The sequence below is a fragment of the Microbulbifer maximicatervae (SeqCode) genome (assembly GCF_052467305.1).
The window spans coordinates 752,228-809,898 of sequence record NZ_CP174306.1 but is presented as its reverse complement, the minus strand read 5'-3'; the positions used below and the strand labels follow the sequence as shown (position 1 = coordinate 809,898).

At 44.8% G+C, this 57,671-nt stretch carries 51 protein-coding genes (2 of these 51 running past the window's edge); 18 read left to right on the top strand and 33 right to left on the bottom strand.

The features are described 5' to 3' along the window. The 6 genes from ACJJI4_RS03590 to ACJJI4_RS03565 form a co-directional block, all read left to right on the top strand. Positions 1-177, top strand: partial view of an FxsA family protein gene (locus ACJJI4_RS03590; protein WP_444927084.1) — the final stretch only. It extends 246 nt beyond the left edge of the window; 177 of the gene's 423 nt are visible here — the last part of the coding sequence; its start codon lies beyond the left edge, outside the window; its stop codon occupies positions 175-177. A 126-nt stretch (positions 178-303) separates the two neighbouring features. After that, positions 304-666 carry a hypothetical protein gene (locus tag ACJJI4_RS03585; protein WP_444927083.1) on the top strand — a complete coding sequence of 121 codons (363 nt, stop codon included), beginning with the start codon at positions 304-306 and terminating at the stop codon, positions 664-666. Between the two features lie 389 nt (positions 667-1,055). Further along, entirely contained in the window at positions 1,056-1,280 is a 225-nt protein-coding gene (locus ACJJI4_RS03580) for a hypothetical protein (RefSeq protein ID WP_444927082.1), read from the top strand. A gap of 66 nt (positions 1,281-1,346) precedes the next feature. Continuing rightward, positions 1,347-2,180, top strand: coding sequence for a signal peptidase I (gene lepB, locus ACJJI4_RS03575; protein ID WP_444927081.1), 834 nt, complete (start codon positions 1,347-1,349; stop codon positions 2,178-2,180). Positions 2,181-2,256: 76 nt separating this feature from the next. Continuing rightward, a complete protein-coding gene (locus tag ACJJI4_RS03570) occupies positions 2,257-2,607 on the top strand; it encodes a hypothetical protein (protein ID WP_444927080.1) in 351 nt (116 codons plus the stop codon). A 77-nt stretch (positions 2,608-2,684) separates the two neighbouring features. Further along, a complete protein-coding gene (locus ACJJI4_RS03565; RefSeq protein WP_444927079.1) occupies positions 2,685-3,158 on the top strand; it encodes a hypothetical protein in 474 nt (157 codons plus the stop codon). A 515-nt stretch (positions 3,159-3,673) separates the two neighbouring features. Here ACJJI4_RS03565 and ACJJI4_RS03560 read toward each other — a convergent pair. Both ACJJI4_RS03560 and csrA read right to left on the bottom strand, forming a co-directional pair. Continuing rightward, positions 3,674-3,844, bottom strand: a complete 171-nt coding sequence (locus tag ACJJI4_RS03560) for a hypothetical protein (RefSeq protein WP_444928266.1) — start codon at positions 3,842-3,844, stop codon at positions 3,674-3,676. Further along, positions 3,825-4,013, bottom strand: coding sequence for a carbon storage regulator CsrA (csrA, locus tag ACJJI4_RS03555; RefSeq protein ID WP_444927078.1), 189 nt, complete (start codon positions 4,011-4,013; stop codon positions 3,825-3,827). The genes ACJJI4_RS03560 and csrA overlap by 20 nt, the downstream gene beginning before the upstream one ends. A 1,003-nt stretch (positions 4,014-5,016) precedes the next feature. Here csrA and ACJJI4_RS03550 point away from each other — a divergent pair. The 3 genes from ACJJI4_RS03550 (at position 5,017) to ACJJI4_RS03540 (ending at position 6,377) form a co-directional block, all read left to right on the top strand. Continuing rightward, a complete protein-coding gene (locus ACJJI4_RS03550) occupies positions 5,017-5,400 on the top strand; it encodes a VOC family protein (RefSeq protein WP_444927077.1) in 384 nt (127 codons plus the stop codon). Positions 5,401-5,612: 212 nt separating this feature from the next. Next, entirely contained in the window at positions 5,613-5,918 is a 306-nt protein-coding gene (locus tag ACJJI4_RS03545; protein ID WP_444927076.1) for a hypothetical protein, read from the top strand. 48 nt (positions 5,919-5,966) lie between these two features. Continuing rightward, on the top strand, positions 5,967-6,377 hold the full coding sequence (locus tag ACJJI4_RS03540; RefSeq protein WP_282931751.1) for a DUF4288 domain-containing protein: 411 nt from the start codon (positions 5,967-5,969) through the stop codon (positions 6,375-6,377). 169 nt (positions 6,378-6,546) lie between these two features. Here ACJJI4_RS03540 and ACJJI4_RS03535 read toward each other — a convergent pair whose 3' ends face one another. Then, positions 6,547-7,590 (bottom strand): AraC family transcriptional regulator, encoded by a 1,044-nt coding sequence (locus ACJJI4_RS03535; RefSeq protein WP_444927075.1) that lies wholly within the window; start codon positions 7,588-7,590, stop codon positions 6,547-6,549. A gap of 178 nt (positions 7,591-7,768) precedes the next feature. Between ACJJI4_RS03535 and ACJJI4_RS03530 the strand changes: the two genes are divergently transcribed. The 5 genes from ACJJI4_RS03530 (at position 7,769) to ACJJI4_RS03510 (ending at position 16,026) form a co-directional block, all read left to right on the top strand. After that, on the top strand, positions 7,769-9,685 hold the full coding sequence (locus ACJJI4_RS03530; RefSeq protein WP_444927074.1) for a DUF3604 domain-containing protein: 1,917 nt from the start codon (positions 7,769-7,771) through the stop codon (positions 9,683-9,685). A gap of 105 nt (positions 9,686-9,790) precedes the next feature. Next, positions 9,791-10,705, top strand: coding sequence for a peptidylprolyl isomerase (locus ACJJI4_RS03525; protein ID WP_444927073.1), 915 nt, complete (start codon positions 9,791-9,793; stop codon positions 10,703-10,705). Next, entirely contained in the window at positions 10,695-11,756 is a 1,062-nt protein-coding gene (locus tag ACJJI4_RS03520) for a HupE/UreJ family protein (RefSeq protein ID WP_444927072.1), read from the top strand. Before ACJJI4_RS03525 ends, ACJJI4_RS03520 begins: the two co-directional genes overlap by 11 nt. A 128-nt stretch (positions 11,757-11,884) precedes the next feature. Further along, positions 11,885-12,439: a GNAT family N-acetyltransferase gene (locus tag ACJJI4_RS03515; RefSeq protein ID WP_444898182.1), complete on the top strand. Its 555-nt coding sequence runs from the start codon at positions 11,885-11,887 to the stop codon at positions 12,437-12,439. Positions 12,440-12,981: 542 nt separating this feature from the next. After that, on the top strand, positions 12,982-16,026 hold the full coding sequence (locus ACJJI4_RS03510; protein ID WP_444927071.1) for a thrombospondin type 3 repeat-containing protein: 3,045 nt from the start codon (positions 12,982-12,984) through the stop codon (positions 16,024-16,026). 462 nt (positions 16,027-16,488) lie between these two features. Here the strand turns inward: ACJJI4_RS03510 and ACJJI4_RS03505 are convergent, their stop codons facing one another. The 10 genes from ACJJI4_RS03505 to ACJJI4_RS03460 form a co-directional block, all read right to left on the bottom strand. Beyond that, positions 16,489-18,006: an MFS transporter gene (locus ACJJI4_RS03505; RefSeq protein ID WP_444927070.1), complete on the bottom strand. Its 1,518-nt coding sequence runs from the start codon at positions 18,004-18,006 to the stop codon at positions 16,489-16,491. Positions 18,007-18,626: 620 nt separating this feature from the next. Next, complete coding sequence (locus tag ACJJI4_RS03500) at positions 18,627-19,442, bottom strand: NosD domain-containing protein (RefSeq protein WP_444928214.1); 816 nt, start codon at positions 19,440-19,442, stop codon at positions 18,627-18,629. Positions 19,443-19,734: 292 nt separating this feature from the next. Then, positions 19,735-20,760 carry a hypothetical protein gene (locus ACJJI4_RS03495; protein WP_444927069.1) on the bottom strand — a complete coding sequence of 342 codons (1,026 nt, stop codon included), beginning with the start codon at positions 20,758-20,760 and terminating at the stop codon, positions 19,735-19,737. A 33-nt stretch (positions 20,761-20,793) separates the two neighbouring features. Further along, entirely contained in the window at positions 20,794-21,891 is a 1,098-nt protein-coding gene (locus tag ACJJI4_RS03490) for a hypothetical protein (protein ID WP_444927068.1), read from the bottom strand. A 103-nt stretch (positions 21,892-21,994) separates the two neighbouring features. After that, complete coding sequence (locus tag ACJJI4_RS03485) at positions 21,995-23,086, bottom strand: hypothetical protein (protein WP_444927067.1); 1,092 nt, start codon at positions 23,084-23,086, stop codon at positions 21,995-21,997. A 106-nt stretch (positions 23,087-23,192) separates the two neighbouring features. Next, on the bottom strand, positions 23,193-24,218 hold the full coding sequence (locus ACJJI4_RS03480) for a hypothetical protein (protein ID WP_413664842.1): 1,026 nt from the start codon (positions 24,216-24,218) through the stop codon (positions 23,193-23,195). A 110-nt stretch (positions 24,219-24,328) separates the two neighbouring features. Next, positions 24,329-25,417, bottom strand: coding sequence for a hypothetical protein (locus ACJJI4_RS03475; protein ID WP_444927066.1), 1,089 nt, complete (start codon positions 25,415-25,417; stop codon positions 24,329-24,331). A gap of 388 nt (positions 25,418-25,805) precedes the next feature. Next, positions 25,806-26,603: a right-handed parallel beta-helix repeat-containing protein gene (locus ACJJI4_RS03470; protein ID WP_444927065.1), complete on the bottom strand. Its 798-nt coding sequence runs from the start codon at positions 26,601-26,603 to the stop codon at positions 25,806-25,808. A gap of 493 nt (positions 26,604-27,096) precedes the next feature. Then, positions 27,097-28,731: a PepSY-associated TM helix domain-containing protein gene (locus tag ACJJI4_RS03465; protein WP_444927064.1), complete on the bottom strand. Its 1,635-nt coding sequence runs from the start codon at positions 28,729-28,731 to the stop codon at positions 27,097-27,099. A gap of 4 nt (positions 28,732-28,735) precedes the next feature. Then, positions 28,736-29,050, bottom strand: coding sequence for a hypothetical protein (locus ACJJI4_RS03460; RefSeq protein WP_444927063.1), 315 nt, complete (start codon positions 29,048-29,050; stop codon positions 28,736-28,738). A gap of 494 nt (positions 29,051-29,544) precedes the next feature. On the opposite strand from ACJJI4_RS03460, the gene ACJJI4_RS03455 reads away from it, so the two are divergent. After that, the gene (locus ACJJI4_RS03455; RefSeq protein ID WP_444927062.1) at positions 29,545-31,632 is read left to right on the top strand and encodes a TonB-dependent receptor; all 2,088 of its coding nucleotides are present in this window, start codon (positions 29,545-29,547) and stop codon (positions 31,630-31,632) included. Between the two features lie 91 nt (positions 31,633-31,723). Here ACJJI4_RS03455 and ACJJI4_RS03450 read toward each other — a convergent pair whose 3' ends face one another. The 3 genes from ACJJI4_RS03450 to ACJJI4_RS03440 form a co-directional block, all read right to left on the bottom strand. Then, positions 31,724-32,608 carry a hypothetical protein gene (locus ACJJI4_RS03450; protein ID WP_444927061.1) on the bottom strand — a complete coding sequence of 295 codons (885 nt, stop codon included), beginning with the start codon at positions 32,606-32,608 and terminating at the stop codon, positions 31,724-31,726. Between the two features lie 510 nt (positions 32,609-33,118). Continuing rightward, positions 33,119-33,475, bottom strand: a complete 357-nt coding sequence (locus tag ACJJI4_RS03445) for a hypothetical protein (RefSeq protein WP_444927060.1) — start codon at positions 33,473-33,475, stop codon at positions 33,119-33,121. Beyond that, the gene (locus ACJJI4_RS03440) at positions 33,441-34,007 is read right to left on the bottom strand and encodes a right-handed parallel beta-helix repeat-containing protein (RefSeq protein ID WP_444927059.1); all 567 of its coding nucleotides are present in this window, start codon (positions 34,005-34,007) and stop codon (positions 33,441-33,443) included. Before ACJJI4_RS03440 ends, ACJJI4_RS03445 begins: the two co-directional genes overlap by 35 nt. A 342-nt stretch (positions 34,008-34,349) precedes the next feature. On the opposite strand from ACJJI4_RS03440, the gene ACJJI4_RS03435 reads away from it, so the two are divergent. Next, the gene (locus ACJJI4_RS03435) at positions 34,350-35,165 is read left to right on the top strand and encodes a right-handed parallel beta-helix repeat-containing protein (protein WP_444927058.1); all 816 of its coding nucleotides are present in this window, start codon (positions 34,350-34,352) and stop codon (positions 35,163-35,165) included. Positions 35,166-35,881: 716 nt separating this feature from the next. On the opposite strand, the gene ACJJI4_RS03430 is transcribed toward ACJJI4_RS03435, so the two are convergent. The 8 genes from ACJJI4_RS03430 to ACJJI4_RS03395 all read right to left on the bottom strand — a co-directional run bounded on the left by ACJJI4_RS03430 (position 35,882) and on the right by ACJJI4_RS03395 (position 46,714). After that, positions 35,882-36,694 carry a NosD domain-containing protein gene (locus ACJJI4_RS03430; RefSeq protein ID WP_444927057.1) on the bottom strand — a complete coding sequence of 271 codons (813 nt, stop codon included), beginning with the start codon at positions 36,692-36,694 and terminating at the stop codon, positions 35,882-35,884. 293 nt (positions 36,695-36,987) lie between these two features. Next, entirely contained in the window at positions 36,988-37,830 is an 843-nt protein-coding gene (locus ACJJI4_RS03425; RefSeq protein WP_444927056.1) for a right-handed parallel beta-helix repeat-containing protein, read from the bottom strand. Between the two features lie 223 nt (positions 37,831-38,053). Further along, positions 38,054-38,875: a right-handed parallel beta-helix repeat-containing protein gene (locus tag ACJJI4_RS03420; protein WP_444927055.1), complete on the bottom strand. Its 822-nt coding sequence runs from the start codon at positions 38,873-38,875 to the stop codon at positions 38,054-38,056. A 249-nt stretch (positions 38,876-39,124) separates the two neighbouring features. Beyond that, positions 39,125-40,348 carry a VWA domain-containing protein gene (locus ACJJI4_RS03415; protein WP_444927054.1) on the bottom strand — a complete coding sequence of 408 codons (1,224 nt, stop codon included), beginning with the start codon at positions 40,346-40,348 and terminating at the stop codon, positions 39,125-39,127. Then, on the bottom strand, positions 40,336-42,639 hold the full coding sequence (locus ACJJI4_RS03410) for a DUF5682 family protein (RefSeq protein ID WP_444927053.1): 2,304 nt from the start codon (positions 42,637-42,639) through the stop codon (positions 40,336-40,338). Before ACJJI4_RS03410 ends, ACJJI4_RS03415 begins: the two co-directional genes overlap by 13 nt. Positions 42,640-42,649: 10 nt before the next feature. After that, entirely contained in the window at positions 42,650-43,729 is a 1,080-nt protein-coding gene (locus tag ACJJI4_RS03405) for an ATP-binding protein (RefSeq protein ID WP_444927052.1), read from the bottom strand. A gap of 103 nt (positions 43,730-43,832) precedes the next feature. After that, positions 43,833-45,332 carry a DUF5691 domain-containing protein gene (locus ACJJI4_RS03400; protein ID WP_444927051.1) on the bottom strand — a complete coding sequence of 500 codons (1,500 nt, stop codon included), beginning with the start codon at positions 45,330-45,332 and terminating at the stop codon, positions 43,833-43,835. Beyond that, complete coding sequence (locus ACJJI4_RS03395) at positions 45,326-46,714, bottom strand: SWIM zinc finger family protein (RefSeq protein ID WP_444927050.1); 1,389 nt, start codon at positions 46,712-46,714, stop codon at positions 45,326-45,328. Before ACJJI4_RS03395 ends, ACJJI4_RS03400 begins: the two co-directional genes overlap by 7 nt. Positions 46,715-47,079: 365 nt before the next feature. Here ACJJI4_RS03395 and ACJJI4_RS03390 point away from each other — a divergent pair, with 365 nt between their 5' ends. After that, positions 47,080-48,060, top strand: a complete 981-nt coding sequence (locus ACJJI4_RS03390; protein WP_413664826.1) for an alpha/beta hydrolase family protein — start codon at positions 47,080-47,082, stop codon at positions 48,058-48,060. An 83-nt stretch (positions 48,061-48,143) separates the two neighbouring features. Here the strand turns inward: ACJJI4_RS03390 and ACJJI4_RS03385 are convergent, their stop codons facing one another. The 8 genes from ACJJI4_RS03385 to ACJJI4_RS03350 all read right to left on the bottom strand — a co-directional run bounded on the left by ACJJI4_RS03385 (position 48,144) and on the right by ACJJI4_RS03350 (position 56,561). Next, a complete protein-coding gene (locus tag ACJJI4_RS03385; RefSeq protein WP_444919275.1) occupies positions 48,144-48,482 on the bottom strand; it encodes a YnfA family protein in 339 nt (112 codons plus the stop codon). A gap of 20 nt (positions 48,483-48,502) precedes the next feature. Further along, positions 48,503-49,057: a hypothetical protein gene (locus ACJJI4_RS03380; protein ID WP_444916413.1), complete on the bottom strand. Its 555-nt coding sequence runs from the start codon at positions 49,055-49,057 to the stop codon at positions 48,503-48,505. Positions 49,058-49,322: 265 nt separating this feature from the next. Beyond that, positions 49,323-49,979: a glutathione S-transferase family protein gene (locus ACJJI4_RS03375; RefSeq protein WP_413664823.1), complete on the bottom strand. Its 657-nt coding sequence runs from the start codon at positions 49,977-49,979 to the stop codon at positions 49,323-49,325. 407 nt (positions 49,980-50,386) lie between these two features. Further along, the gene (locus ACJJI4_RS03370; RefSeq protein ID WP_282931727.1) at positions 50,387-51,211 is read right to left on the bottom strand and encodes a right-handed parallel beta-helix repeat-containing protein; all 825 of its coding nucleotides are present in this window, start codon (positions 51,209-51,211) and stop codon (positions 50,387-50,389) included. A 219-nt stretch (positions 51,212-51,430) separates the two neighbouring features. Beyond that, positions 51,431-53,152, bottom strand: a complete 1,722-nt coding sequence (locus ACJJI4_RS03365; protein ID WP_444927049.1) for a DUF8614 domain-containing protein — start codon at positions 53,150-53,152, stop codon at positions 51,431-51,433. Between the two features lie 66 nt (positions 53,153-53,218). Then, positions 53,219-55,036, bottom strand: a complete 1,818-nt coding sequence (locus ACJJI4_RS03360; RefSeq protein ID WP_444927048.1) for an ABCB family ABC transporter ATP-binding protein/permease — start codon at positions 55,034-55,036, stop codon at positions 53,219-53,221. A 224-nt stretch (positions 55,037-55,260) separates the two neighbouring features. Beyond that, positions 55,261-56,172 carry an alpha/beta hydrolase gene (locus ACJJI4_RS03355; protein ID WP_444927047.1) on the bottom strand — a complete coding sequence of 304 codons (912 nt, stop codon included), beginning with the start codon at positions 56,170-56,172 and terminating at the stop codon, positions 55,261-55,263. A gap of 11 nt (positions 56,173-56,183) precedes the next feature. After that, a complete protein-coding gene (locus tag ACJJI4_RS03350) occupies positions 56,184-56,561 on the bottom strand; it encodes a Cif family virulence factor (RefSeq protein WP_444927046.1) in 378 nt (125 codons plus the stop codon). Between the two features lie 111 nt (positions 56,562-56,672). On the opposite strand from ACJJI4_RS03350, the gene ACJJI4_RS03345 reads away from it, so the two are divergent. Continuing rightward, the gene (locus ACJJI4_RS03345; RefSeq protein ID WP_444927045.1) at positions 56,673-57,551 is read left to right on the top strand and encodes a LysR family transcriptional regulator; all 879 of its coding nucleotides are present in this window, start codon (positions 56,673-56,675) and stop codon (positions 57,549-57,551) included. A gap of 48 nt (positions 57,552-57,599) precedes the next feature. On the opposite strand, the gene ACJJI4_RS03340 is transcribed toward ACJJI4_RS03345, so the two are convergent. Beyond that, positions 57,600-57,671 carry the final stretch of an SGNH/GDSL hydrolase family protein gene (locus tag ACJJI4_RS03340; protein WP_444927044.1) on the bottom strand. 696 nt of this gene lie beyond the right edge of the window, so the window shows 72 of its 768 coding nt (coding positions 697-768); its start codon lies off the right edge, out of view — the gene reads right to left on this strand; its stop codon occupies positions 57,600-57,602.

Sequence of the window (57,671 nt, the reverse complement as noted above, 5' to 3'; positions counted from 1 at the left end):
GAAAAGCTAAGGCCCTTCTTATTTATGGTCAGATATGGGGTTGCTTTTTTCCTAATTATTATTCCGGGCGTTATCTCTGATATAGTTGGCATCGTTATGATGTTGCCTGTTGTAGTTAGTTTTTTTATTAATCGCAGTATAGATAAAGCTATTGCCAAAGTGGAGGCCCAGCCTTAACAATGCACTGTACCGGGCTCAGCAATACTGTCATTTTTTTACAAAGAGCGAAAATACACCATTTTTTCTACACAATTAAGCACAGCGTTATACCTAATCATGAATAAAAGAAAGTACTGGAAGTGTATGTTGTTGTTGCCATTCTTGGCTATGATAATACCAGCAATACTTGTGGGTATGCTTATGGCTGGTATTGGCTATATTACCTTTGCAGTATTCAGTTTTTTCATAGTTGATCGCCTGAGTGACAAAGAGATAAATATATATTTGCTTTTCTCTCCTGTAATCGCAAGTGTGTTTCAAATATTTGGCCTGATCAATCCACTTTTATGGTTAGGTAAAGAAAGCATCAGTATCAATAGTGCCATTGAGTTCATGGAACTTTTGTTTATAGCAACTATATTCTTTGGCTATCTTTTTTTGTTTGTTGCAATGGCTATTTATAAGCTACTTAGTTGGCAAGGTGTGTTTAGTTCTCAAAAGGTATAATAATACGTCCAATGGCCGCCCACTACGTGGGTTGGACCGCGAAAAGCGCTGCTTTACAGCAATGTGGCCTATTAACTCTGTGTTAACAGACTAGAGGAAGTATGGAGCTAGAAACAAGACAGAACGCATTTGATCTTAGAAAGGCTTTAGGTACTCCAGAACACCTTCAAATGCACGCTACTCTTGTAGGCGAAGCTGCCGATCTACTTCTAAGCGGGTTATCTGGTATAGGGGTACCTGTTTAAGGAGAGTTTGTGAGAATGAGGATAGCACTCCATGACATCGGAAAAATCATTCACACTCACGAAATGACTGACTCTGAACATGAACTAGATAGCGAAAACCTATTGTTAGAAAAGGGGACATCTCCGAGATTGGCAAGATGTTGCATGTCATGTCCTCTCTGGCAGGAAATGGTATGCTCTCTTGAAGAACTGCTTATAGCTCTATCAGAAAAGCTATGGAAGGGTAATCGAGTTGAAGATCTTGAGCTATTGAATATCGATCACATAGCTCAACAACAGTCGGTGGATCGGTGGCACATGTATGAGCCACTAGATTCGCTATTTGAATCAATCGCAGCTGATGGCGATATTCGTCGCATCAGCTGTTAACAAGCTAAGACATTGGAACAAAAACCACCGCTGGTGGCATTAGACCTACGGAACTAAGGAGAAAGTTTGAATATCAATTGGAAACCGAAGGCATGGATTGCAGTACTGTTAGGTGTAGTCCTACAAGCGTTCACATTTCTATACTTAAATAGGCCAAAACTATTTTGGCTCTATGTCCTTCTTTCTTGTATTGTTTCTATACTTGATTGGAAGTATCAAACTCTATTTGCTGCCATTTTTTCATTAATCTGCCCAATACATGCGTATTTTGTTGTAAAGAATTTTGAGAGTTCTAGTGAGCGGGGTTGGTACTCCAAGTGGTGGGGAATCCCTGCCATCTATATTACGTTTTTTACAACAGTCTTTCTATTTAGGTCTTTCCTATACGAGCCTTTTCTTTTTCCTTCCGCATCAATGCAACCAACAATAGATAACGGAAACTACATCATTGTTCAGAAGTTAGGCTATCGCACATATGGAACGTATGGTGCTTCTATAGCCAGCGGGAATATAACTTCAAGAGGTCTAATGCAGAGAGGGAAATTATATGCATTCTATCCACCTCATAAGGACACTCCTTTTATCAAGAGATTGATCGCTTTACCTGGTGATAGGATTGCTATCAAAGGCAATGACATTACTATTAATGGCTCTTTATTAACCACAAATCTACTATACGAAACAGATCATCTAGCAGTCTATGAGCAACAGTTGAGTGGTATCACGTATTTGATTCAACGAATAAAAATGCGTCCAGCTAGTGATGTGGAGGAAATTGTAGTACCTGAGAAAAGCTATTTCTTTATGGGTGACAACCGAGATAACTCAGCAGATAGCAGGTTGTGGGGCTATGTTACCAGCGACCGCATAATTGGGGAGGTCGTGCATATCTTCAAGTAAAGGCCTAATAAAACAATCAAGCGAGACGGCTTAGAGCCGTCGGTTATTTTAGCGTTAAGCATAACAAGGTGGGAAGATGTTACAGGCTGCAATAATTGCTTTGATATTGATAGGCATCTACAAGCTAATTGACAGAAACAAGGCACAAAGTAGTGATCCAGATATTGACTGGTGGGTTGCCTTTACCTTCGTTTTTGTACCTATGATTCTTATATTCATAATCAGCTTAGTAGTCATAAGAAATGCTTTTTCGGAGATCATTATTTTATCGGCCTATTCCTTATATTTTATTATTCCGTTTATCTATTTAAAGAAGATTCTAGGCTATTCGGCAAAAAAATCACTGAAGTATTCAGTATGGGTTCCAGTTACAGTGTTGGCTATAGAAATCCCATATACTTTGTTTTTCGGCCTACACAATGCTTAACAAGCTTGTGTTGTCGCCTCCGGCTTGGACAGCCTACTGCATAGGTTCTCATAAAAAGGCGTTATGACCCATAGAAAATGAATATATTATCGGGTATTGGAATAGGTGAAATTAGGTACGGCATGATAGAGAAAGAAGTCATTTCTTTCTTGGGCAAGCCAGATCGAGTCGAGGAGTCCGAGTATGTTGAAGGCAAAGGTGATTGGCATAGAGAATTATGGTATTCGCATAGAAACTTAACATTTACTTTCAATGATAATGATAACTTTCGCTTAGGTACAATAACAGTTATGGGAGCCGGATATTCATTATTTGAACAGCAACTATTCGGTTTAGGAATCAAAGAAATTTCAAGTTTAATAGCTAAACATACTGGAGAGATAGCAAAACTAGAAGACTGGTCTTCCGAAGAGCTTCCAGATCATAAATGCTTAATTCATGATGGTTTAGGTATAATGTTTTGGTTTGATTACAATTACCTTGCAGAAATGCAGTGTAGCTATCTATTTGAGCCGGACAACGAGACTATTATATGGCCAGTAAAGTCATAACAAATTTAGCCAGCATCGGTAAGCCAAAAAAGTAACTGGGCTGGACCTTACTTCGTTCGGCCTATACTAAAGGCGTTAAGCACCGACAATATACGGATCAATAATGAAGCCTGATGAAAGATGGAAAAAGATTCGATCTAAAGGGTCGTTTCATTTTACTTTAACTAGAGGTCTATTTGGGGGCGGTTGTTTACTATTTGTTAATGGGTTTCTATCAAGGCAAATGATCCATAATCAACCCATTCTCACTATGGATACATTTTGGTCAGTAATAGGTAGTTTGGCTGTTGGGTTTCTCTTGTCAGGTGTAATCTGGTCTATTAATGAGTCAAGATACAATGGGCCCAGAACCTAGATCACATAGCCGGTAGCTTCTAGCTACCGTCCCCCACACCACCCATCGTGCAGGTCAGAGATGAGCAGCTCCCAACCAGTAATGAATCTCTACCCAACAATACTGTCGAGCAACTCTTCATTTGAGTTGGAACGATCTTGGGCGCCCATAATTTGGTCATCTATGACATATTGGTAGGTGAGTTCAACATTAACCCATTGCTTACATCCAGCAAGTAGGGGTCGCTTGCAAAGGCACCCAACATCAAAACCGCTACCTCACCATGGTTTTGACATGGATGCTTTGGGAAATCCGTAGCCACAGCGAGGCTATCATCGATCTCCTCTTCCAAGTGCCCGCTCCTTTTGTACACGTATATATATTTCTTCACGGTGAACAGGCAGGGATTTGGGAGCAAGTATGCCTATCTTCACTTGATTACCCTTAACTTCCAGTACGGTAATTGAGACATTTGCTCCAATCCTTAAGTTTTGACCCGTCCGGCACTTTAAGATCAACATATTTGTTTCCTCTAAGACTCAAACCATTTGTAGACCACCCTTAACGGAAGGCTTTGTAAGTAACTTCTTGAGGAAATATGAGGTGGTGCACGAGAACGATAGGCATAGAAGAAGAAAAGGCGAGCACTACGCTCCCATAGCTTGGTGAATCTCTCCAAACTGCTCAATACTCTCCAGTTTATTGAAGACGAGCGGGTTTCTAGCGTATGATCCATATAGCCATTTTGATAGTTCGGTTATCAATTTGGTTAGCTGACCCCTGGTGTTCGAGCACCTTGGGTCAGCGCCTTTTACTTGCTTTTACGTCACAATACCGCTCTCCTTTGATAGGCTGATTTTTAGAAAATTATTGACTTGGTTAAACTTCTTTGGTAGCTGGCATTTTAAAAGGCAGCTCAACGCCGACCAAAATACCAATAAGTATCCATTGATTTTACGCAGCTTTGACACTAAAACAAACTTAATAAAATCCAATAAGATTATTTTTGTGCCTATATTTTTTAACTTTACGCTTTGAATAATCTGAGTTATTTACAAAACAACCTTTTATCCTGGTGCTTTTATTAAGCTCACTCGAAAGAACTCAGAAGAATAGATCTTCAATACTGCCACTTACCACAGGTCCCCTTCTGCCTACAGCCAAAATTGCTTAGGTGTTTTTAATATGTTGCTGAGGATTTTAGGTAGCCATCCTATTAGGAATAGTAATGGCGTTATTTTTATAATCCTTTAGCGATTGGACTTTTCGATGCAACAACCCCTAAAAATTCACTTCATTCAAAGGGTGAAACTATAAATTCTAAATGTTCGCAGTATATCTCAAATAGTGAAATCCAATCGAAATATATGCGCATCGAACCTGCTAATCATGCTTAAATTGCCAACATGACCTCCGTACACTATTAATTTTACGTAGATGCCAATACACTATCCCATTTAAGTATGATTATAGAGGCGCCATACCTAAGACTTACCCAAGCTTACGAACAACAAGGTGAAACTTATGTTGAATCCATTTCATCTCTCTTTCGTGGTTCCCGACAAAGAGGAAGCGAAGCGTTTTTATTTAGACATTTTGGGTTGTTCTATAGGTCGTGACAACCCCACCTGGTTCGACATTTTATTTTACGGTCATCAAATTACAATTCATCAAGCTTCCGACAAAATGCCGGCCTACCAAATTGACCATTTTGGACCAATTCTAAGTAAAGAGGAATGGCTGTCCGTATTAGAAGTTTGTAAATCAAATGATGTAGAGTTTGTAACAAGTAACCTTATAAAGAACGAAGGTGCTGAAGATGAGTCAGGTAAGTTTCTTATAAAAGATGCCAGTGGCAATACACTTGAATTTAAGTATTATCTGAATTTTAAGTGTACAGTCGGGTAACGACATAAAAACAAGCGATCTGTCGGCTCCAAAAGCGGAGCCCTACCTATCCCATCGCGGTGGAGGCTTTAAGATCAAGTTCGGATGAGAGCAAGCATACAAGCTTGCGAGGACATGCACTACTTTAACAAACCGATAAGCCCCCAAAGAAAAGCCCATCACTGGCAAGTTGCCTTAGTTGTTAGCCCGCACTAATTGGAACATCGTATTTTATGAGCAAGAAGGCATTTGGAATTAATGAATTTATTATCCTCACCACCCTACTGGCAATGCTTGGCTTGCTGGCCATCCGGTTTTTGAATCCTGAGATGCTAAATCTGTCCATTTTCAATACTCGGGCAGGCTCCTTTTTACTTGGCTGCGCATTTTGTTACTTCACTCTAAATGAGTTCAAAACGGCCATAGCTAAAGATGAGTGGGGCCCAAACAGAATTGCAGGTATTATTCGTGTACCCCTAAATCTCGCCGCTGCTTTATTCCTGTTTTACATGAGCGCAAGCGGAGGAATTAATCCATAAGAAGAGATTATTAGCTTCCCCATCACCGGTGAGTACAAGGCAGTTAAAATGAGTAACCAGAGAATTCCTGACAGAAATAAGAGCCCCTACGGCTGGTGGGTCGCAACAATTATAGAGAGGTTTCAATTTGATGATGAGGAACTCGACAATATGCGTCGGCGCTGCCGGGCATTCTCAAATGTTGTGATACTAAGAGCTGATGATAGAGAGCAAGCTTACCAGAAGGCCATTCAGTACGGGAAGTCCGGCATCGAAGACAAAAGTGACTGGACAAATGATAAAGGGCGTAGAGGTCGCTGGATTTTTGAGGGACTAAGCAGTCTTATTCCCATCTATGATGAACTTGATCCTGAAGGCACTGAAATCCTGTTTGACGATGATAATGGGATTACAGTTGGCAGAGTTAAGTCTTGGGTTCGAAGCAAGGAAGAGCTTGAGGCATTTGATGATACCGAATGAGAAATTCAAGTACTTTATCAGCCCCTTTAAAGACTAGACCTCCCCTCTTTTCTCTCGATAACTATAGAATAGTCCAACCAAATTTAGCTGGGTGGTATGTAATATCCAATAGCCCTAGGAGTAATTAATGCAAACAAATCGACTCCTCTATTGATAAATAAAGTCGCTCTTAATCTATACAGATTTCTGTTGAGGTATCTCTACTATGCTTAGTCCGAAACTCTCGCGGAGATTGCCCAGTCCATTTTTTAAAGCTTCTGGAAAAACTACTGGTATCACCGAATCCCAGTTTGTAGGCGATTGACGTGATCGGGGTATCGTTTTGCTTAAGGTACTGCACAGCCTGATACTGGCGTATTTCATCTAGCACAGTCTGATAACTGGAACCTCTTTCTTTTAGTTTTCTATGCAAACCGCGACAACTAATACCAAGCTCCTTGGCCACGACCTCTTGTGAAAAATTACCTGAAGCCATCAGATCAACAAGCACCCTACTGGTCATGCTAACTATGTCATTCTTCTGCAAACGCTCCAAATAACCAATTAGGGCTTGCTCGTTAACTCTGACCAGCTCATCGTTTCCCGAAGAGAGCTTTCGATCAACAAACTCTTGTTTAAACCTAATCTCACAAATGTCTGATGAAAAGTTAATTGGGCACTTATACATCAATTGATGCCGCTCAAGGGTAGCAGGTCTAGGCCTCTCCAGATTAATTGAAATCAAATGATGATGCACATCGGGGCATATCTTTCTTATGGACTTTATTAGCAAGGCCATAAAAGCATCTATAGCATGAATACTTGGATCATATGAAAAATTATCAACTTTTTCCCAAGAGACTACTACTTGTTTCTGTTCATCATGAACATTGATTCGCATAGCGGTGGTAACCACTTCTGAGAATCGAGCAGACCTCAGTAAGCTCTCCCTGATGGAGCTACTGGCCAAGTGGGCATAGCTTAGAGCGTGAAGGTTTGTATGATTAACATACTTAGTGACTTGCAGGCCGATACAATCATCACCTGATATAGATTCAGCGAGCCCCCATAGCTTTTTCATATTCTCTAAAGGGATTCTCTGGTTCGCATCCACTATGCATTTGGGGTCAATTTCTGCACGCTGCAAAATTTCTTGGGTAGAACAGAATGGTTTTAGGGCCTCAATAATAGGTAATACCCAAGTTGCAATGGTCGTGTGTCCATACTCAGCCATCTACAAGTGTGTCCTAATTGGTCAAGAGATTGGCTTTATTTGCAAAGAAACCTAAAAGCCAAATGATTAGCATCTAATCAATCACTTCCTTATTTACCAAGATTATCCTAACGATCCTGACATGTTAAGAGGATCTAGTCACCTAAAAGATAGCCAACCGACGTTGGCAATTGGAAATATGAAAAATCCCATAAAAATAATAGCACGTCTGGTAGGTGTTACATTATCCATCACTCACCTAGGTGTTGCTGCTAGTAAGCCCACACAGGTTTTCTGGGGAGATATGCACCTTCATACCTCCTACTCGTTCGATGCCTTCTTAAGCCAAAATTATTCGGCAACTCCAGACACCGCTTATCGGTGGGCCAAGGGGCAGCCGGTTATTCACCCCTACACTCATGCAAAAGTACGTATAGACACCCCGTTGGATTTTCTCGTGGTTTCAGATCACGCTGAAGGGCTGGGAGTTATGAGGGCAGTGGTGAATCAAACAGATGAGCTCGACAGCGATATGTCCTTATACCAGTCAATGATGCGCTGGTTTGCCAAGCAGCATATTAGATATAAAGTCTCAATAAATGAAGGTATGGATATTTTCAATGAGTTACTGCCCAAAAAGGCGCTAGACACAGTAGCTCCCGCTGACCCTGTCCAGGACCCAGCTAACACGCCCCCTGAGCCCGTTCTTGGAGATCTGGATAAGACCCGGACAAGCGCATGGAGCGCAATAGTCGATGCCACAGAGCGCCATAATAACCCGGGCACTTTTACCAGTTTTATTGGCTGGGAATGGAGCTCAACACCAACCGGGGCCAACTTACACCGGGTGGTAGTCTCTCCTGATGGGGCGGAAAAAGCTAAGCAGTATCTTCCTTTTGGGTCTGATCAGAGCCAGTACCCAGAAGATTTGTGGCACTGGTTAGATGAGACATCTAAACGAACTGGCAGTGAATTCATTGCGATCCCCCACAATTCCAATGTGTCTAAAGGGTATATGTTTGCAGAAACCACTCTGCGTGGTGAGCCAATTGATACACAGTATGCGCGTACACGCATGCGCTGGGAGCCCCTGGTTGAAATAACACAAATTAAGGGAGACTCAGAAACCCATTCAACGCTTTCCCCGGACGATCCTTTTGCCGACTTTGAGAATTATCCATTCTACCTACAAGCTGACCCGGAGTCGTACCGTGTCGCTAGAGGTGATTTCGTCCGATCCGCCTTACGTTCAGGGCTGGAAATACAGGAGAAAATTGGTGTAAACCCTTATAAGCTGGGGTTCATAGGGTCCACAGATTCACACACTGGTATGTCAACTGCGGAGGAGAACAACTTTTGGGGCAAGTTTGCCCACGACTCAGTACCAAGCAGCAAGCGAACTAACACTGTCATTGGCGGAACCAAGGCTACAGGATGGAATATGTCCGCTTCTGGACTCGCCGCCGCTTGGGCAGAAGAAAATACTAGAGAAAGCCTTTTCGCTGCATTTAAACGCCGTGAAGTATATGCCACTACAGGCCCTAGAATACAGGTACGTGTCTTTGCAGGCTGGGATTTCCCCAAGTATGCGATAGATGCAGAAAATATTGCTGAACTGGGTTATTCCCATGGAGTACCTATGGGGGGTGATTTAGTCAAACCACAAGGAACTGACCAGCCAATTCAGCTACTTATACGCGCGACAAAAGATCCCAAAGGAGCAAATCTGGATCGAATCCAGGTGGTAAAATCTTGGTTGGACGCAGCGGGAAAAAGTCATGAGAAAGTAATTAATGTTGCTTGGTCTGGGGAGCGCACTCTTAATAACCAAGGTCAGTTAAAGCCAGTGGGTGATACCGTTAGTCGAGAAACGGGGCAATACACTAACAATATTGGTTCTATTGAGTTATCGACCTTGTGGCAGGATCCAAGCTTTAATGTGAACGAAAGAGCATTTTACTATGTTCGGGTATTACAAATCCCTACTCCTCGCCATTCACTTTACGATGCAGTGGCCGTAAAAGAAATTAACAACGGAAATATTCAGATACCCTCTGAAGGACCCGCTGTTATCCAGGAGCGCGCTTATACATCCCCAATTTGGTATACCCCCTGATACCGATAGGATACCTCGACGCTACAGCAAGCAAATAGCATATCTAAAAAATTAGCTTGCATACTGACATCAATACTCTCTGCAGGTTTCAATGGAGGAAGCTTCATGCAGCGGAAATTAGAGATTCTGAAAAGGGAGCCTTTGGTACACTTTTCTATTGTCGCTTTAGTACTATTCATTGTCGCAGAGTTGTTAATAGAGGAAAATGGAACCAACTATGAAGAAACCTTGCTTATCAGCGAGGACATACTAATTGAGCACCTTCAATTCCAGAAAAAAACATTTGATCAAAATTTTGCACGACGTTATTGGGAGGGCTTGACTCAGCCAGAAAAGTCCAACCTGATTAATGATTACATTAAAGAAGAAGTACTTTACCGAGAAGCCCTTAATCTAGGCCTACAGAAGCATGATCAGATTATACGACGGCGCCTTATTCAAAAGCTGGACTATGTAAATGGTGGCTTTTCCAGTAACACTGACATTAGTGAAGAAGACTTGGAAAGCTACTTCCAGCTTCATCACGAAAAATATCGAATTGAAGCATCCATTACGTTCACTCATGTTTTCTTTGATCTTAGACGTCACTCTAAAGAAAAGTTAGAGAAGACTGTTAAGCAGAGCTTGAACCACTTAATAAAGCAGTCAGTTCCATTCGAGGAATCCGCCCTCCACGGAGACAGATTCATCTTTCATCGGAATTATGTAGATCGTACTCTCCATCTAGTAGCCAGCCACTTCGGCGATGAATTGGCAGAAAGTATCTTTCAACTACCATTGAATACCTGGTCCGGTCCATTTGAATCTCCGTATGGTCTACATCTAATTTTGGTTAGTGAAAACAAAACAAGCCGTCTACCCAGCTTTAGAGAAGCCTCCCCCTTAGTACTTGAGGATTATCGACGAAATAAAATGGAGGAAAACAAACAACTTAGGATACAAGAGCTGTTGACAGGCTACAGAATAGAGAGGGATGCCTCGATACCATATGTACCTGTGGATATCACCTATGCCCACTAAAAATCCCTACAAGATCATCAAAGCCCTTCTATTCTTATTGTTACTTACAACAATTAGTAATTGTAGTTTCGCTCATGACGGAAGACCGATATACATTGAGTTAAAAGAAGTCACGGAAAGCAGATATATCCTTCGATGGAAAGTCCCGCCTATCATGCAGCCAGGCACTGAACCTGAGATACACTTAAAGGGCGAATTCTGCCAAATACAACCAGAGATAACAGGGCCTGCCGGACCCAACGTGAAGAGTTACCTATGCAGGAACCCCCACCCAAACAATTTTACAAGGCTATATAATCCCCTAACAATAAAAATCACATACCCCATTGCCAATCCAGCCTTATCGAGCTTAATTCATTTTGAAAAATCAGACGGTGACACTATTAATCTCTTTAATGGCCCCAAGGTCTTAGAGATAAATTTACCTTCCCGCCTAACTATTTGGGATTGTGTCAAACAATATATTGAAGCAGGTTTCTTACATATATTGGAGGGCTATGATCACTTACTATTCGTGTTATGTTTAGTCTTTATCGCCAGAAATTTTAGAAGCACTTTAATAGCGATTAGCGGATTTACGTTAGGCCACTCCCTCACCCTGGGACTCGCAAGTTTAGATTTATTCACCATAAGAGTAGATGTTGTTGAAGTGCTGATCCCATTGAGTATTATGCTGTTAGCCGCAGAAATTGTATACGCGCATAATGGACAGAGTAAAACGAGTTTAACCCGACGCTATCCTGCGATTGTTGCCAGCGGCTTTGGGTTACTTCACGGATTTGGTTTTGCCAGTGCGCTAGCGGAATTAGGCCTTCCTCACAGCCATAAAATCACCGCATTATTTAGCTTTAATATAGGTGTAGAACTGGGGCAGATATTATTTGTCTTGGTTTTGATTTTCTTATCATCTACAGTTCAGTGGATATTCTCGAACTGGAAGATCTCAATTTTGTATCAACACTTTCTAACACAATCAAAATACGCTATTTATCCAGCTGGAGTAGTCAGCGGGTATTGGGTAATTGAAAGGACCGTTGGGCTAATTTCCTAAACAAACAAAGCTTGAATCACAAAAGCTGCTTCAAGACTTACAATCTGCTATCCTCACGCAATCACACAGATCACGGCCTGCAGTAGAGGCCAGATACAAGTATGAATTGACCGCCACTCAATAGAAATTTGTCTAGCTTTGTTAGCCCACACCAAAGTCAGATACAGGCCTTTGTAGAGTTGGAGCAGTTTTCATTACCAAATCTATCACCACTGAAAATAAAGATGTTAAATTTTAGAACAGCACTTATAGAAGACCTTCCTGATTTACTTAAGCTGGAACAGTGTCTTATCGAAGCCGAAAGGCCATACAATTCATCCATTAAAGCTGAATCAGCATTCTATTATGATATGGAAAAGTTGATACTATCTGATGACTCATATCTTCTGGTAGTTGAAATCGAAGGTGAGGTTATTGGAACGGGATATGCCCAGATTCGAAGCTCAAAAATATCTCTTGATCATGAGCGGCATGCTTATCTGGGATTTATGTATGTATCACCAGCGCACCGAGGAAAGGGCATCAACTCAAAGCTAATAGAAAAATTAATTGCATGGGGTAAACAGAATGGAGTTCAAGATTTCTACCTTGATGTTTACTCTCAAAATAGCTCAGCGATAAAAGCCTATGAAAAAGTTGGCTTCCAACCATCACTTATGGAAATGAAGTTAAATCTTAAATAGAAAGTTCACAGCTTATAAACCCAGGTGATGTCGATGCCCTTGGCTCACCTGATTTACACCAGGCGATTTCAAAGAGTGTTATTAAAGAAGCCTTAGCCAATATACTTCGATCTAAATACCTGCCTGCAAGATTTATAATCAACTTGAAATGGCGGGGTAATTCCCCATCTTAGTAACGGCTTAATCAGGCTCAGAATCAGATTCCACTTTAGAAAGAGTCAAGAGCAACAGCAAATCAAGCTGTCAAATTATCTATTCCATTATATTTTATGGCGTAAATTTGTCTTCACTAATTACACGCTTTATCACCCATAAATTATCCCGCCAAAATTTCGCCATTCATCACACTTTTAGTGAGAAAGAACGCATAGTTACCACACTCATAAACGGTTGTGCGCCATAACTTTAGTATTAGAAATATGCACAACCAAAATAATGACATCTATCTAAAAATAAGCCGGAGGCCAAGTGCGCCAGCATAAATGATTTATTGCAGGCGTATTTTTTATAGGCCTACTGCGCTTGTCCGACAGATAACAAAAATGGATTTTGTTCGGGAGATTATGACCATGCGTCTACCTTCGCTTATTGCGATACTATTTTCATTGGTGCTTTTAAGTGCCTGCGGTTCTGATGGAGGCCGGGGCGATGCCGCCGATGACTTGCTCCCGCCCCCTGGCGTCACAGACTCAGATGGTGACGGTATCGATGATGATAATGACAATTGTCCGGCTGTGAGCAATTCAGACCAGGATGATTTAGATGGCGACGGTAGCGGTGATGCCTGTGATACTGATGACGATGGCGATTCCCACCCAGACACCTCAGACAACTGCCCACAAACCCCGAATTCGGACCAAGCCGATAGTGATAGCGACGGCATAGGCAATGCCTGCGACAGCGATCTGGATGGCGACAACGTCCCCAACGATTCTGACAACTGCCCTGCTGATTCAAATAGTGAACAGGGAGATATCGATGGCGACGGCGTCGGGGATGTGTGCGACAACGACCGCGACGGGGACAACTACACCGACAGCTTGGATAACTGTCCGGATGTAGCCAACCCAGACCAATCAGATCAGGACAATGACGGTATCGGCGACGCCTGTGACGAAGATAGCGATACTGACAATGACGGCCACGATGATGGCCAGGATAACTGCCCAGCCGTATCCAACCCAGACCAAGCCGACCTTGACGGAGACGGCATTGGTGATGCCTGTGACAGCGATGACGACGGTGATGGCGTAGACGATCAAGACGACAACTGCCCAACCGCAGCCAACTCCTCACAAACCGACCAGGATGGCGATGGAATAGGTGATGCCTGTGATGACGATGCGGACAGTGACGGCATCGATAACGAAGATGACAACTGCCCATCGACCCACAATCCGAGCCAAGACGATAACGACGGAGATGGCATTGGCGACGCCTGTGACAGCGACGACGACAATGACTCTGTCGAAGATGAGAATGACAACTGCCCCAGCCATAGCAATACCGACCAAAGTGATATCGACGAAGACGGTGTCGGTGATGCCTGTGATAGCGACCAGGATGGTGACGGTATTGATAACGACGATGACAACTGCCCTGCTACTGCCAATTCAGACCAGAGCGATATCGATGGTGATGGGCAAGGCGATAGCTGTGACAGCGACGATGACGGCGATGGTATAGACGATAGTAATGACAACTGTCCGGCCGTTGCCAACGATGATCAAACCGATACCGACGGCGACGGCACTGGCGATGCCTGCGACAGCGATCGCGATGATGACGGCGTTGAAAATGAAAATGACAACTGTCCGCTGGTACCCAACGCAGATCAAACAGATACAGATGGCGACGGTTACGGAGATGCCTGCGATGACAACACCGATGTCGACGGCGATCAGGTACCTGACAGCGTCGACAACTGTGTACTCATCCCCAACACCGATCAAACTGATCAGGATGGAGATGGTGTCGGGGATGCCTGCGATAGCGACCTGGATGGAGATGGCACCGATAACGATACCGACAATTGCCCATCGATACCCAACTCAGACCAACTCGATACTGACGGGGATGGCAGTGGCGATATCTGTGATAGCGACGACGACAACGACGGCGTCGATGACGTAGCCGACAACTGCCCTACTGAGTCCAATAGTGATCAAGCAGATACCGACGGGGATTCAGTTGGTGACGCCTGCGATCCAGACCTCGATGGCGATGGTATCTTCAATGACGACGATAACTGCCCCTACGTCAGCAATACACTACAGGAAGATAGTGATAACGACGGAATCGGCGATGCCTGCGACGGCGACAACGATAACGACGGCGTAGATAACGCTAACGATAACTGCCCGGATACTGCCAACAGCGATCAGTCGGATATCGATCAGGATGGCGTTGGCGATGTCTGTGACAGCGACCGGGATGGTGACAGTGTCCCGGACACTTCCGACAACTGCCCGGCTATTCCAAATGATGATCAAGCCGATCAGGACGGTGACGGAATCGGTGATGTTTGTGACGATGACAGTGATACCGACAATGATGGCCACGATGACGGTGAAGACAATTGCCCAGCCATTCCCAATCCGAATCAAACGGACACGGATGGCGACGGTGTCGGCGATGAGTGTGATAGCGATGCCGATGGCGATGGCACGGACAACACCGATGACAATTGTCCACTAACGCCAAACGACCAAACTGATACTGACGGTGACGGTCTTGGGGATGCCTGTGACGAAGACCTGGATGGTGACGGCGTTAATGATGACGTCGACAACTGCCCAATGATTCCGAATCCAGGGCAAGAAGACGGCGATAACGACGGTGCCGGAGATCTCTGCGATAACGACCGCGACGATGACGGCCTTGATGATACCGTCGACAACTGCCCCGCGATTCCAAATCCAAACCAAACCGATACTGATGGTGATGGAGTGGGAGATGTTTGCGATGCAGACCTGGATGGGGACGGAGTAGAAAACGATCTCGATAACTGTCCCCAGACTCACAATCCCGGGCAGGAGGACTCTGATAACGATGGTATCGGCGACGCCTGCGACCTCGAATCAGGCCTGTCCTGCGCAGCGTTTGAAGACTTGGAGATTGTTAACGGTGTAGATGCAGACCTGACTTACGGAATTGAACAGCCCTGTGATGGATGTTCTATTACTGCAGTAGAAAGGGTATTTAACGGTGTCCTATCTGATGCAGCCAGAATGGAAGTTGTCAGCGGTGCAGGCGGCTCTACTCATATTCAAATCAACCACCACTCGGTTAAAGAGGGACGCCATGTGGTCGGTTTCCTGGTAGAGCACACCACACCACTGCTGGATATCATCTACCTGAACACCATCACAATCAGCACATACTTGGACGGAGTAGCTACAGGGGAGTCCACTAGTGGATATCGTCTCGCTCCATTCAAAGTCAACGGTGCACGCAATCACCGCCTGCTATTAGTCACCACGAATAGTGATTTTGATCAGGTCAGGCTATCTTTGAGCGGCTTGAGCTTTATAAACAACCAACTGGATGTTTACCTGGCCTGCTCAAAACCTGTGAGCCAGCCATAACTAAAAGAAGAAATAAAAAGTCCCGGTACGCCGGGACTTTTTATTTACAATTAAATTGAAAGGAATAAAGCACATAGAGAAAACTAATTCCAACCTTTAAAACAATAAAGAACGCAAGCTAAAAAACTTATTTACCCCTCACCTGTTGCCCACACACCAAAAATTACAAAATCAAAAACCCTAAAAAATAAAATTCTTTAAAACAATCAAGATAGGACTGATCAAATTGACAGCGGCGCGCCTTACGGTTACTGACCAGTAAGTTAAATATATATTGGCCGACTTATTTTTTAGGCATAATTAACAATTAAACTTATAGTTACTCGAACGCCTCTCAGAAACCATTCCAGCTGCAATTAGACTTTAGAAAAAATATGAGCTTGCCATTATCAATAACATGCAGATGTATCTGTACATTCGGAGGTGAAGTACTTAACGAGGAACTCCATGGCTTTTTAATGATTAGCCAACGTCATCAAGTGACTTCCCCGTCATTTCTATCCGGTACTTCCAGGTTATCACTGCGCCAATCAAGGAAGTCACCGCTAGTGCATTAAGCAACATACTTGCGCCAATGTCGCTAAGTAAAATTGGAAAAAAAAATGCGATTGCGACACCCCCGAACTTTGAGACGGATGCTGCCAATCCCGCACCAGCACCACGATAGCGGGTCGGGAATACCTCCCCAGCGATTAGATAAGTCTGAGAATTTGGCCCCAGATTATTCATCAAGTTGAACAACATAAGCCCCCCGAAAATGAATGGTAACTGCTGGCTGGTATTTAAAGATTCTCCATAGGCGGCAATAAGAAGGCCTAGTGCACAACCAAGGAAGCCAAGAACTTGCAAACGGATACGCCCCACCCTATCCACAAATATAATTGCTAGAATAACGCCAACTACCAGCATTACATCGATTAATGCTGCCCCTTTCGCCGCCTCGACTTTGTTATGGATTAATTCCGAAATGGAGTGTGCATGAGGTGACGCATATCCAAGCACATTCGCTAAAATTACTGGCGTGAAGATACCAACGCCATAGGTTCCCAAATCCTGCAAAAACCAGGGAATAGAAGAGAGTTTGATTGCTTTTCGAGAATTCCTATCCTGAAGTAAATGCTTAACACTCGATAGTTCACCTATCTTTTTCTCATTCGTCTCCGCTGTGGCAACATTCTTCAATAAGAATCTGGACGGGTATGGCGGATCTCTTTTCAACAGTTGGCTGATAGATTTCTCCGCCTCAGGCATGCGACCTTTAGCCAGAAGCCAAATCGCACTCTCTGGAATATAGAAACGTCCAACCGTGATCAAAATCGCTGGAACAATCGCCGCAGCATACATATACCGCCAAGCTTCCAGGGAGGGATACCAAGAGAGGACCAAAAATGCGAGGCCTGTACCCACCAAAATTCCAACAGCCTGAAAACTAAAGGCTCCGAGAACTAACCTGCCCCGCATCCGCGATGCCATACTTTCAGAGATCATCATATGCGCTGTGGGATAATCACATCCAAGCGCCAACCCCAGACCAAATAATGAAATAACAATCACGAGAAAAGAGTCTGCGAAAGTCAATATCACCAGGAAAAAGATAAACATGATCATCTCAGCGATGAACATTTTCCGCCGGCCATAATGATCGCTGAGCCCGCCTAGGGTTATCGCTCCAACCAGAATTCCAAACAATGTCGCCGATGTCACAAAGCCCATACTAAAGGCGGTCAAACCAAATTCTTTAGCAATTAAAATGTGGGATACCCCAGTCATGAAGACGATCATTCCCTCGAAAAATTTACCAGCTGTCGCAAGCCACCAAATTCGCCACTGCATTGGCGTAAAAATATTCTGCGGAATCGAAGTTCCATCACACCAAACGGGAGTTTCGTCAATGTAATAGTCAGCCGAATGGTGTTCGCTGAACCGGGCATTTTCAGTCAATGACGGATTTGGAGTGTCATCGGGCTCATTTTTCTCCATAACTACTTCTTTAAATACCCCAGTGAATTATGGCGAACACTAGCATAAAGTGATGACAACTAAGTGATCGAAATATCAGTATTAAGAAAGATTCGAAACCATGGTCTGTTACTACATTAGACTAAGGCGGTCGGTGATGCTTTTGTAGGTAAAGACATACCATAAGGCAGCTACTAATATCAGCCCTTGAAGTGTAGTAGTTCAGACTTGACCTGACAGTTACCGATTTTTCAGAAGGTGTTCTGACAGGTCAAGTCTGAACTACTACAACTAATCATATAGTGGGCATACTTTTATTCAGGTAATTAGTTAACTAAGACAAACTACCAACATTAAGGGTTTTGAAACTTTACTAAAATTAAAGGTCGGCACGGTATGGCATCCAGACTGTTCAACTTTTCTTTTGCCTTCACTTCCGCAATTTACAGTTTCACAAGCATACACGGAAATACCATCAGTGAAATTCGTTCCCATATCAATGACAGTCTCATTTTGTCTTCTCCTGATATTAGCCATGGCGCTAAGACAAAAGAGGTTCTAATCAGAGCTATATATAGCTTTGGATGGCATACTTATTGAGCAAGCAACACGCTATTCTCCCACTAATAACAAGAATTCAATTATTCCAAGCAACTTGGGCTAGCTGTATCGAATATGTTACCAAACCAAGTATTACTGGAGAGGCAAGCATCAGGAGTCTCATCTACCAAATCACCTTCACCATTACTACCAGTCACCTGATTTCCAGAAATAATGTAGTTCATTGAGGGTGGATCCACTATATCAAAATCCATCATGATACCGCTATCTGAAGAATTCGATATCACATTCTGTATCACTAACCCATTAACACTTGGAGGCTCTATAATAATTCCAAAAATAGATCCATCAATGGTATTCTGAATAACCTGACTGAAACTACCCGCAATTACAATCCCTGCTATAGCATCACTATTACCACTTAGAGAGTTCCCTGAAATACGACTGAAATCCCCATTGAGTTGAAAACCAATGCTACCAGGGCCACCTGAAAGAAACATTGAGCCATTAATAGAATTGTTGTCACTCTCCACTATAAAACCCACCCCTGGACTATCAGAAATCAAACCTTGAACTGAATGAAATCCATCGCCTTCTAAAAAGACAGAAATTCCACAAGTATCTATGGTACCTCCTACTAATACAGCTCCTAAACCTTCAAGAGAGATCCCTGCGCTATCACTATCTTCACAAGTAAGTACATAACCGTTCATGTCCAGGCTTCCGGAAGGCCCTTCTATTGTGACCTGTGTTTCAAGGTCACAGGAAATATCCTGACTGAGAATTTCTGCTGTCGTTATCGTATCTCCACACTGAACATCTGCCAGAGAGAAAATTGGCTTTGATATTAAGGTTATTAATAATGCCAATGATGTACATGTCTTCAGGTTCATCATTTCCACGAGAATAAATTTTTGCTAAAGAGTTTTGATATACGGAGAAGTATAGCAACAGTTAAAGCAAAACTTTAAATGGCTCCGAAATCTATACTTATGCGTTTTTAATGACGCATTAAAAGTCTTCCCACCCTACTAGAACATTTTTATTTTCAATGTGCATATGGAAAAGCCCGAACCAGCCGAGTTATTCAAACAATCCTATCAAGTGATGCGTCACTAAATAACTCTAGGGAAATTATCGGCGCGTCCGTTGTCTAACCTGATATAGAATTGGCCGCTAAAAGCCAACTTACTGAAACCCTTGCACAGTATTACTATTTCCAAATTGAGTGGCAGTAGCTATATTACTCACTGTTCCCTGCGTTAACCCCACTTGGTTGGAATCACCATCCTGTACAACCGCTGCAGTATTAAACCCCTGAATCTGGTTAATTAAGGACTGATTAAGCAAGCCATTTAACTGGAAGGTTTCAGAAAAATTAAACTGACTCGTTTGCCCTGTCGCAGCAACATTGATACCGCCGCGCTGTTCGGTAATTGCAGTATTGAATTCACCCACCTGATCATGAGTCGCCTCAAGGCTAGTACCACTTTGCAGGATATAACTATCATTTCCCAGAATTTCTTGAGTAACTGTTACGAAGTTATTATTACCACGCTGAATTACAAAAGAACTGGCGCCGACGACAAACTTTTGCTCAATTTCCACTCTAACAGCATTTCCCACCTGGACGCCAGCAGCATAGCTGTCACTCGCGGTAGTTTGTGATATGTTAAATCCTCCATTGTCACCCGCTTGAAAAAGAACCGCTACATTTCCAAAGCTATTATTAACCTGAAAAATTCCAGAACTACTATTATTACCAAACTGCCGAAAAACAGCCGAATTATCAGCGGCATTGGCCTGTAAGATGGATACATCAAGTCCTATTCCACTCTGCAAGACAAAAGCAGAGTTATTTTCAGAATTAGCTTGAAATGAATTAACCGTGCTCATCGTGCCAAACTGATACTGAACAGAAGTTGAGTTAGTTGTGACCCCCCTCTGCTGTGCAGAGGCAGATAGATTACTACCAATCTGCCTCTGTACAATAGTGCTAGATTCTGTCAAAAAAATCTGAGTTGCCGTAGCCTCATTATTGGCACCAACTTGTAGTTGAATGATAGTACTTCCATTCACGCCAGGATCACTCTGATCAGCTTCTGCCATATTACCTTGCCCGATTTGAATGAGCTGATAGGTATTATCAGCAGCTATCCCTGCTGCACTGGAAATCGAAAACAGAACACAGGCCGCAAGAGAACTGTACTTCATGAGCGGTTACTCCCTTTCATCTGACAATATTGATTACTGAAGCCCCAAAACTGTATTGTTGTCACCAAACTGGGAGGAATTAGCCAAATTCCCCACTGTAGCCTGACTCAAACGGGTAGAGTTCGTATCCCCAGCCTGTGTTGCAATAGCAGTATTGAATGCCTCCAGCTGCAAAACAAAAGCATTGTTACGAAATCCACTCAATTGCAGCATCTCTGATGTACTAAAATCTCCACTTTGAGCCAATTCAGCAAAATTTAAAGCTCCAAACTGCTGGACTAACCCAGCACTAAAATTACCTATTTGATCCTGCATGGCGTCCAGACCAATACCGTCCTGAACTCCAACACTTAAATTACCTATATTCTCTTGCCTAACTGCATAAGAGTTTGCGGTATTTTTTTGACTCACAAGTGAGGACGAACTCGCAGCTGCACTCTGAGCTACAAAAGAACGCAATTCATTACCCGACTGCACAACAAGAACACTATTGGCCACCCCTAAATTTTGATCAACATTCGAATTATTTCTAGACCCAAACTGAAAATTAACTACAGAATTCTCAAAACCAATATTTTGTGATACTCCACTTCTATTGGAATCGCCAATTATCGTTACTCTTATAGAGTCACTGACACTGCTATCCTGTGTTAAACTTGAGTTATTGCCGTCACCAATTAAAAATGTGCTAATATCTCCAGCTACCACACCGGCTTGAGACGAGCCAACATCGTTATTGGTACCAACTTGTGTAATAGCAATACTCGATTGTGCAGTACCCGTTTGACGGATATTTTCGGCACTATTGTTGTTCCCAATCTGTATAATGGTAATGGTGGACGATATAGCTGCGCTCTGGTTAGATTCGGTAGAGTTACTGACACCCAGCTGTGACTGATAAATCTCACTAGACTCGGTAAACAACTGCTGCTCACCTGTCACCTCATTGTCATTACCAATCTGTATCTGGCTAATCAGGCTATTACTAACCGTTAAATCACCTTGCTCACCCGTTGCCATATTTCCCGATCCGACCTGTATCAGGTTATAGGTGTTTTCAGCAGCCACTGAAACCGTATTGGCCACAACAGCCAGAATTCCTACTAAAACAGGTTTCAATACAGTCATCATAATTCCCTTAAAAGATCAAACTCAGCTTAAAACCCTGAATCCAGACAACTTCCGCAAGAAATGGAAGAGATAGATTTACTTAAGTTGCTTGAAATCAATAAAGTTATTGAAGTCCCAAAATAGTATTACTATCACCAAACTGTGCAGAGGTAGCAAAATTTCCCACTGTAGCCTGACTGAGGCGGGTAGAGTTTGTATCACCGGTCTGTGTCACACCGACAGTATTAAATGCATCCAGCTGCACAACAACTGCATTATTGAGAAGCCCGCTAAACTGCAAGATCTCTGAAGTGCTAAAATCACCACCCTGAGCAAGCTCAGCAAAATTCAGCCCACCAAATTGCTGGATAAACCCCCTACTAAAGTTACCAATCTGATTCTGAATTCCTTCTAAGCTGGTTCCATTTTGGAATCCAATACTAACGTTACCCACATTTTCCTGACGACTTTCAAAAGAATTATTATTATTATTTTGATAGATAAATGAACGAGAACCATTAGCAGAAATCTGAAATGTCTGAGCATTTAGTGCATTTCCCGTTTGCACTGTAACCTCAGCATTACCAGCCCCACCGTTCTGAGTAAGTGATAGAGTATTCATTGACCCAAACTGAAATCCACTTGCCGAATTCACCTGACCAGACTCCTGGGTAATTGTTATACTACTTGAATCACCTAAAGTTATTCCTCTGGCAGAAATATCCACACTGGAATTTTGTGCCACATTAGCATTATTACCATCACCAATGCTCACGATATTTATAATACTTCCTAAAGTGCTATCTTGAACAAGACCGTTGACATTACCGTCTCCTAGCTGTACGGAATCAATGATAGATAGTAAGACCCCATCTTGTGAAATACTTGAAATATTACTCGAACCAATCTGTGTAACTGTGACACTGGTTAAAACAGAAGCGCTTTGCTCAACTTCTGCAGTATTACCTTGACCCAACTGAACTACAACTATTTCGCTAGATTCGGTAAATGATTGCTGCTCTCCAGTAGTATTATTGTTATTCCCTATTTGCGTTTGGCTAATTAGACTATTGGTAACACTGGGATCGCTTTGCTCACCCATTGCTGTATTTCCTGACCCCACTTGAATGAGGTCATAGGTGTTATCGGCAGCTACAGAGGATATACTGACTATCACAAGTAACACACCTACCGAGAGAGGCTCAAATTTAGTCATCACTAAACCCTTTGGGAGGAAAAAAATCGTCTCATATTGTGAGTTTTAGACAGCCTCCCCATATAATAAGGGAGACTGGACCTCCCAATGAACTTAAATCAACAAGTTACTGAAGTCCCAATACCGTATTGTTATCACCATACTGGGCAGAACCTGCAAGGTTTCCGGCTGTTGTTTGGCTAAGCCTTGTAGAATTGCTGGCTCCTGTTTGAACAGCAGCCGCTGTATTAAATCCGCCAAACTGCAATATCAAAGATTCATTAAGTAAACCACTAAACTGGAGTGTTTCTGCAGTGTTAAACCCAACGGTCTGTATCGTTATAGCCGTGTTTATTCCACCAAACTGCTCCGTATACGCTGTACTAAATAGCCCCGTTTGCTCAGTTTCGGCTCCAAGGTTGGTTCCATTTTGAAAAATAAAACTATCATGTCCTAAACCCACCTGACTCGAAATCGCAATATTATTATTCCCACCTGCTTGAATCCCTACAGAATTAGATGCTGAGGCAAAATTCTGGCTAAGAGACATTGAGAGTAAGTTACCAGCCTGAAAACCTGTTGCAGTATTCATCGCACCAGCGTTCTGACTCATAAAAAAGCTGAGGTTTTCACCCGTCTGAACCATCACTCCCACATTACCAGATGCATCCGCCTGAGAGCCAAACCCATTATTATTAACCCCTACCTGGTTAATACTTATGGAATTATTAAAACTACTGGCTTGCTCAACGAACATGGTATTACTGGAACCCGCCTGGAAAATATCACTTACATCTCCCTCCGTATCAAACTGCTGGGAATTACCAGTATTACTTTCTCCATATTGAGCAACTGTAGAGGTCGTAGATATCGCACCTTCCTGCAGCACATCTGACATATTGGCGGTACCAACTTGTCGCTGGATAACTGTACTAGATATAGTCAAGCCTTCCTGTGTTACCTGAGCATTATTAGAATTGCCAATTTGTACCTGAATGACGGTACTGCCAACTACCGTTATCTCACTCTGATCCGCTGACGCGGTATTACCATTACCAATTTGGATAAGCTCATAAGTGTTATCAGCAGCCACTGAAAAAGCGCTAACCATCGCAGCTAAAATACCCACCGAAATAGGCTTAAACGAATTCATTACTAACTCCTTAAAGCAGCAGGCAATTAGGCTTGCCGCCGCTAATTTTTTGCAGAGCCAAAGAGCGTGACAGATATGCCCCTTATCACTTCAGCACTCGAACCTATCATTTACTGAGTCAACAGACCCACATTACCGTCCCCTACTTGAGTAGTAGACACAGTATTATTAGCGTTGGCTTGTGTAAGAGTGATCTGATTTGAGTTTCCTAGCTGGGAAGTGGAACTGGCATTAAAGCTAGCCAGCTGAGTGACCATTACAGAGTTTCCTGATCCCCCTAATTGCATAATATCTACACTATTAAAGGCACCTGCCTGATCTATTTCAGCAGTATTGGTGCTGCCATGCTGTTCCGTATAAACAACACCAAACTCTCCGCTTTGAGTAATATCTACACTGTTTGATTCGCCAAATTGCTGAGAGTATGCCTCGTTGTAGACACCAGTCTGAGAGTGCCAGGCATCCAGGCCTTCGCCTTCCTGGCGAATTTCACTATAGTGCCCGATAGATTGCTGCAGAGTATTTGCGCTATTGCCTGTACCATCCTGAACCACAATTGCAGTAGAATCAAAGGCAAGAATATGACTTATATTTAACGTATTAGAACTTCCATATTGCTCAGTGGTAATACTATTCCCTACGCTTGCAGTTTGTGTCACTGCCGCACTCTGCGCACTACCTTCTTGATGCATAGAGATAGAGTTTGCTGCCGAACCTGTCTGCGATACACTCAGAACGTTGGTATCTCCCACCTGAACAATACCAATAAATTCATTCACTGTATTTGTTTGAGTAAATGAGGCTTCATGATTATCCCCAATCTGCACTATCAAAATAGTGCTTAACTCGGCAAACTCCTGCGCAGGTGTCGCTGAGTTATTATCCCCAATTTGCTCCACCAAAATGCTTGATAATACAGAGCCGACCTGAGTTGCCTCAATATAGTTACTATCACCCACCTGTGATTGCTGAATCAAACTGAAGGAAGTAAATAGGTTCTGGGTGGCATATACCTCATTATCATCGCCCACCTGAACTTGGATTACTGTATCACCAATAGCAGAAGGGTCACTTTGGTCTGAGTTAGCGGTGTTACCCGATCCTACCTGAAGGACATCATAGGTGTGGTCTGCGGCAAGAGCGGCAGTTCCAATCATTGAAAATAAAACAGTTGCTGCAACAGGTCTGTACATGCTCATCTAATACTCCTTAAAGATGACAGGTCCAGCTCGAAAGCTTTTACGACGATTTTTTCAAGAACGCAGCATCATTGAGTAGAACAAATATTGAGGTCGTGGCGCATAGCATGGGCCACTTAGGGGCGGGCGGTGACAGTTGAATGACTAGCTTCATAAGTCAAACTCATACTACTTCGCATACAAACAACAATATTGCGATACTTCTTGAGTGATAAAACGATGCTGAATTCAGTATTGATAAGAAACAAAGGTTTTTCTATGAGAGATTAGTTGTATGCTAGTGGGAAGAAAGTATCCTGTTTACACAGGCGAGCAACCAGAGAGTGAGTATTTCTTACTAATAAATGAAGGAGCAGCCATACACTTCGACTACTCCATAGATTATTATTTAATCTAAACAACTCGGATCAGCCGTATCAAAAATATTTCCATACCATAAATTTGTAGACATACAGGCATCCGGATTTGAATCAACCAAATCACCATCAGGGTTACCCGTTGCTATGTTTCCAGTAACCAAATAGTCGCTTTGTCCGCCACCCTCCATTGATATACCTGTCTGGCCACCATTTGTTACTGAATTTTGTATCACTTGCCCACCTGAAGAGGGCTGAATTACGATCCCACCTTGACTGTTATTGTCACAGAAATTTTGAGCGACAAACGCATTATTACCATTAATAGCTATACCCCTAAATGGCGCTGCCTGGTTACCTTCTACAAGGAAGTTTCCAATCGCACTATTACTCTCACCCGAAACCTCTATACCTATAGTATAACCATCAGTAACAGTAGATCCGCTCACAATATTATATTCACTTACTAACCAAATACCGGTATTAATACCATCTTGAACCGTCATCGACTGCACGCTATGGAAGCCATCTCCAATTACAAAAATACCTACTGCACATCCATCCACCACTCCATTTGAAAGCACAGCGGCGTTACCCTGGACGTCAATACCCCTTGTGGATCCACCTCCACATTCCAAGGTGAATCCATTCATATCTAAACTTCCAGTTGGACCCTCAATCGTTAGCGCCGGCGTACCACTACAATTTAATAGATCTTCAGTGAGAATCTCTGCGGTTGTAATAGTATCTCCACACTCCACCGCAGCCACTGACACAAAGGGAAGAGCCAATACTGCTGACACCAGAAGCTTCACATCCATTAGTTTCATGAGCTAAACCTTTAAGTCTATAAAAAGAACAATTAAAAAAGTTCGCATCCGAAGATTTTTTACTTTTAACGGAGGCGAAGCATTTTTTAGTCTAGCTACGGTTATTAACTTAACGATAAGAATATTTTCTCATACCTTAAAGTTTGAAATTAAAACAAATTGACACTGAATAATACTTTCGGCCTAGGACCTAATAAAACCCAAGCACATCAAACGACGTAATGTCTTTATTTAAATTAGCGCCTTCTATTTAGTAAGTAGCGATGCAAAGCCTATTAGCTTTTAAACGCTTTCTGTCTACTCAGGATCAAAGTCTATTGAAAAGGAATGGGCAGGCTATTCAACTTATTTATAAGCGCATAAGCACAAGAATTGGAGTCAGCCTATTTAGCAATACCTATAGAGGCATCAGGCATGAACTAAAGGTAAAATAATCATTCCAATAGTACCCATATATCATCAAAAAAGGGGCTCTAAATAGAGCCCCTTTTTATTATCCTGATGCCTGTGGATGGGTATCAGGTAAAGGATTTTGAATACTACTCTCTACCAAGGGCTTCTCCACAAGCTCAGACCAGACACTGTCCGCTTCGATTTTTGCCTGCCGCTTGCGAAGATGAACCAAAAGTAAAACAAATGATGTACCTATCAGTAACGCAACAAAGTCAACCGCCCATACCTGAGTGGCAGCTCCCAACAAATCACCTTTGATAAGTGAGCTAATTGGTATCAGGAAAATAGTGGCAATACAGAAGGCAAGAAGCTGTCGAGCAGCAGCCATGGGACGACGTATAAATGCCCAGATCAGCGCAAATAAGAACCCTGTGTAATAAGCGGCTTTCTGCCAAAACTCAATATCCACCTGCGCATGGGGCAGCCATTTAACTGCCAGCATACTGGCGGCTATGCCCAGAATAGTACCCAGACCAACGCCCACTGTTAGCCTTGCCATTACCATTGATGAGGTTGTTTGTACCGGTAGAGTCCCCTGCCCTCTGCGTTTTTTACGGCGGCTTTCAATCCACAGTATATTGCCGGTGAGGAATATCAGCGCTCCCATAATGCCGAGAATAAAGTACACCCAGCGCACGGCATTTCCACCAAAACTGCCAAAATGCAGCGAGAAAAAACTCATTACTGCGCCACTGTACCCATTCAAGTTGCTGGGTAGAAAGCTGCTATAGGGAATCTCCCTTTGATAGGGATTACCGAGCACATAGCCGTACTCAGCACCGCGCACCACCTCGCCATGCATGATTCCACCTACTCGCATTCGCGGAGCCCGGGTATCCAGATTTAAATAGAGGATTTCTGCCATCTGGAATTTGGGTTCCCCCTTCTGAATCGCAGCTTCCAACTCTGTGACAGGCACCAACTCAGAGAAGCTCTTCACCTCTGTTGGCGCCGGGCGAGTGAACATGGGGGAATCACCGTAGACCGCCACGCGCAGGGCACCATAAAGCGGATCATGGAATGCAAATACAAAGGCGGTAAAAGCAATAATCAGGTGAAACGGCAGCGAGGTGATGCCCAGTATATTGTGAAAATCCAGCCAGTAGCGCTTGCGGTTCTTTCCCTTTCGGAGTACCAATAAATCCTTGAACCAAGTGGGCAGGAAAACAATCAGGCCCGAAATTAGCGCCACAAAATACAGAGCCGCCACAACACCCAATACATAAGTACCAAAAGCATCGTGGCCCTCACCACCGGGAATACCGGCAGTGCGATGTAAATGATCGACAAATTCGCCAATGGCGGAAACCGTAAAGCTTTGAGTGATTAGCTCCCCTTTCTCATTGAAACTCGCATACCAGAGAGTATGGTCATGGGTTTCTTCATCCTCGATTTCCCAACTCACCGGTGCCGCCTGCAGACCCGCCAGAGGCAATTGGACAGTCATCTGTTTTGCTGCTTCCGGGTGCGCCTGCAGAACCTCGGAAATAAGGCTGTCATACTGATCGATAGAAATACTTGGCAGGCTGGTCTCAGGCTGCAGAGCCCATTGATTGAGGGGCCCTTTAAACATGGTCAAGGCACCAGCGACAAAAGCGATATACAGAAACAAGCCCGCAAGAATACCGGTCCAGGTATGCACGCTTTTATAAGTTTTAATCAATTCAACGCGCATATTCTTAGACTCCGAATCTCGCTACCCACATCAGGGTAAACAGCACCAAATTTAGCCCCAGGTAGAGAGACAACATACGTCTGACACTAATAAACAGGTAAACCAGACTTACCAAAGTGAGCCAGACAGGTGTGATCAGCCACATCACGAATTGGCTTTTATCATCGACCACTACATCACCGGGGCCCCACAGAGCAATCAACCCAGCAACGGCAACTGCAATGGGTAACCCCAAGAAAACTGCACACAGGCTTTTTACCCACCAGTGGGGTTTATAGCCTTCTAACCCTTTTTCAATTCGCTTCTTTTTCTTTGCCAAAACTTTGCCTGGCTTATCTAGCACTCCGCTAAAAGGCAGCAATCCCAGAGCTAGCATAAAAGTACTAAGAAGCGTAAAGGAAGCTGACATTGCCGAAAAATTTTGATGAAAAAGCGTCCAGGAAATGACAAGGAGCGCAAAACTGATGAGAAGAGCGGGGTAAAACTGAATTGGCCTCTGCTCACGCCACTGTTGATTGGGACACCCTAAATAAAAGACCGAGGACGCGAGAGCACAACTCAATAGCCCGAGCCCCGTTAAAACAGAGGAATACATTGCTAGTTTCACTTAAGGGTTAGAAGTACCACCACCAAAGTGGTAGAAGATTGATTACTAAATGCTGATCAATCGCGGCGACTAAGCTAACGCCTGACGAAAGAGTAATAGAAGTCTATTTCTATAGCTCGACATTTGCAAATAAGAATGATTAGCATTATATTCCCTGCCGATCTTCCTTGTCGTTCTGACTTCGTTATATTGCTAGGGATTACGTCATGTATAAGCGCCACCTGCTCAGCAAAGCCGTTTCACTCACTATTCTTGCTTCGATTGGAGCGACTGCGATTGCCGCAGATGAGAAGAAAGAAGAGTATGCGCCGCAGGCAATGGAAAATGTCATTGTTATTGGCGAGAAAACAGAGCGCTCCCTCAAGGAAACCACGTCTTCGGTATCCGTAATTACCGAAGAAACCTTAAATAGCATGCAACACTTGAGCATCACCGATGCGGTGTCCAATATCTCTAACGTGGTAGTACTTTCTGGTGCTACTCCAGATATTCGCGGTGTGTCCGGTAACGGTTCAGCCACCGGCTTTAACTCCTTCACAGGCGGAGCCAAAGCTCGAGTTTCCACCCTGATTGATGGTGTCGCCGAGCCATTTGTTGCAGATCTCACGGGTGATTCCGGTATTTGGGATGTGGAACAAATTGAAGTATTCCGTGGACCCCAGTCCACCAGCAATGGCCGTAACAGCATTGCCGGCTCTGTCTACATCAAAACCAAAGACCCAAGCTTCGATTGGGAAGGTGCAGCCCGCGTAGGTTACCGCGACCAGGATGGCTATATCGATACTTCCGGCATGATTTCCGGTCCAATTGTTGACGATACCCTCGCCTTCCGGCTGACCGCCCAGCAACTCACCGGCGACACTATCAGCAATGCCCAAGAGTATGAGGGCAACCCCGCTGACTTCGACCTGAACACTCTGGAAACCCAGCGACTGAAAGGCAAGCTTCTGTGGACCCCCACTGAAAAGTTGAAGACATTATTTACTGTGTCCACTAACAGCGAAAAGGGAAACACTGGGCGCGTGTACTACACCTTGACCGGTGTTGACGATTACGAGCCTAACTTCTATCGCGACATGGATACCGAATCTACCACTGCCAGCGCTAAAGTGGATTACCAGGTCAGTGATAATATTTCCATTGAGGTGCTGGCGGCCTATATGGATTACCAGTGGGGCTTTGATTCTTACGAAGAAGAAGCCACCAGCCAACAATACGTTCGAATGGATGAACAGAACACCACTATCGATGCCAAGCTAAACTTTGGGCTCAACAATGAAACACTGAATGGTTTTATTGGCTTTGCCCACTTCGAAAGAGATCAAGACTTTAACAGCTACAACAGTGTTACTTATTTTGGTGACGACGAAAGTACCTCTACAGCACTTTATGGTGAAGTGACTTACTCACTGACAGACCGTCTGAACCTGATCAGCGGCCTACGTGTGGAAAAAGAAGAACAAGACCGCTACTTTCATTTTACTTCCTACGGAGAACCCTCCAGTGACCCTCTAAATACTGATGAAACCATCATTCTCCCTAAAATTGCACTGCAATACGATCTAACCGAGGAGACTATTGTTTCTGCCAGTGCGCGCAAAGGTTACAATTCTGCTGGCGGCGCCCTTAAGTTGGACCGCGATACAGATAATAACACCATTTATTATTACTACTACTACGATGAAGAAACCGTTAATACCTATGAGTTGGCTTTACGCAGTTCCTTGGCAAACGGCACCGTCAGCCTAAACGGTAGCTTGTTTTTCAATGAATACTCCGGCTATCAGGCACTCAGCTCTACTCGCAAAATTGTTAATATGGATGCAGTAGAGACCTATGGTGTTGAACTCGAAGCTATCGCAATGCTGACTCCGCAATGGGAATTACGTGCCGGAGTTGGACTGCTGGAGACTGAAATCACCGATGCCGGTGCTGATTATGCAGATGCTGACGGCAACGAACTTAATTCCGCGCCGAACGTCACTGCAAACCTAGGCACCAAGTACTGGATTAGTGATGCGCTTAGCGTAGGGCTCTCGGCCAACTATGTAGGAGAGTACTACGGTGATTTCACTAATACTGAAGAGCGGGTTGCCGGCGATTACACTCTCGCCCGCCTGAATGTTAACTATGAAGGTGAAGATTGGAGCATCGCAGCCTATGTTAACAATGCCTTTAATGAAGAAGGATTCCTCACTATTGAACCGGCAGTAGAAGGTGGCCGCTACCCAGATGGCTACGCAGCCATTGTTGAACCCCGCAATATTGGTGTTTCTGCCACCTACCGCTTCTAATTAGCTCCTTTACCAACAGCTAAAAATCCGGCCCCTAGTTGAGTTTATCTCACACAGGGACCGGAATTCCGATATCGTCCTAAGCCTCACCCTACTGCACAATTATTACCATATTGCTGTTTCCAATCTGGGAAACATTAGCATTTTGAAAATCGTTAACCTGGCTAACGGTAAACATATTTAAGTTACCCTGCTGTAATGCCGTGGCAACACCATTCGCTCCGCTTTGGATAGTCGAACCCATATTAGTCAAACCGATCTGAGTGGTACTTGCCAAATTAAAGCTGCCAGATTGAGCGTGGATAATAGTGTTAAATTCATTTTGCTGACTAATGGCACTGGTATTATTATTATCTGTTTGATTCACAGTAGCAGTATTACTATTCCCCAGCTGGCTTAATGTGGAAGTGTTAGTGTCGGATACAAATTGCGACACGGTAGCCACATTCAAGTTCCCCTGTTGAGCAGTTACAGCCGAGCTCGTCGTGCTATTGGTTTGAACAACCGTACCGGTGTTGTTGTCACCCACTTGATTAATAACTGCTGTATCAGTAGTACTACTCGACTGTGTAACCGTGGCAAAGTTAACCAGATTGAACTGATTTATAGTTGCAACACTGGTTGTAGATGCCACCTGATTAATTACGCCAATATTAGTATTCCCATTTTGAGTAATAACGGCAGCCACAGTATCAGATGAATTTTGAGCAACAGTGGAAGTATTTAAATTCCCTGTTTGTATCTGATTAACTGTGCTTCCGGTATTTCCGTTTACCTGAGTGGCAGTGGCTGTATTATTGTCTCCAGTCTGGGTTTGGCTGATAAAGTTAAATGTAACGGTTGGATCACTTTGATCCGCTGTCGCGTTATTACCTACTCCATTTTGGTTCTGAACCGCAACATTGTCGGAGGCAAAAACACCCTGGCTTGCAACAGCAAGCAGGACCGCAGCCGCCAACGGGGCACACCTTTTCATATTTATCTCCTTAGAATATGAAATGTCGCTAAATTAAGATTCTTATACTGCATCAACACACAAAATTAATTAGCACCATATGCAACAACATTAAGAGAAAGCAATTTACGATCAGCTGCGCTTAATTTTGCTAAAACAAATACCGGAACTTCAGCATTTATGCTTATAAACTCTTGCTTCTCAAGGACTCAATCCCCAGCTTCCTTCAGGAATCTATGCTTGATGCTGTGTTGAGTCTTATCCCCGATGGCACTTTCAGCAATAGGAGAATAGTGCGGAAAAAATAGGAAGAAAGTTTTCCAAGTAGGTAGAAATACAGGAAATCGAGCACGCTAAAGCAGTAAACGCCGCTTAGGCAGCGTTTACTAAAGAAAAGATAGCTTTTAAGTAAGACATCAATTTAGTCAAGACAAGAAGGGAATGCAGACGTAAAGTCATTTCCTAGCCAGGTATTGCTAGGGAGCCTCTGAGTAACTCTGTGATGCCTCTGGCATGCAGAGCGGTTCACAATCAAGGCGCGGCTTCGCAGGAATGACTAGACCTTTCAAGAAGTCGCAACGCGAAGTGTGAATCGCTGACCTTGAAGGCCGCATCTGCTGCGTTGCAGCTCTTGCAAAGGGCTAGGGCCATTCGCGGCGAGCTGCGCCTAACATCTGCAACCTTCAAGACCCCCAGAGGTATTACGTAGTTACTCAGAGGCTCCCTAGATTCACATGCATCCTTATTCTCATCAAGCAAATCCATATCACCGCTATTTGAAACTTGATTGCTGATGATGACATTATTCTCCTGTTCTAGTCCACGAAGAACGATTCCAACGCCTCCCACTTCTTCACCAAAGGTATCTGCCACAATATTTTGTGCCACTCCCCCTCCCTGACGCGCGGCCTATTTCAATGCCCGATAGGAAACTGTGAGAGACGGTATTTTTAATGACTTGAAAACCATCCCCATCAACCTGTATCCCAGAACCTCCACTTTCTGTAATCACACAAGAGCCTACTTTATTGTTGTCACCAATTATCGACACTCCTGTAGCAGAGCGATCCTCCACTTCACAATCAGCAACATTATTGTTACCGCTCAAGACCTGAATACCAATATTACTGGCATCACCAACTTCTATGTCGAAGATGCTATGAAAACCTTTACCGCCAACCAATATTCCAATACTACAATCGTCTATTTGTTCACCCGTGACGAAAGCACCTGTTCCCTCAATAACAATACCAACATTGTTATTGGAGCATTCTATCCCCCCACTTATCATGGTAAGACTGCCAGAGGGGCCGATAACTGTCAGGGCTGGATCTTCAGCGCAAAATAACTCTTTTTCCAGTACTTCTGCTGAGGTAATAACATCACCGCATTCAGGTACCGCATACACTGGTAATGCCATCCCCCCCTAGAGAGCCAGCCATAAAGACGAATGACTTTAAAATCCTACCTATTGTTCTCTTTCTCATAATCAATTACACCTTAAGCCTTGCAGACAATAAATTTGGTATTGCGGCACTCTATCTACATAAGAATTAAAGCTACTGAAAAACTACAAATTAAAACAAAATCTTTATCTAAAAGAGTGCCACAACTCTGTTACAACCAGAAATCTTGAGTCAAACACAGATTTTATCAATAAGAATATTTAACTAAGAAAATAAGAAAAAGATCTCATTGTTAGTAAACCTCAAAAAGCCACACTCCGAAAGTCACAATTCAATCAACAAGCACCAATCATACGATGATGAAAAATAGCTTCTATCCTAAGTCGATAATCGCACTAACAATTGGATTCACCTTTATCACCTCTTCAGGCTTGGTGTCGGCAGTAAGTTGTGGCGATGTTATAACTACAGCAGAAGTACTGGATGCGGATATATCCAACTGTGCTGCTGATCCAGCGATCACAATAATAGGACCAGAGGGGAGCCTGGACCTCAATGGTTACGAAATGTCCTGCGATGGAATGGCGGGTGTTGGAATACTATTGGACGGCAGCTTTGCAAATTTAACCAATAGCCAACCTCAAACGGGAATTATCACCTCCTGTGAGACTGGAATATCAATCGAGGGGAGCGGATTCCACAATATCAGCAGTGTTACCGCAATTGAAAATGCTATTACCGGAGTCAGAATAGTTAGCAATAACAACTTCTTATCCGGGTCCAACTATACGTTTAACTTAAGCATCGGCATCGAAGTCCTCGGAAATGAAAATTTCCTTAATCTTTTAAATGTTACCAGTAACGCCGATGGTGGTATAAACATTTTTGGAGATAACACTCTAATATCACTTAGCAATGCCTCTAACAATGGTGGTGCAGGCATTGACATTAGGGATGTTGATGGATCTCAAATTATTCAAAATAGCGCAAACGCCAATGATCAGTTCGGCATTCGAGTAAGGAACTTCGATCAAGAAAATGCGCTAATTACAGGTAATGTTGCACAGACCAATAACAATAATGATCTTGTGGACAACAACAACCCAGCCTGCACTGGCACTACATGGTTTGGCAACCAATTCACTAGCAGCAATAACTCATGTATTGAATGACTTAAGGAGCCTCACGGGTTGTTCGAAAGTAAAGATATGAAATTTTCAACAGCCCTCCTGTAAAAAAACCAAAGAAATTTCGGAAATACCAGCCAAACGAGCTATAACAAGTATCACTTATGGTGTTAACTGTGAAGATGTAATCACCACAACAGAGGTACTAAATACCCACATAACACATTGTGCAATTAGCCCCGTTATTACAGCTATTGGACCAAACGACATCTTAAATACGAACAACTTTAATATCAGTTACAATGGTGGTGCACTATCCGCTTTGAAGGTGATGGTTTTCACTACATGAGCGGCGCAAATGTAACAGACACGTTTATAGTTGGCATCGCCATTCAAAGTGACCATAACTTTCAAACAAATGTCAGCTCTAGTAATACCAATGGCAGTGGTATAAGAATATTCGGTGATGATAATTTTTGTTTATTGTTACAACAGATAGCAACGTACAACAAGGAGTCATCATATACGGCGACTGTGTAAATATATACCAAAGACAATCAAACTCTAATACATCATTCGGCTATTCGGTTGAAGGCTCAGATAATCTAGTGGATATATACATCTTTTGCACTAGGACAATATGGTAGGGAAATAACTTTGGAAGCGCAAACTAGGCCTGCATCGAGTAGAGTTTCTACAACAATGTGCCTACTGACAAACAATAGTTTGGCAACAGGCTCTCTACCCTACAGAAAGAAGCGCTAATTTGATATTATACACTGTCCAGAGGTAGTAGCGTCAGGTGAATTCCCAACCCAGCTATTTAAACAGGGTGAACTATTATTATCCTGCAGATCAAAATCTATATTGCTGAAAACAGTATTCCCAACAATCACATTGCCAGACTGCCCCAAAAGTTCCAGTAAGATTCCAGCGGTATTCGCCCCTCCAATCCCACTCATTGAGACGGTATTTTGGGCAACCGTATTACCATCTGCTTTACCAATTAAGATACCATTTAATGTGCTTCGACTGATCTCATTGCTTACAATAAGGTTGTTATTACCCTCTAATTGAATACCATTCTCTAAATTATCTAGGATCGAGCTAGAAGACACATTATTATTATCACCAGCTATAAATATGCCAGTACCACTGTTTTTAAATATTCCTGACTGAATAACAGAGTTAAAACTACTATTAACAGCGATCCCTGATATATCTGTTCCATCTACTCTGATTGCCTGTATATTGTGGGCTCCAGTTCCATCCAACGATATTCCGATGTCACATAGTGTTACCACACCATTTGATAGGAAAGCCGCAACACCGTCAATCTGGATACCAACAGCAGAGCCATCGCACCTAAGGGTGTACTCTGCCATGTCTAGGCTACCCGTAGGCCCCATTATCGTTAGTGCCGGTTCTGTTGAGCACACAAGATCCTGATCAAGTACTTCAGGACTAGTAATTGTGTCACCACAATCAACCGCAAAGGCGGAACTACCTAAAGCAAAGTATAAAATACCAGGTACCACAAAGTGCCTAGCGGATCCCCTAAATTCATACACCATACAATCCTCCTTGAATCACCTTAACAATCATATCCCTCAGCCAACCAAAAGGCTGGGCTATCTCACGCAGACAAAATAACTATAGAATATATCCCTTGTAGTCTTAGCTAACCTCACCAGCAAAAAATCACACACAATAATAAAACCTATGGGAAATAGAGATAGACGTAAGGCACCTTAAAAAGACTTGCGGCACGTCTCATGAAATTTTTGTAGAGTAAAGACATTAACTCTAGAGATCTGAAGGCAAATAATGAACTGCCTTCAGATCCAAATTTGCAACTAAATTAATGTTACTGTGATGTCACACATTCACCAGAGGTAGTCGCATCAGGAGAATTTCCTATCCAGTTATTCTCACAGGGTGCAGAGTTGTCATCTTGCAAGTCAAAATCCACATTGCCAGAGACAGTATTTCCTACGATATTGTTTCCAGTCTGGCCAAATAGCTCCATTAAGATTCCTGCAGTATTTGACCCTTGAGTGCCATTATTCTCCACCGTATTCTGGCTGATAAGACAGCTACTGGCGTTATTAATTTGTATTCCAGTTAAAGTATTATCCGATACTGTATTTGACGATATTATTGAACTGCTACCATCTACCTGTATACCCGTTATTTCATTTCGACTTATGTCATTAGAAAACAGATTATTTGTTCCCCCCGCGATTATAATACCTGTACCTGCATTATCCGATATATTTGATATGGTTAGCGTATTATTACTACTAACAAACTCAATACCAGAAGAAGTATTACCAGAGGTGTTCAGGCCGAACAAATTATGAATACCGGAACCTTCTACAGAAATACCTGTATTGCAATTAGATACAAAGCCATCCTGTAACACCCCGCCCGATATTATGGCCGCAAAACCATCGACCAAAATTCCCACTGTAGTTCCATCACAACTCAGCGTATAACCATTCAAATCCAGATATCCGGTCGGCCCAGTTACAGTCAAAGCCGGGGTAACATTGCAGAGCAAATCTTGATCCAGTATTACCGGACTGGTTATGGTGTCTCCGCACTCAACAGCACCATTTGCTAGTGAACACAAAGATGCAGACAATAAAGAAGCCGCCAAAGAAGTTATCAATGCCTTGCTTATCACAGTTCGAGATATAAAGCTCACGAGAGTCCTCCCAAATAAAGCTCAAATACAGAAAAGATATGTCATGCTGATTTTGAGTCAAAAACTGGTAACAGCCATGGGAAATTTGTCCGCAAAATTTAGTAAAATAGTTTAAGCGGGGAATAGAGCATATTGATATACAAGCTACAGGAATATAAATTGTAAAAGATAACACCACTACCGAAGCCACCATAGTGGCACTATCTTTTTATATCCGTATATTTCAATCCAGGCAGCTAGGATCTACAGTATCAAAAGTATTATTTCGCCATAAATTTGTACCATTGCAGGGATCACTGTTTAAATCTTGCGCATCAAAATCTTCATTGAGAATCCCCACATTTAAAATGATCAAATTATATTGCTGATCAAAATCATTCATTAAGATTCCTGCCGTTCCCGCACCTGAAGTGCCATTATTTTCTGATGCATTTTCAACGATCCAGCTATTACTGGAATCATTAATCTCTATTCCTGAGCCCATATTCTCAAAACAGAAATTCTCTGTTATATATGACCGATCACCATCTATCTGAATGCCACTCAAGGTATTTTCTTCAAAGGTATTCTGGAAGACGTTATTCCTCTCTCCAGTAACAATTAGTCCAACCCCCGTATTTGTTTGAGCGGTACAGGCTGTCATATAGTTGCTATTGCTCACTAACTGAAATCCAGCGCTGGCATTTGCCGTGGTCGATACCGCTTGAATATTATGGAATCCATCTCCATTCGCTAAAACACCCACCTCACAATCTGCAACCTGCCCTCCTCGAAGTAGCGCAGCACGCCCCTCTAACAGCACTCCAACTTCACTACCATCACATTGAACCTCGTACCCGGTCATATTCAGGCGTCCATCAGGGCCTATCACAGTTAAAGCAGGGCTGACATCACAAGTGAGATCCTCATCCAAAGTAACAGAGGTGGTAATCGTATCCCCACATTCAACATCATCGGCAATTGCTGGCTTAGAAATGGAAATGTTGGATATCCCGATCATTGAGACAATGGCGATTTTATAGAGACTTGAACGAGGGAGTTTCATCAAATTTATCCTTAGCGCTGTGTTCGTTATTCATAGTCCAGGGTCCTGCCTAGGAGATTTTGATCCAGCACTAAGAAAGAGCCATGAGAAATTATTCCTAATAAAATAGGAATTTAGTTTGGGTTTTATTTTTAATACGCGCCAACACGACTACGAATTTATAGATTTTATTAAAGAAAGGAGAGTTAGGGAGATGACCAAATGATGGAGTAGGCGTCGCCCCTGCTCCATCATTTAGTGGATAAGAATTTAGGCTTTTGGCCGAACGGCTTTGATATCCTGATCTGCAGCCCAGTTAAGAACGTCTTCCCGACGCAGCGCCGTTGCCATCAGGTCCGGGAATTGATCCGGTGTACAGGCAAAAACCGGAGAGCCTATCGCAGCAAAATCTTCCGCCAGCGACTGGTCATAAGATGGACGCCCATCATCACTGAGTGCCAGTAAGGTAATCACATTTACATCCTGGCGAACAAGGTTAGCAACCCGTGCTTTTAACTCCTCTTCATTCCCCCCTTCATACAGGTCGGTAATCAGGATTAAATGCGTCTTGCCAGGCCGCTCAATTTTATCCTCACAATAAGCCACCGCCTGGTTAATGTCTGTGCCACCACCCAGTTGCACGCCAAACAAAACGCTGACTGGGTCTTCCAGGTCCTCAGTAAGATCTACTATTGCGGTATCAAAGCAGACCAATTTGGTTTTCACTGCCGGTATTGAAGCCATTACCGCTGCAAAGATTGAGCTGTACACCACCGATGTCGCCATGGAGCCGGACTGGTCAACACATAGAATGACTTCATCCAGGTCCGCAAGCCGGCGACTTTGCCGCATAAAACCAATCAACTTCTCAGGCACCACTGTGTGGTAGTCATGTTGGTAGTGCCTGAGATTTTGCTGAATAGTTCTATGCCAGTCGATATCGGCAAAACGCGGCCTGAAACTGCGTTTTGATTTATTGACAGCTCCCCTAACCGCTTCTGTGGTCTTTCGCTCCAAACGCTCCATCAGCTCATCGACCACTTTCTTGATGACCTGGCGAGCAGTCTCAATAGTCTTCTCGGGCATCACTGAACGCAGGCTTACCAAGTCCGCGACCAGGTGAACATCCGCTTCAATCGCTGACAAAAACTCGGGCTCCATGAGCATCTGCTTGAGGCCAAGTCGCTCAAACGCATCACGCTGGACAACTTGTACTACCGAAGTCGGAAAGAACTCGCGGATATCACCCAGCCAACGGGAAACTTGTGGCGACGAGCGGGACAAACCACCTCGACCTTTTTTACCAGACTCCGAGTCTCCGCTGCCATAAAGCGCACTTAACGCTTGGGACAAACGCATATCCCGCTCAGAAAGCCCGGATTCACCTTCATCAGCCCCCAATACCAGGCGCCAACGGCGTTCCTTTTGCTGGTCTTTATCGACCGTTATCTCACCGGTTTGTTGCTCTTCAGACACTTCGTTTACTGCGCCCATGTCTTGTCCTTCTGGATTAATTTGCCGATACGCAATAGATGCTCTGACCACAACGGCAAAACTTCGGGATTAATGTCTTTGGATACCGAGTGGTTAGATCGGGCACCGAGTACCAGCTCCATCATGCGCCGACGCTCCATCGCATCGAGACTGGAAAATACGCGTCGGAACAAGGGCAGATACTCGATAAATACGTCTTCGTCCAGATGCAACAACCAGCGCTGTACCGCTCCCATCAGTACCGGGTCGTACAGCAGGCGCTCAACCGCTTCGGCAAAAAAGCCCTCGAAAAATCGTGCTGCATCGGCGGCAGCTACCGCTGGAGACAGGGATTTTTCCAGCAATTGCTGCAAGCGATGTCCATCAAATCTTTCAGCCTGATACAAAAGACGCGCACAAAGGCCGCTGACCTGTAAACTGGAAAGAGAGCTGTCTACCAGTTGCTCGAAGGCTTGCCACCAGTCCTCCATAATTTCATCACCCAACTCTGCCAATTGCAGTGCCTGGTGAGCGCTGTGAATACTGTTTCGCAGCCGTAGGGACTCTTCATCGTTAAGATTGCGACAGGCGTACGGCAGGGCAAGGGCAGATTGCATGGCTAAGCGTTCTACCAGGCCGGCAACTTGCTCCAACGCTAATTCTCGCGCGGTACCATAGCGCTGTACCTGAATTAACGCCGGCAGGCTGTCGAGAAGCTCGATACCGTCACTGGCCAGAGCCGCTCTCTCGGCCAATCGTTTCAGGCCCGCTTCAGAAGCCCGGTGCAACTGAGATTCGAGGGACAGCAAAACCACTTCTGCTAACTTGCCCAAATGACTCTCAACCGAGATCGCCTCGATAAGTTTATTGTTAGCCGCTTGCTCAATGGTGGAACCGTAAACTAAGTTTTCCACCAACTTAACCCCATACTCCGGCTGCCAGCTGAGCACCCAGTTTTCCCGGAAAGTACCTCGACTTTTTCCGGTATGGGAGGGTTTACCCCAAGGCACTTCCAGCACAGCAAGACGGTGCAGTAACGTAGATTTATTCAGGCCGATATCACTGCGTAAATCCAGGGAAACTTCTTTATCCAGAGCGGTGGGCTTTAGCTTGGCCTTTTTCTGCCAGCGCTGTAGATCCTCCAGCAGGGGCACCAGTGGGGCATCCTCGGGGATGGAGCCAACTTGCTCACCCAGAAGCAACTCTCTTTCTACCTGTTGCCAAATAAGGCGCTCGCCAAAACAGAGGCAGGCCACAGCGGCTTCAATAATTTCTTCAAACCCCGGAGCTGGACGATTTCTAACGGCTGCCAGACTGCGGCTCAGGCGCACGGCTTCAATAACCGAGGCTGTAGAGACCACTTGCCCACTTTCGCGCAATGCGCGCACCAGCCGCCCAAACCAAAGCTCCAGCCACTGCTCGCCGGTGCCCTCGCGCCAAATATGCTGGTACCACATAGGTGCAGCAACCCCGGCCCCGTAACCGGAAGCCATCGCCAATCGCGGTGATGTCCAGGGTATCCAGGTGGTTTTCACTTTGCTCTTGGGCAATTTCGCCGGCAGCTGTTTAATCAGTGCGCGATCATCTTTTGCTGTATGCTTTTCACGAAATGCCGGTAAGTGCCAGGCCCCGCAGACTACAGCAACCTCACCTTCCACCCCTTTCTTTTCTTTGGCAATTTCCAGGCGCATATAGGCTTCGCGCAGTAAATCCCTTTGCGATAACGGCGCGGTTTCAGTTATTTCTCCGCGCAGCACGGTCATCGCCGACTCTACCCGGGCAAATATCTCCGCACTGTCATCGTTATTCTGCTCGATCAGGTCATTCCACCAGGCCTCACCATCCTCATAGCCCGCCAGCTTCGCCAAAAGGCCGATAGGATCAGAGGTATCAGATGGTGGCTCTGGCTCGCCTGCCACCGCAGGGGAATCAGACTCTCCGCCGTCTTGCTCCGCTTCAAGGTCCTGGACTTCAGATTGGAGCAGCTGCGCCAACTGAATATTAATGGGCAGATCAATGAATTTTACTTCTACTCCCTGCTGTACAGCCCATAGGCAGGCCTGGTACTCAGGGGAATATTCCACAAACGGGTAGTAAAGGCTGGAGCCGGGCGACTCTGTGGCATAGCCGAGTAGCGCTACCGGTGGCTGCATCTGTGCGCTAGCCAGCAGAGGCAATAATTCACTGCAATCAGCGGGGCCCTCTATCAATACTTTTTTTGGTTTCAGCTGATCCAACGCGGCGACAAGTCGCCGCGCAGAACCGGGCCCGTGGTGCCGAATACCAAAATAATGACAATCCACCTTGGACACGGGATATCCCTTACAGTACTTCGTTCATGGTGTGGTAATAACCGGCAAAGTCACGGCGCTTTTTCAGGACCGTTTCCAAATACTCTTCCAATACAGCTTTATCCTGCACTGGATCTTTGACAATGGCGCCGACCAAATTACTGGAAAGCTCTTCTGCACTGAATTTACCATCGCCAAACCAGTTCGCCTGGCTCAATCCACCCACCATTACCGCAATTGCCTCAGCCGTAGACAAGTTACCGGACGGTGTTTTCAAGGTTATTTTTCCATCCAGTGTTTCACCACCGCGCAGCTCGCGGAAAATGGTCACTATTTTCTCGATCTCTTCGCCGGCGTTTGCCGGTACTGGCAACTCCAGGCTCTCACCCATTTCTGCCACGCGGCGAGAAATAATACTGACCTCTTCATTCATATCATCGGGCAGCGGCAACACCACCACATTAAAACGACGTTTTAATGCGGAGGACAATTCATTAACGCCCTTATCGCGGTTATTGGCTGTTGCAATTACATTAAAACCGCGCTGCGCATAAACCACATCATTCAACTCGGGGATCGGCAGCATTTTCTCTGACAGCACGGTAATCAATGTATCCTGAACGTCAGAACCCATACGAGTCAGCTCTTCCAAGCGACACAAGGTACCCTGTTCCATAGCGCGATATAAAGGCGTTGGCACCAGGGCTTCTTTGCTGGGGCCCTTTGCCAGTAGCTGAGCGTAGTTCCAGCCATAGCGAATCTGGTTTTCGTCAGTGCCCGCCGTACACTGGATCACACGGGTACTGTTGCCACAGATCGCCGCAGACAGGTGTTCAGACACCCAGGACTTTGCCGTACCCGGCACACCGAGTAACAGCAGTGCACGATCGGTGGCGAGGGTGGCAACGGCAGTTTCAATCAAGCGCCGATTGCCGATATATTTTGCACTGATCTCAGCACCTTCAGCCGTTGTGCCGCCCATCAAGTATTTCACGACTGCCTGCGGAGACAGACTCCAATTCTCTGGTTTTTTGCCGGTGTCTTCTGCTTTTAAGGCATCCAGTTCTGATTGGTAGGTAATTTCAGCGGGTTGACGAAGTACGTCACTCATGGGGAATCCTTTTATTTTACCTGCCCGGAAATTCACTGCTTATTTTATGAATTTTGCCGGGCAACGATTGGTCTTAAAATTAAATCTGTGTTGGGTGTATGGACTAAAGCCCACCCACGCCGGCAAGCTCGCTATTAAAGCGAAGACAGTCAGTTGCGGGGTCTGCCCGTAGCACACCCTGCTCAAAAAGCGCTTCCAGTAACTGCCGAGCGGTCTCTCTGGGTAACATCAAGCCCAGTGCAGTCAACTCCCGTTGGAGATAAATAGACTGCAAATAACCACTCTCACTTAACTCCTCGACAACGAGTTTTAACAGCGCCTTCCAAGGCGACGTTTTTTTCAAATCATCCCAGGAAAGCTCCGTTAACGGTTCGGGCAAAAACTTGAGTAAATCCTGAAAATCCACTTTGGCCTTTTTATTGCGCAAAAGTCCAAACATCAATTCGGCACGGCGGGACTGTTCCAGGCGTGGCAATAAACTGTGCAGGAGAGACATACCGGCCTCACCGGTATCCAGGTAGCTCTCAATATTGGTAACCAGCAGGGCAATAGCCTTATCTGGCAAAGTATTTACCGCATTGGTAACAAAACTGTGGTTGTCATAATCGCGATTTTTATCGAGCTGCCAAGCCCCAGCTAAGTCAGTCACGCTGATATCCAGTGCTTCCGCAAGGCTTTGCAGAGATACCTTCTGCAAAAATTCCGAGCGAATGGCTTGCTGTTTTTTGCTCTTGAGCTTACGGGGCAATAGTTGCAACTGCTTCTTTACCAAGCCCACTTTTTTTAACTCGTAAAACTCAGCCAATTCCTGCGCAGAAGACTCTTCCTGAGTATTAGATTCAAGTTCCGATGACAATCCCAATCGGGATAAAAATTGGCTGGCAAGACGCGCCACCTTTTGTGAACGATCTTTAAGCAGGGACTGTAAATATTCCCCATCGGACTCACTCAGCCGGATAGCAAGAACTCGTACGATCCTTAAACGCTTATCAGCGGATTCGCGCCCGGCGCAGGTCTGGATCAAATTTAAAGCGGCGGCGGGGTTACTGAAGCGCAACTCCCTGAGCTTTGCCAGGCGACTGGCGGGATACCAATCATCCCAGTTTTCCTCAGTTAACGCTTCAGTATTATCAATACTACCCCGCTCATTCGCGGCCCATTGTGACCAGGGTAAATAGACTTCCGGCAAGCCTTCATCATTACTTGAGGGAAGCCAGTCCGCAGGATGGGCAATAAATCCCCGCTGTAACAGCAACTTCAGGAGCAATCCGGTTTGCTCCATAGAGCGGGACTGAACACTTTCAGTCACCCGTCGAAAATGGGCCCGCATTGGGTAGGGGAGCACGGGCTTATTCAACTCGGGCAACAAGGGAAATTCGCGTAACTCCCCCGGAGCCTGGGGCTGATAGAGTGCGCTTTGATGCTGGCTGAGAAGCGCTACCGCCGCTGATGCCAAGCGCTCCTCTTCCAGGCCTTCAAACAATGGACGCCAGGACTCAGGTAGGGCGTCGAGCTCTAAGGGCAAATCACTACCCACCATCCAACGCTGTTGTAGGCGCTCTACCAACAACTGCTCTTCCTGGATTTTCTCAGGCGTTAGCATGCGATTGTCCCCCACTCATCTGTCCGCGCGCTGTGCAGTTCAGCACTGCTTCCATCCCACAAAATAAACGCCGCCTGTAATTTTGAACCCAGTAATAGAGAGGGAATCTGTTCATTGTTGAGCGGTAGCGTTTGCTGCCCAGTCGAGCAGCGCCACCAGTAATTGCCGTTGGCACAGCGCAGTAGACGCCCCCCTTCAAGAAGGTGCGGTACCTGCTCTATCCAGGGTTGCTGAGACAACTGCTTTTGGTAGTGGGAGAACACACTCTCTTGCTGGGTTGGCCACCTCTGATTCACACCATCCTGCACCACTTTAAACTCCACAGGGAAAGCTCTCAGTGGCATGCGACCGGGATAAAAAACCAACTCCCCTTCTACACTGGCGCCGATACCAATGCCCACCTCCCGGCGCCCCGCAGAAGCCGGATAGTGATCCAACAGCAGGGCAAATACTGGGGTATTACTATCAAGCTTGAGCAACCAGGAAGCGTGGCTCACCAAACCATCGCGGCGGGTGCTCACTTTTTCTCCTACATTCTGCCAAATACCCCTTTGTCGGGGGCTGGCTGGGTTTTCCAAGACCTGGTCACGGTTCTCGGCAACGGCAATAGCTCTGCGAGCATCCACATCTTCCTCATCGGTGAGCCAAGCACTGCTGAGTAACATTAATTGCCCCAGCTCCTTGAATACCACTTCCGCCTGTTTCTGTGGTGCAAGCCCCAGAGCCTTGGCTGGAAGCTCATCAACCCTGGATGCCAGGCCGGCAGCTTTGGCGTCTACCAAGCGCGCAGAGATATAGCGGCAGCGCTGGCGAAGTTCCTTGAGAAATCCCACCATGCCAGTACGCAATTGATCCTCAACCCACTGCTGGAATTCACCTAGCCCGGTGGCGATACTCTTGTTGGTTTTAGCGCGTGTCTGCGCTGCCCGCTTAGCCCTGGCCGCTTCCTTTTTTTCTTGCGCCTCTTTACTTTCCGAGGTTTCCTCAGAAATACCGTGAATGTTTTTATTGGTAGAAGCTTGTGTCTCAGCTTGGGCTTCAGGCTTACTCTTACGCCGCCGCCCCAACCACTCTACTACCCACTCCGGTGTTTCAGCCTCAATAAAGTCATCCGGCCCATCGGCGAATTGCCACAAAAGGGCTAGAACATGCTTGCAGGGAAACTTACGTGAGGGGCAGGTACACTTGTAACCGTGATCTACTGTATCTGCCATGGTGTAATAGGGATTGGCCCCCGACCCTTGGCATTGCCCCCATATACAATTTACAGAAGCCGCTTTACCGCGCAAAGGCCATTTAGCCGGCTTCAACAGTTTTTTGGCTGCGTTTAAAGAAGCCTGGTCTGGGGCCAGTTCTTGCACAACCTCTAGGGAAATATTCATCTCTTGCCTTATACAGCTCAATACTGTACATAAATACAGCAATCGTATCTATGTAGCTATAGTGGCGCATAAAGTATCACGCAGCCCACAGAGATTAAAATCTAATTTCTCAAATTTTGATTTTGCCGTCACTCTTGTTGATTTAAGACAAAAAGTACACTCGGCGAGCATTTATTTGGCACGATCGAACAAGCTCTAAAGAAACAAGGTGTTCTCTCCTGCCAGCATTAGAGGGATTTCGCCTAGCCTCTCTAAATAAGTTACCATTTTCAGGAACTGGCTATATTGGCACCAATTCCAGCCAAACCTAATCGCAACAAGATATCCTTCTCTATACGATTAGGTCCATTGGATATCAACGGCCAGTGAAAAATGCAATTAAACTAAATACGATATTTGCTGTCATTAGCACATGCTTTAGCGTATCCAGCTTCTCTCAGAGAATTGCCAAACTTATTGAAAAATCTGAAAGCTTTCCTTTCAATGAGACAATAACCCAAGAACAAATTAAAGACTTAGGGTTTAAAAAAGGCAGCTATGATATAGAAAAAAGCAAAGAATACATCAGGTATTATCACGCTCCTGCTTCATCTAAAGACGGCATTCATTACTCAGTCAAATATGACACCGACGGCAAAGAAAGCACCGTTAAACTTGATTTACCAAAAGATGCACTGAAAGAAAAATATTCTGGAACAGTGATTTTATTACATGGGTTCCGATCATCAAAAGAGTTCATGTTATTTTCTGCTCAATACTTTCGCTTTCTTGGATTTCAAGTTGTAGCTCCGGACCTCCTTGGTCACGGGGAATCGAATAGCACCAAAAAATATGGTGTAGGAGATAGTGAAATCATCAATAAACTTATTGATGCACTAATCAGTAAAGGGGACATCAAGGACAAGCCCTTATATATCGTAGGAAACTCTATGGGAGCCTTAACGGCTCTCTATATCTCAGCCATGAGATCTGACTTAAATGGAATTATTTTACTTGCCCCAATGGTCCCTTTTGATCAAGCCGTGTATAACTACGGTAGGCTCAATCATCCCATACTTAGCCGGGTTATACCCGAAAATAAAATTCGAAAAGGAGCAAATCTGGCTCTGGAGCAGTCTGGTATTGAACCGAGTGATACCAATATACTTCCCCTTCTCTATTCCTCCAAGCTCCCCATACTGCTAATATCCTCCCCCTCGGATCTAATTGCACCCTATGGTAATTATATAGCTTTAGATCAATCAAATATTAATTTGGTGAAAATTCCCAATAGAAGCCACCCAAGCATATCGACCATTGGAAATATTGAACACGAAGCAATTATCAGCTGGCTTAATAAACTGTAAGATATTTACGCGATCCAAGAATTTATTAGCCTTAAGGATTAATCACAAAGTCACCCTTAAATAAGGGCGTAGATTTATCAAATCTAATTGATCATCTGCCTCGGTGAAAACATAATAATAGCCATACCCAGCATTGCTACAGCGGCACCGCTCACATCCCAAATGGTGGGCTTAACGCCATTAACCAGCCACAACCACATTATTGAAGTAAAAATATAAATTCCCCCATACGCCGCATACACCCGACCCGCAGGGGCCGGATGTAATGTCAAAAGCCAAGCAAATATTGCCAAACTAATACCACCTGGCACTAGCAACCAAATACTTTCACCCTGCTTTAACCACAAGTAAGCCGTGTAGCAGCCTATTATCTCTGCAAGCGCCGTAGCCAGGAACAAAGCTATAGTTTTTATTTCAAACAGCAGCATGAACGTCTAAATATTTAGCTATTTACCGGACAAACATTTTCAAGACGCATTGTGAAGGCTCTTTTCATATATGAAAATTGTTCGATGGTCTCCATATGCTTACTCAGGGAGTTTCTTGCACGTGTGAATTTTCTCTTTTCCGCCGCATTCATTCCCTCGTTAAACATATATAAACTTTGCAGTGGCGCCATGGCAGTTTTCTCTGTGCGATAAAAAACATCATCAGACATCGCCAAATCAACCTTATCCCGTATGGAGCCATCCGGCATAATTTGCACCGATACGCTGGGAACGTAATTCGCAATAGGGCCTTCAAAGTTAAGAACGGTGGATTCCTTCTCACTCAATTTCTTCGCCACATAAACCTTAAGCTTGTTATTGCGCACTTCCAATTTTACAAATGGTTTAATTATTTTAAACTTCTCCTTATCCTCCTCAAATAGTTTCACGGATGCTTCAAGCATTACCAAGCTTTGAGTATTGATAAAGCGTTCATATTCTTCTAAGTGGCACGATGCCTGTACCCCACTACTCAACAAGAAACATAGACTAAAGGCTAATCTTTTCATTGATCTAAATATTATCCTTAATATTTGATAAATTGATCGCCTCAAACATCAACTGGCGCACTGGTTAACCCAGCACAGTTTAGACCTCATTGGCATCACTATTAGCCAGTGATTGCGCTTGAAACTTTCTCACGATAAAAAATACGTACCCTGCTTCTTTTTCCGATTAATTTACGCCACTAATAGTAAAAAAGGTGAAGCTGGTACAGCTTCACCTAACGGGTTTAGTCACTAAAAAAATCCTGATCTCTGCGGAAGTTAGTCCCTACCGATAATCCGACAGTACTACCGGCGGCAGTTCAGTGGCCTCTGACATCCACTCTTTTACGCTGTCACGCCCCAGCAACCGGTCTATCCACTGTTTAGTAAGCGGCCAGGGCTGCAAATTTGGGGCGTGGGAGAAAATTCTTATCACTGTTGGCACAAAGGCTAAATCTGCCAGGGACAAAGCACCCATCAAGTAAGGGCCACCATTTTGCTCAAGCTCTCCTTCCCAAGCGGCAAATAAGCGCTCCGCATCCATCTCTTCTTCAGGGGTCATTAGACGTTTGTCGGGATAAAATGCACTTTCAAAGGAAAGACGTGGACACAACCCGGACAACCCAGAATGTTGCCAGCTAAGCATGGCCCGGGCTCGGGCCCGCATCAATGGATCTTGAGGTAACAGTTCACCAGAACCAATATCATTGGCATATTCCATAATGGCCAAGGAATCAAAAATAATCATCTCCCCCTCTTCCAGTACGGGTACTGATCTCGCAGGGGATAGCTCTCCTATACGCTGTAAATTCTGGAATCGCTGTGGCCGGCGAATATCTACAACCACTTCCTCAAATTGAACTTCCTGTTCACGCAATGCCAACCAAGCCCTAAAGGCCCAAGTGGATGCATTTTTAGTACCCGAGTACAGAACACGAGACATAATTAATCCATTGTTATAGTTGAATTATATTGATCAATTGGGAGCTTCAATTATACCGCTTAACCGCCAAACAATTAGAATATAGCATCAAATTTATTGTGCATTAACAACACTACGGTTCATAGCCATCAATGCCTCATCACAAACAGCTATTTTTTTTGAATCGCCTCACAAACTTAAAGAAACCAAAAGGCGGCTCAAGTTTAGGTTAGCTCTCACTATTCAATTGAATCGCCTAAGAGACACAACTTACTACTGGGGTGGAAGGAAAGACTACACCGCACTCGAGACACGCAGTGAATACATCCCTGTAAGCTCCTAATCGGCATCCATGCCTCATAGGGTCCCGAGCGCAGTGTATTCTTTCCTTCTCCCTTTTTAGTAAGTTTCGAAAATCGCCAAAAAATTCAATCCAGGCAGCTTGGACTTTTAGTAATGGCAACATTAGCGTACCAAGTGTTGGTGCCACTACAATCGGGGTCAACCGTATCATATAAATCAAAGGAAAGATTAAGTTCAGAGAAATTTCCAGTTATGACATTATTAGTCGAACTCGTGAATTCCAAAACGATACCTCCACCATCATTACTTGCTATTAAATTTTGGGAGATTATATTACTGGATGAGCCTTCGATTAGAATTCCTGCTCCACCATTGGATGTAGATATATTATTGAACACATTTGAAAAGCTATCATCTACCTGAATTCCATCAGAGACACTGAGCGATACAACACAAGAAGAGAGAGTATTAAAATCATCATCCATATCAACACCTACTCGACCACTATCAGTGATTATGCATCCACTAATATTGTTAAAGATACTGTCAATATCAATACCATCGTCAACACTACCAACTAGCTCAGTTCCGACCACCGTGTGATAACCCACACCGCCTATAAAAATATTGTCAAAACATTCATTAATGGTGCCGCCAGTCAACACCGCACCTTGACCCAGGATACGTATTCCAGCACCGCCAAATCCCGCACCTGTATCACAGGTCACAGAAAAATCTCCCATACTCAAACTACCTTCAGGACCAACTATCGTAAGGGCATCTGGCTCAGCAGCAGTAAGGTCACAGGATAAATCCTGTGTAAGCACTTCGGCGGTTGTAATAACATCACCACAGGATACCTGAGCTGAAGCTACAAAAGAGTATGACGCTGTAAATAGCCCCATTACGCCTAATATTAATGACTTAATAACTGACTGTTTAATATCCATGTAAAACCTCTATCAATTGTGTATAAGAGTTGGATTTCCTTGCCCGGGATACAGACCGCCTCCTTAGTTTGGACGTGACTATTAATTCCGCCATAAGAAAAAGTACTTAAAGTACTAAGCTGCAATCAGCGGGGAAAATTACAAATCGTGCGGGGATAAAGTTTAGGGGCACAAAAAAACCCGGCGGGTGCCGGGTTTTTTAAACAAAAGGTAAGAAAATTACTTCAAACCGAGTACTTCTTTACCCTGAATAAAGGTAACGTCAACCGGAATATTGGCCTCGGCCAGGCGATCCAAATCAGCCTGCAGTTCAGGGCCAATTACGCCTTTGGTCTCCAGCAATGATTTGGCTTTCTCGTAATCGCCATCACCCTGAATAGTAATGATTAAACGAGACAAGTTGGTCATCGCCTGTTGCATCTTTTCAAAATCAACACTGTATTGACCAGTCTTGGGATCGCGAGTGAAGGCACCCTGCTCCTTAAAGTAGTTAAAGCGCATCATGTTGGCTTTACCGTGGGCACTGGCCGCACCAAAACGTACGCTGCGGAAGATACCCGCCAAGAAGGTGACATAGTTATCCATCAACTGGCCCTCTTCCAACTCACCTTTTTCATGCAAGCGGGTAACCATGTACAGACCGAGGATATCAGCCTTACCTTCTTCCAGGGCGGAGGAGGTTTCCTTCAAAGCCTGGCGAACATTATTGCCGCCTTCTACGGTCTTTTTAATTCCCAAACCGTGGGCCACTTCGTGGAACATGGTGTTGGCAAAGAAAGCCGGGAAGGTAATATTCTTGCGCTGATCTTCTGCGATCAATACATCGCTGATCGGCACCAGGATCTTGTCAAACTTGGCCTGCATTGCATTCTTCAGCTGCAAACGTCGAGTGCCTTTGGCCAGCTGTACTTCCTCATCATTGGGAAGGTTAATGGCAATAGTCTTGGAGCCCGCGTTACTGTGGCCAGCGTAGAAGAGTACATCGTAGGCATTCAAGTCTGAATCAGTACCGGGCTCTTCAGATTTGTATTTTTCCTCAACCGGCAAACCCTTCTGCAGCTCGGGCAGCAGAGCGGCAAACTTGGCCAGTTTTTTACTCCACTCTTTGTCTTTCAGCAGGACGTAGGACTCATAAGCGGTACGATAGGCAAACAACTGGTCTTCATAGTTTTCAATAGGACCAATAACCACATCGATATCATTCTCCTTCATATCCATCCAGGCCATATCACTGGGTCGGAAATTATCGGAGAGAAGTGCGTCGGCACGCATGGTGAGGTAGTTAGCAAATTCCTTGCTCTCAGCCAGTTCAGCTGCCTGGCGCAGAATGCTGGCTGCCTTATTCAGGTCCGCATTGTAGGCTTCGTTGTAAGGCACCAGTTCGAGACTGCCAGACTCATTGCGGCGTACCAGGGAGTACAAGCCGTCTTTTCCTGCCTGGTCCCATTTCTCGAACTCTTCGCGGGTCATATCCGCTGGGTAGAAGTTAGCACCCAGGGACTTATCTCCATAACCAACAATAAACGGCTTATTGTCGTTAAGGCGGTCCCAGGGGCCATAGTTGATATCGGCAAACTTACGAGCGCGGTTGTCTTCAATATCCGGCAGCAATTCCTCCGCCGGGCCGTAGGATTGCAACCAGAACAGGCGATCCATAATCTGGCTGGCATCAATCAGCAGGCCAATCATTTTGCGCTGGTTGTCGGAGAGACCGCTTAGATTTGCAGTGAGCTCAACCGGTACATAGATATCAAAACGCTTATCCGCATCTTCTACCTTTTGGCCTGAGGGCACAGGTACAGTCTTGGACTCTACAATCTGAGCCTCAGCTTCCGCTTTGGCAACTTCTTCGGGCTGCTGCTCTTTTTTGGAACAAGCGCCAACAAGGGCCAGTGCCAACACTGCTGCCGCTATCTTGGTAGCCTGAAAAGGAATGGTCATATCGCTCTGCCTATCATTTTTTTGTATCGGCGCCACATTAGTCTGGCTGTAGGGATTTATCAACCGTCATGGCGTAGGCACCTCGGCCGCCTGGGTCTCAGTTCCACGCTCCTGTTGCTGCATACGCCAGAGGGCCGCGTAGTGTCCGTCAGCCTGCATCAATTCCCGGTGGGCTCCCTGCTCGACTATTCCGCCCTGATCCATTACCAGAATGCAGTCTGCATCCACAATTGTGGAGAGGCGGTGAGCGATCACTAACGATGTCTGCTCGCGGGCAATATCCTGCAGGGATGCCACTATGCCCTGCTCAGAGTGGCTGTCGAGAGATGAGGTCGCTTCGTCAAAGATCATAATCGGAGGCTTTTTCAACAGGGCCCGAGCGATAGCAACCCGCTGCTTTTCCCCTCCGGACAATTTGAGCCCCCGCTCCCCCACCAGGGTATCGGCTCCCTCTGGCAGCTGCTGAACAAAGCCTTCCAGCTGAGCGTGACGGATCGCCTCATCCACCTCAGTATCTGAGGCATCTACACGTCCGTAACGCACGTTCTCCCGGATCGACTGGTTGAACAACACTGCATCCTGAGGCACAACACCAATAGCCCTGCGCAGCGACTCCTGGGAAACACTGCGAATATCCTGGCCATCAATGGAGATTGAACCGCTGTTAGCGTCATAAAAACGAAACAGGAGCTTAAAGAGGGTGGACTTACCTGCACCGCTAGCGCCAACAATTGCCACTTTTTGCCGTGGTTCCACAGCAAAGCTGATACCTTTGAGGATCTGGCGATTATCTTTGTAGCCAAATTGGACGTTATCAAACTCAATTCGGCCCTTCATCACAGTGAGGGGAGCCGCCTGGGGAAGATCTTCCACAGCAGGTTTTACCGCCAGTAAAGAGAACATCTTCTCAATATTTGCCAGTGCCCCTTTCATCTCCCGGTACACAAAGCCGAGGAAATTTAGCGGTATAAAGATCTGCATCATAAAGGCATTCACCAATACGAAGTCACCGATGGTCATAGTGCCTTTGGTGACTCCTACCGCGGCAAGAACCATTGCTGCACACATTGCGCTGGCAATAATCAGCGCCTGGCCACTATTTAGGCCAAACAGGGATAGCCTGTTCTTACGCCGGGCCTTCTCCCAACTGGCCAGCTCCCGGTCATAGTGACCGGATTCATGTCGCTCATTGGCAAAGTACTTAACGGTCTCATAGTTGAGCAGACTATCAACTGCACGGCTGCTGGCCTGTGACTCCGCCTCATTCAACTCCCTGACAAAGCGCGTACGCCATTCAGTGGCTACCACAGAAAAGCCGATATAAATAATCACTGCCGCCAGCACTAATAGCGCAAATAATCCGCTGTAATTCCACCAGAGCAATCCCGCCACCATAGCTATCTCTACCAGCGTGGGTACGATATTGAAGACCATAAACCGCATCAGGAACCCGATGCCGCTATTGCCCCGCTCAATATCCCGAGAGAGCCCACCGGTACGGCGGTTCAGGTGAAAATCCAGGTCCAGCTTGTGCAAATGCTGGAACACTTCAAGCCCGATCCGCCGCTGGGCCCGCTCAGTGACACGGCCAAAAATCGTGTCTCGCAGTTCGCCAAACAGAGTGCTGGAAAGACGCACAGCCCCATAGGCCAACAGCAGCCCCAAAGGTAATGCCACTGCCTGGGCCATGCCCCCAGCACTATCCAGGTCATCGACAATATGTTTGAGCAAAAATGGCAGGGTAACACCCGCAACCTTGGCGCCAATCAGGCAGAGGATCGCCAAGACTACGGCGCGGCGAAACTCCAATAAGTAGGGGAAGAGGGTTTTGAGTGCACCCCAGTGCACCTCATCCAAAGAGACAGTGGATTTGGGTCTCGGCATAATCTATCCAGGAGGAGGAAACAAGCGCCCATTATAATTCGTCAATAGAACTTATATAGACCTTGTCTCTAAAGCGCCGCCCCAAAGTAATACCTTGAAGCACCTATCCTCACACCCCTCTGGCAGGCCGTGACACTGATGATTTCGTCAAGGCTACAGCTTAAGCCACCAAATCACAAAACATCATTGCAGACCTGCCTAAGACACAAAGCAAGAAATCGTTGTTAGTCTTTCATATGCTTCAGCACATAAGTTAAAACTTCGTCTTGGTCATCTACCAACTTTTCAATCAGGTCAAGATGATCCCGATTATTCGCTAACTTGAAATAACAGGGATTATCCATTTTTAGCATTTTCTCCTGATACTCTTTGGTCTGCCGAAAAAACTCTGGCGTATCAAATTCAGGCACAATTAAATGTAGCGGGCATTCGGTTGTGTCAATACCAGGCTCTAGCAGCTGGGGGCTTACCTTTTCGGCAGATTCCATCGACATATTAATGGCGTCATTGACAAAACTATTGACCAGTGGCCGAATGTCAAATAGTCCTGCCAGGGAAAATGCACCTTTAGACTTACTTTGAGCAGATGCCGGTACACCAAATTGACTCCAATCCGTTTGATGCAGCAGTGCTACCAGTTGGCCACCTGCCGAATGCCCCACAAGATACACAGATGGAGCCCCTCTTTCTTCAGCCTCTTTCAGTATGGTAGCCATTGCCCACTGCAACTGTAAGACAATAGACTCCATTGGAGTATCATTTTCCCAATCCGGGGCCATACGGTAACCCGGCATATAGACCGCAAATCCCTCTTTATTAAAAGGCTCGGCCAGAAAAGAAAACTGCTCTTTTGAAAACCACTGCCACCAGCCACCGTGAATATAAATTACGACCGGTGCATCCTCAGCAACTTCGTCTGACCTGAAAACATCCATCGAGCCAGCTAAATCACCTTCCCCAAAATTGACAGTTTGCAAACCGCTCTTAATCGCGTTGCGATATGCCGAGCTACGACTGCCAGTAAACTCTGCATGAGAAGGCAGCAGCAGATCGGTTGGAAGGCGGCGGGTCCACAACGTAGGGTTATATTGCTCGTCAGTTTTCTCACGGGTAAAGCTATTCCAAAATTCACTCACGGCTAGCACCCTTACTTTTCGCTAGGATTTATAGCTTCGAACTGGTCATCACGCAGTAGCATAGTACCGTCCTCCTGTAGGACCCAGAGCTCACGAGTGATGACACCTTCTGCGTTGTTCATTTTCCAATTACTTGAGAGTACGGTTGAGACTTCATCCACTACTTCAATTTTTGCGCCAATATAGGTCACATCTGCAAAACCTTGATCTACCAGATTTTGCCAGAAAGCTTGTATATTCTTTCGACCTTCGAACAGGCCAAAGGGTTTGGCAGTCATCTGAGCCAGCTCTTCATACATGGATGCACACCCAGCTGCATTGCCACTATTGAAGTAAGACTTCCACTGTTCACTGGCAGCTTTTGTTTTCTCAATCAGAATGTCGCTCATATCAAAATCCTCTTCTGTAATAGGTAACGACCTTGTGCCTATAGATTGCCCCATGGCCATGGTTGTGATAAACATCCATTAATTGATATTAGTGTTTAGGGAAATTAAACAATGAAGCCAAGCCTGGAGGATATGCAGGTATTCCTAGCCGTTGTAGAGGCGCGCAGCTTCACACTGGCAGCCGACCGCCTGGAGCGCACCAAATCGGCAGTAAGCCAAGCAGTTACCCGACTGGAGTCTGATATCGGCACCCGCTTGCTTTACCGCAGTACCCGCTCCCTATCTCTCACCGAGGCCGGCTCAGAGTTTTACGCCCATTGCCGGGAGATCAAAGATATTTATAACTCAGCAATAGCGGGTCTTAGGAATAGCGGTGACAAATTGGCGGGTTCCCTATCTGTAACAGCACCTCACGCACTGTGCGAACCAGTAATTATTCCTGCAATCATTAAGCTGGCCGAGCAGCACCCGCAACTGAGAATCAGGCTGTTAGCCAATGACTCCCCCATGGATTTGATTGAATCGCAGGTAGACCTGGCCATTCGCGTGGGCAGTCTTGCACTTCAATCGGCAAAAGTTTCAAAGTTGGGATTGTTAGGAGAAAGTCTCTACGCCAGCCCGCAGCTTATTGAAAAGCTATGTGGCATTCCCTCAGACCTTACTGAACTACAAAATTGGCCGCATATCGCTAATGATTGGCAGGGCATGCCATTAAAGTATGAATTGAAAAGTGGGATTCAGGTAAAAGCCACGCCTAAGATTCGCTGTAACTCCCTACACGATATAGTACAGTTAACCGAAGCCGGAATTGGGATTGCCAGGTTGCCCGATATTATCGCTCGAAAAAAAGTGGATACCGGCACACTTTGTCCAATAACATCTGTTGCCGCTGCGCCCATCCATTATATGCATCTATTTTCCAAAAGGCCGCCAACAAAAGTACAAACATTTGTCAAAGCCATTAAAGATCAACTGAAGCTCTTAGCTTAAAAGCGATTATAGAAGTCTATATTCTCTTATAGGACAAGGTTTTCCCTATTATCTTTGTTTAACACCCAGGTTTGTATTATTGACAATTTCAACAAACCTAGAAACCTCTTCTATAGAGAG

What these genes read in the sequence shown, in the direction of transcription:
- ACJJI4_RS03585 (WP_444927083.1), top strand. Translation starts at nt 304, where the DNA reads ATGTTGTTGTTGCCATTCTTGGCTATGATAATACCAGCAATACTTGTG.
- ACJJI4_RS03580 (WP_444927082.1), top strand. Translation starts at nt 1,056, where the DNA reads ATGTCATGTCCTCTCTGGCAGGAAATGGTATGCTCTCTTGAAGAACTG.
- ACJJI4_RS03570 (WP_444927080.1), top strand. Translation starts at nt 2,257, where the DNA reads ATGTTACAGGCTGCAATAATTGCTTTGATATTGATAGGCATCTACAAG.
- ACJJI4_RS03565 (WP_444927079.1), top strand. Translation starts at nt 2,685, where the DNA reads ATGAATATATTATCGGGTATTGGAATAGGTGAAATTAGGTACGGCATG.
- csrA (WP_444927078.1), bottom strand. Translation starts at nt 4,013, where the DNA reads ATGTTGATCTTAAAGTGCCGGACGGGTCAAAACTTAAGGATTGGAGCA.
- ACJJI4_RS03550 (WP_444927077.1), top strand. Translation starts at nt 5,017, where the DNA reads ATGTTGAATCCATTTCATCTCTCTTTCGTGGTTCCCGACAAAGAGGAA.
- ACJJI4_RS03545 (WP_444927076.1), top strand. Translation starts at nt 5,613, where the DNA reads ATGAGCAAGAAGGCATTTGGAATTAATGAATTTATTATCCTCACCACC.
- ACJJI4_RS03540 (WP_282931751.1), top strand. Translation starts at nt 5,967, where the DNA reads ATGAGTAACCAGAGAATTCCTGACAGAAATAAGAGCCCCTACGGCTGG.
- ACJJI4_RS03535 (WP_444927075.1), bottom strand. Translation starts at nt 7,590, where the DNA reads ATGGCTGAGTATGGACACACGACCATTGCAACTTGGGTATTACCTATT.
- ACJJI4_RS03530 (WP_444927074.1), top strand. Translation starts at nt 7,769, where the DNA reads ATGAAAAATCCCATAAAAATAATAGCACGTCTGGTAGGTGTTACATTA.
- ACJJI4_RS03525 (WP_444927073.1), top strand. Translation starts at nt 9,791, where the DNA reads ATGCAGCGGAAATTAGAGATTCTGAAAAGGGAGCCTTTGGTACACTTT.
- ACJJI4_RS03520 (WP_444927072.1), top strand. Translation starts at nt 10,695, where the DNA reads ATGCCCACTAAAAATCCCTACAAGATCATCAAAGCCCTTCTATTCTTA.
- ACJJI4_RS03510 (WP_444927071.1), top strand. Translation starts at nt 12,982, where the DNA reads ATGGATTTTGTTCGGGAGATTATGACCATGCGTCTACCTTCGCTTATT.
- ACJJI4_RS03505 (WP_444927070.1), bottom strand. Translation starts at nt 18,006, where the DNA reads ATGGAGAAAAATGAGCCCGATGACACTCCAAATCCGTCATTGACTGAA.
- ACJJI4_RS03500 (WP_444928214.1), bottom strand. Translation starts at nt 19,442, where the DNA reads ATGATGAACCTGAAGACATGTACATCATTGGCATTATTAATAACCTTA.
- ACJJI4_RS03495 (WP_444927069.1), bottom strand. Translation starts at nt 20,760, where the DNA reads ATGAAGTACAGTTCTCTTGCGGCCTGTGTTCTGTTTTCGATTTCCAGT.
- ACJJI4_RS03490 (WP_444927068.1), bottom strand. Translation starts at nt 21,891, where the DNA reads ATGATGACTGTATTGAAACCTGTTTTAGTAGGAATTCTGGCTGTTGTG.
- ACJJI4_RS03485 (WP_444927067.1), bottom strand. Translation starts at nt 23,086, where the DNA reads ATGACTAAATTTGAGCCTCTCTCGGTAGGTGTGTTACTTGTGATAGTC.
- ACJJI4_RS03480 (WP_413664842.1), bottom strand. Translation starts at nt 24,218, where the DNA reads ATGAATTCGTTTAAGCCTATTTCGGTGGGTATTTTAGCTGCGATGGTT.
- ACJJI4_RS03475 (WP_444927066.1), bottom strand. Translation starts at nt 25,417, where the DNA reads ATGAGCATGTACAGACCTGTTGCAGCAACTGTTTTATTTTCAATGATT.
- ACJJI4_RS03470 (WP_444927065.1), bottom strand. Translation starts at nt 26,603, where the DNA reads ATGAAACTAATGGATGTGAAGCTTCTGGTGTCAGCAGTATTGGCTCTT.
- ACJJI4_RS03465 (WP_444927064.1), bottom strand. Translation starts at nt 28,731, where the DNA reads ATGCGCGTTGAATTGATTAAAACTTATAAAAGCGTGCATACCTGGACC.
- ACJJI4_RS03455 (WP_444927062.1), top strand. Translation starts at nt 29,545, where the DNA reads ATGTATAAGCGCCACCTGCTCAGCAAAGCCGTTTCACTCACTATTCTT.
- ACJJI4_RS03450 (WP_444927061.1), bottom strand. Translation starts at nt 32,608, where the DNA reads ATGAAAAGGTGTGCCCCGTTGGCGGCTGCGGTCCTGCTTGCTGTTGCA.
- ACJJI4_RS03440 (WP_444927059.1), bottom strand. Translation starts at nt 34,007, where the DNA reads ATGGCATTACCAGTGTATGCGGTACCTGAATGCGGTGATGTTATTACC.
- ACJJI4_RS03435 (WP_444927058.1), top strand. Translation starts at nt 34,350, where the DNA reads ATGATGAAAAATAGCTTCTATCCTAAGTCGATAATCGCACTAACAATT.
- ACJJI4_RS03430 (WP_444927057.1), bottom strand. Translation starts at nt 36,694, where the DNA reads ATGGTGTATGAATTTAGGGGATCCGCTAGGCACTTTGTGGTACCTGGT.
- ACJJI4_RS03420 (WP_444927055.1), bottom strand. Translation starts at nt 38,875, where the DNA reads ATGAAACTCCCTCGTTCAAGTCTCTATAAAATCGCCATTGTCTCAATG.
- ACJJI4_RS03415 (WP_444927054.1), bottom strand. Translation starts at nt 40,348, where the DNA reads ATGGGCGCAGTAAACGAAGTGTCTGAAGAGCAACAAACCGGTGAGATA.
- ACJJI4_RS03405 (WP_444927052.1), bottom strand. Translation starts at nt 43,729, where the DNA reads ATGAGTGACGTACTTCGTCAACCCGCTGAAATTACCTACCAATCAGAA.
- ACJJI4_RS03400 (WP_444927051.1), bottom strand. Translation starts at nt 45,332, where the DNA reads ATGCTAACGCCTGAGAAAATCCAGGAAGAGCAGTTGTTGGTAGAGCGC.
- ACJJI4_RS03395 (WP_444927050.1), bottom strand. Translation starts at nt 46,714, where the DNA reads ATGAATATTTCCCTAGAGGTTGTGCAAGAACTGGCCCCAGACCAGGCT.
- ACJJI4_RS03380 (WP_444916413.1), bottom strand. Translation starts at nt 49,057, where the DNA reads ATGAAAAGATTAGCCTTTAGTCTATGTTTCTTGTTGAGTAGTGGGGTA.
- ACJJI4_RS03375 (WP_413664823.1), bottom strand. Translation starts at nt 49,979, where the DNA reads ATGTCTCGTGTTCTGTACTCGGGTACTAAAAATGCATCCACTTGGGCC.
- ACJJI4_RS03370 (WP_282931727.1), bottom strand. Translation starts at nt 51,211, where the DNA reads ATGGATATTAAACAGTCAGTTATTAAGTCATTAATATTAGGCGTAATG.
- ACJJI4_RS03365 (WP_444927049.1), bottom strand. Translation starts at nt 53,152, where the DNA reads ATGACCATTCCTTTTCAGGCTACCAAGATAGCGGCAGCAGTGTTGGCA.
- ACJJI4_RS03360 (WP_444927048.1), bottom strand. Translation starts at nt 55,036, where the DNA reads ATGCCGAGACCCAAATCCACTGTCTCTTTGGATGAGGTGCACTGGGGT.
- ACJJI4_RS03350 (WP_444927046.1), bottom strand. Translation starts at nt 56,561, where the DNA reads ATGAGCGACATTCTGATTGAGAAAACAAAAGCTGCCAGTGAACAGTGG.
- ACJJI4_RS03345 (WP_444927045.1), top strand. Translation starts at nt 56,673, where the DNA reads ATGAAGCCAAGCCTGGAGGATATGCAGGTATTCCTAGCCGTTGTAGAG.